This window comes from Pseudomonas sp. Pse79 (assembly GCF_024519615.1).
Lineage (GTDB): Bacteria > Pseudomonadota > Gammaproteobacteria > Pseudomonadales > Pseudomonadaceae > Aquipseudomonas > Aquipseudomonas veronii.
In genome coordinates this window covers 1-57,671 of the sequence record NZ_JALJRR010000027.1, presented here as the reverse complement: position 1 = coordinate 57,671, position 57,671 = coordinate 1, and the positions used below count along the sequence as shown (strand labels likewise).

51 protein-coding genes, 1 tRNA gene and 1 pseudogene (1 of these 53 running past the window's edge) are annotated in these 57,671 nt (G+C 55.5%); 49 read left to right on the top strand and 4 right to left on the bottom strand.

What is annotated here, in order from left to right:
- Positions 1 to 395 carry the 3' end of an NAD(P)/FAD-dependent oxidoreductase gene (locus NR164_RS25620; protein WP_017845476.1) on the top strand. 904 nt of this gene lie to the left of the window's left edge, so the window shows 395 of its 1,299 coding nt (coding positions 905-1,299); its start codon lies off the left edge, out of view; the stop codon is at positions 393 to 395.
- Positions 396 to 510: 115 nt separating this feature from the next.
- Here the strand turns inward: NR164_RS25620 and NR164_RS25615 are convergent.
- Positions 511 to 587 (bottom strand) — tRNA-Pro (locus NR164_RS25615).
- A gap of 242 nt (positions 588 to 829) precedes the next feature.
- Between NR164_RS25615 and NR164_RS25610 the strand changes: the two genes are divergently transcribed.
- The 43 genes from NR164_RS25610 to NR164_RS25400 all read left to right on the top strand — a co-directional run bounded on the left by NR164_RS25610 (position 830) and on the right by NR164_RS25400 (position 42,951).
- Positions 830 to 1,690, top strand: a complete 861-nt coding sequence (locus tag NR164_RS25610; protein WP_256823450.1) for a ParA family protein — start codon at positions 830 to 832, stop codon at positions 1,688 to 1,690.
- Between the two features lies 1 nt (position 1,691).
- Positions 1,692 to 2,447, top strand: a complete 756-nt coding sequence (locus tag NR164_RS25605; protein ID WP_256823449.1) for a hypothetical protein — start codon at positions 1,692 to 1,694, stop codon at positions 2,445 to 2,447.
- Entirely contained in the window at positions 2,444 to 2,956 is a 513-nt protein-coding gene (locus NR164_RS25600) for a hypothetical protein (RefSeq protein WP_256823448.1), read from the top strand. The genes NR164_RS25605 and NR164_RS25600 overlap by 4 nt, the downstream gene beginning before the upstream one ends.
- Entirely contained in the window at positions 2,953 to 3,654 is a 702-nt protein-coding gene (locus NR164_RS25595; RefSeq protein ID WP_256823447.1) for a DUF2786 domain-containing protein, read from the top strand. The genes NR164_RS25600 and NR164_RS25595 overlap by 4 nt, the downstream gene beginning before the upstream one ends.
- Positions 3,651 to 4,370 carry an HNH endonuclease signature motif containing protein gene (locus NR164_RS25590; protein WP_256823446.1) on the top strand — a complete coding sequence of 240 codons (720 nt, stop codon included), beginning with the start codon at positions 3,651 to 3,653 and terminating at the stop codon, positions 4,368 to 4,370. Before NR164_RS25595 ends, NR164_RS25590 begins: the two co-directional genes overlap by 4 nt.
- Positions 4,354 to 4,572 (top strand): hypothetical protein, encoded by a 219-nt coding sequence (locus NR164_RS25585; RefSeq protein WP_256823445.1) that lies wholly within the window; start codon positions 4,354 to 4,356, stop codon positions 4,570 to 4,572. Before NR164_RS25590 ends, NR164_RS25585 begins: the two co-directional genes overlap by 17 nt.
- Positions 4,569 to 5,918: a replicative DNA helicase gene (gene dnaB / locus NR164_RS25580; RefSeq protein WP_256823444.1), complete on the top strand. Its 1,350-nt coding sequence runs from the start codon at positions 4,569 to 4,571 to the stop codon at positions 5,916 to 5,918. Before NR164_RS25585 ends, dnaB begins: the two co-directional genes overlap by 4 nt.
- A complete protein-coding gene (locus NR164_RS25575) occupies positions 5,915 to 6,103 on the top strand; it encodes a hypothetical protein (protein ID WP_256823443.1) in 189 nt (62 codons plus the stop codon). The genes dnaB and NR164_RS25575 overlap by 4 nt, the downstream gene beginning before the upstream one ends.
- On the top strand, positions 6,093 to 6,614 hold the full coding sequence (locus tag NR164_RS25570; protein WP_256823442.1) for a hypothetical protein: 522 nt from the start codon (positions 6,093 to 6,095) through the stop codon (positions 6,612 to 6,614). Before NR164_RS25575 ends, NR164_RS25570 begins: the two co-directional genes overlap by 11 nt.
- The gene (locus tag NR164_RS25565; protein ID WP_256823441.1) at positions 6,611 to 6,850 is read left to right on the top strand and encodes a type II toxin-antitoxin system HicA family toxin; all 240 of its coding nucleotides are present in this window, start codon (positions 6,611 to 6,613) and stop codon (positions 6,848 to 6,850) included. The genes NR164_RS25570 and NR164_RS25565 overlap by 4 nt, the downstream gene beginning before the upstream one ends.
- Positions 6,850 to 7,851 (top strand): nucleoid-associated protein YejK, encoded by a 1,002-nt coding sequence (yejK, locus tag NR164_RS25560; protein WP_256823440.1) that lies wholly within the window; start codon positions 6,850 to 6,852, stop codon positions 7,849 to 7,851. The genes NR164_RS25565 and yejK overlap by 1 nt, the downstream gene beginning before the upstream one ends.
- A 35-nt stretch (positions 7,852 to 7,886) precedes the next feature.
- Entirely contained in the window at positions 7,887 to 8,123 is a 237-nt protein-coding gene (locus tag NR164_RS25555; protein WP_306218279.1) for an Arc family DNA-binding protein, read from the top strand.
- Positions 8,120 to 9,877, top strand: coding sequence for a ParB family protein (locus tag NR164_RS25550; RefSeq protein WP_201021879.1), 1,758 nt, complete (start codon positions 8,120 to 8,122; stop codon positions 9,875 to 9,877). The genes NR164_RS25555 and NR164_RS25550 overlap by 4 nt, the downstream gene beginning before the upstream one ends.
- A 27-nt stretch (positions 9,878 to 9,904) precedes the next feature.
- The gene (locus NR164_RS25545) at positions 9,905 to 10,600 is read left to right on the top strand and encodes a DUF2857 domain-containing protein (RefSeq protein ID WP_201021878.1); all 696 of its coding nucleotides are present in this window, start codon (positions 9,905 to 9,907) and stop codon (positions 10,598 to 10,600) included.
- On the top strand, positions 10,597 to 11,898 hold the full coding sequence (locus NR164_RS25540) for an STY4528 family pathogenicity island replication protein (RefSeq protein WP_201021877.1): 1,302 nt from the start codon (positions 10,597 to 10,599) through the stop codon (positions 11,896 to 11,898). Before NR164_RS25545 ends, NR164_RS25540 begins: the two co-directional genes overlap by 4 nt.
- Positions 11,899 to 12,763: 865 nt before the next feature.
- Positions 12,764 to 13,489: a PFL_4669 family integrating conjugative element protein gene (locus NR164_RS25535; RefSeq protein WP_256823439.1), complete on the top strand. Its 726-nt coding sequence runs from the start codon at positions 12,764 to 12,766 to the stop codon at positions 13,487 to 13,489.
- Between the two features lie 5 nt (positions 13,490 to 13,494).
- A complete protein-coding gene (locus NR164_RS25530; protein WP_256823438.1) occupies positions 13,495 to 14,034 on the top strand; it encodes a DUF3158 family protein in 540 nt (179 codons plus the stop codon).
- Between the two features lie 15 nt (positions 14,035 to 14,049).
- Positions 14,050 to 14,505, top strand: coding sequence for a single-stranded DNA-binding protein (locus tag NR164_RS25525; RefSeq protein WP_256823437.1), 456 nt, complete (start codon positions 14,050 to 14,052; stop codon positions 14,503 to 14,505).
- Positions 14,506 to 14,607: 102 nt separating this feature from the next.
- Entirely contained in the window at positions 14,608 to 15,051 is a 444-nt protein-coding gene (locus NR164_RS25520; RefSeq protein WP_256823436.1) for a hypothetical protein, read from the top strand.
- A gap of 60 nt (positions 15,052 to 15,111) precedes the next feature.
- Positions 15,112 to 15,309, top strand: coding sequence for a CrpP family ICE-associated protein (locus NR164_RS25515; protein WP_256823435.1), 198 nt, complete (start codon positions 15,112 to 15,114; stop codon positions 15,307 to 15,309).
- A 97-nt stretch (positions 15,310 to 15,406) separates the two neighbouring features.
- Complete coding sequence (topA, locus tag NR164_RS25510) at positions 15,407 to 17,311, top strand: type I DNA topoisomerase (protein WP_256823434.1); 1,905 nt, start codon at positions 15,407 to 15,409, stop codon at positions 17,309 to 17,311.
- 109 nt (positions 17,312 to 17,420) lie between these two features.
- A complete protein-coding gene (locus NR164_RS25505; RefSeq protein WP_256823433.1) occupies positions 17,421 to 19,301 on the top strand; it encodes a hypothetical protein in 1,881 nt (626 codons plus the stop codon).
- A complete protein-coding gene (locus NR164_RS25500) occupies positions 19,298 to 21,253 on the top strand; it encodes a DEAD/DEAH box helicase (RefSeq protein WP_256823432.1) in 1,956 nt (651 codons plus the stop codon). The genes NR164_RS25505 and NR164_RS25500 overlap by 4 nt, the downstream gene beginning before the upstream one ends.
- A 151-nt stretch (positions 21,254 to 21,404) precedes the next feature.
- Positions 21,405 to 22,562 carry a TcpQ domain-containing protein gene (locus tag NR164_RS25495; protein WP_256823431.1) on the top strand — a complete coding sequence of 386 codons (1,158 nt, stop codon included), beginning with the start codon at positions 21,405 to 21,407 and terminating at the stop codon, positions 22,560 to 22,562.
- Positions 22,562 to 24,373, top strand: coding sequence for a PilN family type IVB pilus formation outer membrane protein (locus NR164_RS25490; RefSeq protein WP_256823430.1), 1,812 nt, complete (start codon positions 22,562 to 22,564; stop codon positions 24,371 to 24,373). The genes NR164_RS25495 and NR164_RS25490 overlap by 1 nt, the downstream gene beginning before the upstream one ends.
- 3 nt (positions 24,374 to 24,376) lie before the next feature.
- The gene (pilO2, locus tag NR164_RS25485) at positions 24,377 to 25,708 is read left to right on the top strand and encodes a type 4b pilus protein PilO2 (protein ID WP_256823429.1); all 1,332 of its coding nucleotides are present in this window, start codon (positions 24,377 to 24,379) and stop codon (positions 25,706 to 25,708) included.
- Complete coding sequence (pilP, locus tag NR164_RS25480; protein WP_256823428.1) at positions 25,698 to 26,276, top strand: type IV pilus biogenesis protein PilP; 579 nt, start codon at positions 25,698 to 25,700, stop codon at positions 26,274 to 26,276. Before pilO2 ends, pilP begins: the two co-directional genes overlap by 11 nt.
- A 12-nt stretch (positions 26,277 to 26,288) precedes the next feature.
- Positions 26,289 to 27,848 carry a GspE/PulE family protein gene (locus NR164_RS25475; protein ID WP_256823427.1) on the top strand — a complete coding sequence of 520 codons (1,560 nt, stop codon included), beginning with the start codon at positions 26,289 to 26,291 and terminating at the stop codon, positions 27,846 to 27,848.
- The gene (locus NR164_RS25470) at positions 27,838 to 28,977 is read left to right on the top strand and encodes a type II secretion system F family protein (protein ID WP_201021864.1); all 1,140 of its coding nucleotides are present in this window, start codon (positions 27,838 to 27,840) and stop codon (positions 28,975 to 28,977) included. The genes NR164_RS25475 and NR164_RS25470 overlap by 11 nt, the downstream gene beginning before the upstream one ends.
- Before the next feature lie 25 nt (positions 28,978 to 29,002).
- Positions 29,003 to 29,518 (top strand): type 4 pilus major pilin, encoded by a 516-nt coding sequence (locus tag NR164_RS25465; RefSeq protein ID WP_256823426.1) that lies wholly within the window; start codon positions 29,003 to 29,005, stop codon positions 29,516 to 29,518.
- A 10-nt stretch (positions 29,519 to 29,528) separates the two neighbouring features.
- Positions 29,529 to 30,470 (top strand): ATPase, T2SS/T4P/T4SS family, encoded by a 942-nt coding sequence (locus NR164_RS25460; RefSeq protein ID WP_256823425.1) that lies wholly within the window; start codon positions 29,529 to 29,531, stop codon positions 30,468 to 30,470.
- Complete coding sequence (gene pilV, locus NR164_RS25455; protein ID WP_201021862.1) at positions 30,460 to 31,755, top strand: shufflon system plasmid conjugative transfer pilus tip adhesin PilV; 1,296 nt, start codon at positions 30,460 to 30,462, stop codon at positions 31,753 to 31,755. Before NR164_RS25460 ends, pilV begins: the two co-directional genes overlap by 11 nt.
- Positions 31,756 to 32,265: 510 nt before the next feature.
- Positions 32,266 to 32,706, top strand: coding sequence for a type IV pilus biogenesis protein PilM (pilM, locus tag NR164_RS25450; protein ID WP_201021861.1), 441 nt, complete (start codon positions 32,266 to 32,268; stop codon positions 32,704 to 32,706).
- 1,531 nt (positions 32,707 to 34,237) lie between these two features.
- Positions 34,238 to 34,489 carry a hypothetical protein gene (locus NR164_RS25445; protein WP_133074730.1) on the top strand — a complete coding sequence of 84 codons (252 nt, stop codon included), beginning with the start codon at positions 34,238 to 34,240 and terminating at the stop codon, positions 34,487 to 34,489.
- 96 nt (positions 34,490 to 34,585) lie between these two features.
- On the top strand, positions 34,586 to 35,122 hold the full coding sequence (locus NR164_RS25440; protein ID WP_256823424.1) for an STY4534 family ICE replication protein: 537 nt from the start codon (positions 34,586 to 34,588) through the stop codon (positions 35,120 to 35,122).
- A 106-nt stretch (positions 35,123 to 35,228) separates the two neighbouring features.
- A complete protein-coding gene (locus tag NR164_RS25435; RefSeq protein WP_256823423.1) occupies positions 35,229 to 35,546 on the top strand; it encodes a hypothetical protein in 318 nt (105 codons plus the stop codon).
- 98 nt (positions 35,547 to 35,644) lie between these two features.
- Positions 35,645 to 35,980, top strand: a complete 336-nt coding sequence (locus NR164_RS25430; RefSeq protein WP_256823422.1) for a hypothetical protein — start codon at positions 35,645 to 35,647, stop codon at positions 35,978 to 35,980.
- A gap of 74 nt (positions 35,981 to 36,054) precedes the next feature.
- Positions 36,055 to 36,669: a DUF3275 family protein gene (locus NR164_RS25425; protein ID WP_256823421.1), complete on the top strand. Its 615-nt coding sequence runs from the start codon at positions 36,055 to 36,057 to the stop codon at positions 36,667 to 36,669.
- Between the two features lie 65 nt (positions 36,670 to 36,734).
- Entirely contained in the window at positions 36,735 to 37,016 is a 282-nt protein-coding gene (locus tag NR164_RS25420; RefSeq protein ID WP_256823420.1) for a hypothetical protein, read from the top strand.
- A 72-nt stretch (positions 37,017 to 37,088) separates the two neighbouring features.
- Complete coding sequence (locus NR164_RS25415; protein ID WP_256823419.1) at positions 37,089 to 37,688, top strand: hypothetical protein; 600 nt, start codon at positions 37,089 to 37,091, stop codon at positions 37,686 to 37,688.
- A 22-nt stretch (positions 37,689 to 37,710) separates the two neighbouring features.
- Entirely contained in the window at positions 37,711 to 39,168 is a 1,458-nt protein-coding gene (locus NR164_RS25410; RefSeq protein WP_256823418.1) for a DUF6094 domain-containing protein, read from the top strand.
- An 87-nt stretch (positions 39,169 to 39,255) separates the two neighbouring features.
- Positions 39,256 to 41,496: a DEAD/DEAH box helicase gene (locus NR164_RS25405; protein ID WP_256823417.1), complete on the top strand. Its 2,241-nt coding sequence runs from the start codon at positions 39,256 to 39,258 to the stop codon at positions 41,494 to 41,496.
- 534 nt (positions 41,497 to 42,030) lie between these two features.
- Complete coding sequence (locus tag NR164_RS25400) at positions 42,031 to 42,951, top strand: CAAX protease (protein WP_256823416.1); 921 nt, start codon at positions 42,031 to 42,033, stop codon at positions 42,949 to 42,951.
- Positions 42,952 to 43,402: 451 nt separating this feature from the next.
- On the opposite strand, the gene NR164_RS25395 is transcribed toward NR164_RS25400, so the two are convergent.
- The 3 genes from NR164_RS25395 to NR164_RS25385 form a co-directional block, all read right to left on the bottom strand.
- Positions 43,403 to 49,450, bottom strand: coding sequence for an ATP-binding protein (locus tag NR164_RS25395; protein WP_256823415.1), 6,048 nt, complete (start codon positions 49,448 to 49,450; stop codon positions 43,403 to 43,405).
- Between the two features lie 306 nt (positions 49,451 to 49,756).
- Positions 49,757 to 51,553 carry a UvrD-helicase domain-containing protein gene (locus NR164_RS25390; RefSeq protein ID WP_256823414.1) on the bottom strand — a complete coding sequence of 599 codons (1,797 nt, stop codon included), beginning with the start codon at positions 51,551 to 51,553 and terminating at the stop codon, positions 49,757 to 49,759.
- Between the two features lies 1 nt (position 51,554).
- Positions 51,555 to 53,690 (bottom strand): AAA family ATPase, encoded by a 2,136-nt coding sequence (locus NR164_RS25385; RefSeq protein WP_256823413.1) that lies wholly within the window; start codon positions 53,688 to 53,690, stop codon positions 51,555 to 51,557.
- A 538-nt stretch (positions 53,691 to 54,228) separates the two neighbouring features.
- Between NR164_RS25385 and NR164_RS25380 the strand changes: the two genes are divergently transcribed.
- From NR164_RS25380 to NR164_RS25360, 5 genes and pseudogenes are all read left to right on the top strand, one after another.
- Entirely contained in the window at positions 54,229 to 54,939 is a 711-nt protein-coding gene (locus NR164_RS25380) for a methyl-accepting chemotaxis protein (protein WP_256823412.1), read from the top strand.
- Positions 54,940 to 54,949: 10 nt separating this feature from the next.
- On the top strand, positions 54,950 to 55,738 hold the full coding sequence (locus NR164_RS25375) for a TIGR03759 family integrating conjugative element protein (RefSeq protein WP_256823411.1): 789 nt from the start codon (positions 54,950 to 54,952) through the stop codon (positions 55,736 to 55,738).
- Positions 55,723 to 56,280, top strand: a complete 558-nt coding sequence (locus tag NR164_RS25370; protein WP_256823410.1) for a lytic transglycosylase domain-containing protein — start codon at positions 55,723 to 55,725, stop codon at positions 56,278 to 56,280. Before NR164_RS25375 ends, NR164_RS25370 begins: the two co-directional genes overlap by 16 nt.
- The gene (locus tag NR164_RS25365) at positions 56,277 to 56,780 is read left to right on the top strand and encodes an integrating conjugative element protein (protein ID WP_256823409.1); all 504 of its coding nucleotides are present in this window, start codon (positions 56,277 to 56,279) and stop codon (positions 56,778 to 56,780) included. Before NR164_RS25370 ends, NR164_RS25365 begins: the two co-directional genes overlap by 4 nt.
- A 264-nt stretch (positions 56,781 to 57,044) precedes the next feature.
- Positions 57,045 to 57,617, top strand: a pseudogene (locus tag NR164_RS25360) (conjugative coupling factor TraD, PFGI-1 class); the annotation flags it as partial.
- Positions 57,618 to 57,671: the final 54 nt, after the last annotated feature.

Genomic DNA, 57,671 nt, shown 5'->3' with positions numbered 1-57,671 from the left:
CCACCCGCGATGAAAACATCTTCGCCTTCGGTGACTGCGCCGCCTGCCCGCAACCCGGCACCGACCGCAACGTACCGCCACGCGCCCAGGCCGCGCACCAGCAGGCTTCATTGTTGGCCAAATCGTTGAAGCTGCGGATCGAAGGCAAGGACCTGCCATCGTACAAGTACACCGACTACGGCTCGCTGATCTCGCTGTCGCGCTTCTCGGCGGTGGGTAACCTGATGGGCAACCTCACAGGCAGCGTGATGCTGGAAGGCTGGTTGGCGCGGATGTTCTATGTGTCGCTGTACCGCATGCACCAGATGGCGCTGTATGGCGTCTTCCGCACGGCGATGCTGATGCTGGGCAGCCGGATTGGGCGCGGAACTGAGCCACGTCTCAAACTTCACTAAACACGCGATCAATGTGGGAGGGGGCTTGCTCCCTCCCACATTGGTGTCGTGTTGGATTTGGGATAATTTCAGGCAAAAAAAATCCCCGTATCTTTCGATACGAGGATTTTTAATATGGTCGGGGTAAGGGGATTCGAACTCCTGACATCCTGCTCCCAAAGCAGGCGCGCTACCGGACTGCGCTATACCCCGGTAAAACAAAGGCGACCTCTCAGCCGCCTTCTTCGATCAGGGCTTTTGGCCGCTGATCTTAAGATCTGATTCCAGCGTTAACTGGTTTCAAAAATGGTGGGTCGTGTGGGATTCGAACCTACGACCAATTGGTTAAAAGACAATTGGTTTGCGGTAGCTAGGAAGCTCGGTAGACCACGCTACAACCAGCGCCCTGTCCGGCTTAGCAGCCTCTAATGAACCCACATTAGAGGCTCCAAACCATGAAAATCTCTGCGGTCGTTTCGACCAAAGGCGGCGTAGGCAAAACCACTATTGAGGCGAACCTCGGCGCATTCTGCGCGGACGCAGGCCTTCGCACCCTCCTTATCGACCTGGATCCCGCCCAGCCCTCTCTCTCCTCGTACTACCAATTGGTCGAAGAGGCACAAGGCGGCATCTACGACCTACTCGCGTTCAATATCACCGACTCGGTCAGGATCATATCCAGCACCACGATCCCAAACCTGTCGCTGGTCATCTCCAACGATATCAACAACCAACTGAACAGCCTTCTCCTGCAAGCACCCGACGGGCGGTTACGACTAGCCAACCTGATGCCGGCATTCGAAGAACAATTCGACCTGGTGCTGATTGATACCCAGGGTGCCAGATCGGCCATGCTGGAGATGGTAGTCCTAGCTTCTGACCTGGTCATATCCCCTCTTCTTCCCAACATGCTCGCCGCACGCGAATTCAGCCGTGGAACCATGCAGATGTTGGATGGCCTGCGCGCCTACGGGCGCCTGGGTATGAAAATCCCTCCCGTCCGGATCGCAATAAACAACCTCGATCAAACCACCGACGCGCAAATGATCGAGCAGTCAGTCCGCGAAATATTTCAGGACAATGACGAAATCAGCGTTCTGGACAGCATCATTCCCACAGCAGTGGTGTTTCGTAGCGCCGCATCCCTGGGTGTTCCGGCACACCGCCTGGAATACCGGCAGCCTTCCAACCGCAAATCCCCTGCTGCCCTTGTCGTTATCCGTCAATTGGCCATTGAGCTCTTCCCTGAATGGAGCGATCGCTTCGAGGCCATGACGGAGGAAAAGGTCGCCAAGTTGGTGAAGGAGGATCGTTGAAATGACGAAGCCCTCGATCACAGTTGCCCACGGCATTACGCCTGAGGTAATGCAAAAACTGAATCAGTCCTACAGCTCAACAGAGCTACGCGGAGTACAAACCAAGCTCACAAGCACAGCGCGCGAGGTCCGCAAGCTTGGTAACGGACAATGGAAGATGGGGACTGGAATACTGGGGCGTCTCAGCGAATACCTGACGCCAGAGCAACGCCAGCTCCTACAGGATGCAGCCCATCTCATTGACTCAGTGAATACTCATGTCGAGCACGCGAAAGAAAAGCGCGTTCGTTCGGAAAAAGAGTCGAAACGTCGCCAAGAAGCACGTCTTGTTCGGGCGAAACAGCTTGTAGCCAGTGCTTACCCCCTTCCCGCTGAATCCAATGAACAGCTCCTGGACGTTATCAAAACTGCGCTCATCCTCAATCGCGCAAGGCAACACCACACAGTGCGTAACGCAGCCGAATTCAATTTCTACATAAGAAATGAACTCAAGGAACCGGCTCGTCTACATGGCTGGACGCTCACGCAATACCGCATAAACAACCTGACCTCGCTTCGGTATGACGTAATCAGCGGAATAACAGACCACCTTACCTATGACGACGGATCAACCGTGGAGGATCGACTCCACGTCGTTCAGGAAAAAGTAGCTGATGCTCTCGCCCAGGTTGCATTGACCCCGGATGAACGCGAGACCCTTCGTCTGTGGAAGGACGCTTTATCTCCTGCGTGTGAAAAGCAGGAGGATCAGGCATGAGCACCCAAACCGTAAGCCAAGAGCAGCTCAACCTTCTTTGGCACACGCTCGGTTTGTCGCCCGACAACCGATATCGACGCACTGTGACCCGCAACCACTTTCTCACCAGCCCTGGTTGCGACGATGGCCGACATCTCGACGGACTGGTCGCTAAAGGCCTCATGTTGTGCGGAAAGCCCCCAGCCTTTTGTCCTCAGGATGAAGTCGTGTACCGCGCGACCCGGGACGGCGAACACTTCGCCTTGGCTCATTTGCCAGCGCTACCGAAGCCAACGCGCTATGAGCAGTTCCAGAGCGAAGACACCGGGCTGGACTTCCATGAGTGGCTAGGCATCGAGAAACCGAAAGTCGAATACCGGGAGAGATGTCGCATTTTGGGGCACGAAGCAGGATGCCGCATGCACACTGACCGCGCCACTGGCGAGTGGTGCAAAACAAAGAAAGAGGCGAAGGCCAGCTACAAAGCGGTGTTGGCAGCAACGAAGGCCAAACGCTTGGAGGCTGCATGATGGACAAGCAGAAAATCCTCAGCAAAATCACCAAGCTGATGGCCCTGGCCAAATCGCAAGGTGCTACGCCAAACGAGGTGGAAACCGCGCTGCGCCAGGCTCGTCATTTGATGAAGCAGTACAACCTGGAGCACATCGAGGTAGCGGCTCAAGCCATTGAAGAAAAAAGTGTTGGCACCAAAACCCGACGTGCGCCACAGGATTGGCTACACACATTGGCATGGATCTGCTCACAAGCATTCGATTGCAGCCACCTTGCTTACTTCAACCCATTAGTAGGCTGGTCCTTCAAGTTTCTTGGGAAAGGAATCGCCCCAGAACTGGCCGCTCACACCTATTCAACCCTACATCACCAATTGGTTGCTGCGCGACGCACTCATGTTGCCCAGCAAAAACGCTGCCAGCTAAAAACCAAACGCCATCGCGGCCAGTTATTTGCCGAAGGTTGGCTAAGTGCGGTTTCTCACAAAGTAACCCAATTTGCAGGCGGGGTAGACGCAACTACCGAGCAAGAAATCCAATCCTATCTTGAATGGCACCACCCAAAACTCAAGCTAGCCACCATTAAGCCCCTCGAAGCCAAAGGTCACGACACCCGCTCCTTGCACGCCGGATGGGAGCAAGGACAACACGCCAAACTGCACAGAGGTGTTGCTCAACAGCCACAAGAGGCCTTGAGCCATGGGGGTAGCCAGTGATAACTCATTCGCTTTCACCTTTGGCCAAGGCTGCATTGGATCATGCACGGGCTCAATTGGGGCTTGTCCCGACTCACAAACACCATATTTGGAGTGAGGCTGAAGAGCGCATGCTCATTGCCCGCTATCCCGACGAACCGACCCAGGGATTAGCCGATGAACTGGGGCTTCAGCTTCATCAACTATATGCCAAAGCGCGTCGATTGGGGTTAAGCAAAAGCGAGGCTTTCTATCAGAGCGAACCGTCCGGTCGCTTGAACGGTACACAGGGGGCTGCCCGCCGTTTTACCAAAGGTTTAGTCCCGTGGAATAAGGGTCTCAAGGGACTTCCCTCCCCCGGCCGCATGGCACAAACACAGTTCAAGACGGGCAATAGACCAGAAAACTGGCTACCCATTGGTAGCCTGCGCACAACCCCTGATGGCTATCAGCAGAAAAAGATCACCGATACCGGTTATCCACCCGTTGACTGGAAAGCCGTGCACGTCCTGCTTTGGGAGGAGCATCACGGTCCGGTCGCTATCAATCTGTGTGTCTGCTTCAAGGACGGTAACAAGTCCCACATCGTTCTCGAAAACCTTGAGCTGATTACACGGGCAGAACGTATGCGCCGTAACACCATTCATCGGTATCCGGAAGAGCTGAAATCTGTCATCCGCGCCGTCAGCAAACTTCAACGCACGATCCGGGAGGCCGAACATGAAAAACAAGATTGAAGATCTACGCAATCACCTGTTTGTCACCATCGAAAGCCTGCTCGATACGGATAAGCCGATGGAAATTGGCCGTGCAAAAGCCATCGCTGAAGTTGCACAGGTGATGATCAACTCGGCCAAGGTCGAAGTGGAAATGGTTAAGGCCTTGGGCGCGGGTAATGGCACCGGTTTTCTGCAAATTGAGCAGGAGCCGCCGAAATGAACCACCTAGACCTCTCGCCGCCCCACTCCGTCGAAGCGGAACAAGGTGTTCTGGGCGGGCTCCTGCTCGACAACAACACCTGGGACCTGGTTGCTGACGGACTGGACGCCGAAGACTTTTACCGGCGAGACCACCGGCTGCTTTTCAAAACCATAGAAACCTTAGCCAGCCAGTCCAAACCTTTCGATATCGTCACTGTGCATGATGCATTGGAAGTGCCAGATGAAGCTGGTGGATTGGCTTATCTGGCTGAGTTGGCCAAAAACACACCGTCGGTAGCCAACATAGAGCATTACGCATTCATCGTGCGTAATCGATCTCAGCTCAGACAGCTCATGTCACTGGGCTACCAATGCTCTCGCGAAGCCACGGATCCACTGGCCAATGCAACTGATGTTCAGGAGTCAATTGAACAACAGCTGTTCGCTTTAGGCGAGGGCAAGAAGGCATCCGAATTCGTCAACATCAACCAATGCCTGACAACTGTCGTAGAACAAATCGATCAGCATTTCAACGGCAATGTCACCGTGACCGGCGTGCCTTCAGGTCTTGATGATCTGGACGAGATGACATCAGGCTTCCAAGAGGCAGACCTGATCATCCTCGGCGCACGTCCATCGATGGGGAAAACCTCCCTGGCCTTGAACTTTGTTGATACTGCTCTCCAGACAATGCTGGAGCGCACGGTTCAGGTCTTCAGCATGGAGATGCCGGCCAAAGCACTGCTCTATCGGTTGATGGCCATCCTTGGCCATATCGATCTTGGGAAGCTACTGAAGGGCAAGCTCGATGACGAAGACTGGCCGAAACTGACCGCCGCTGTTTCGCGTATCAACAGCTACGGTGAGCGGTTGGTCATCGACGACTCATCAGCCCTTACACCAACTGCGATCAGGGCCAAATCCCGTCGTGCAGCCCGCCGCTTCGGCCGACCATCTCTGATCCTGATTGATTACCTGCAGCTCATGCGCTGCCCGGGTCAGGAAAACAGGGCCAATGAAATCAGCACTATTTCCCAGTCCCTTAAAGCCCTGGCCAAGGAAATGAGTTGCCCAGTGGTGGCACTTTCCCAGCTCAATCGAGAGCTGGAGCGCCGTCCAAATAAACGCCCAATAAACGCGGACCTACGTGATAGCGGTGCTATTGAACAGGATGCAGACGTGATCCTGTTCGTCTACCGGGATGAGGTCTATCACCAGCAGACCGAGCATAAGGGGATTGCTGAAATCATTATCGGCAAGGCCCGCAACGGCCCTACCGGCACCGTTCGCACGGCGTTCATCCCGCACCAAACCCGCTTTGCAAACCTCAGTGCCAATAGTGGCTGGCAAGGAGCACACCTATGAGCACCCTCGCTCCGGTTTCCATCACCCATTGGTGCCGCAACTGCAATGCACACCATGCACTGCAGCAAGTCCGGCGCTGCGTACCTGTCCCAACTTCTCTCAATGGTGAAGTGGACGTTCTGATTTGCCCCAGTTGCAACAGCTACGACATCGAGGAGCTGCAGGAGGTGTCAGATGCACAGTAATGCCGAGTTCTTTCCAAGTATTCAGGCCAGTGCAGGATTCGAAACATCTGCCGTGGTTCATGCCCATAAAACTGGGGTCAACCCAGTTGAACTTGACGCGCTCGCTCAAGCCATTGGCCGTCTTGCTCGTGACCACAGCACCGTGGTTTCTGAAAGCATGCGTGGAGACCTACGAGAGTTTGAGAATCTTGGCTACGTCGAGCTGGTCAACACCACCAGTGCAACGGTCACCGTTGAGCTGCTCTGCGCAGGTGCATTGCTCTCCAGCTATTTCTGGTCGGTTTGGGTACCTCGTCACCTGCTGAACTGTTCGCTGAAAGTGGCCGTTATGTCACACCTGCAACACCCCGCGCAGGTTCAGCACTGCAGCGTGGTGTTCCGCGTACCTGGCTCACGCGAGGCAACACGCCAGTTTCTGCATGAGCTCGGCACCAAGTTTCCTGGCGACCAGGCTGAAATCATCGCGATTCAGGCAGGTAACGTTCTGGCAGACAAGGACGCAGCGCTATGACGCCCAACCTCCTACGCGGAAAGCACGAGAACCTTCGCCACCTTATGGAATTTGCCAGGGCCAATGGTTGGACAGTGTCGCGGACTCAAGGTGGCCACATCCAGTTCACCAAGCCAGGCCTTGGAACAATCTACACCTCGTCGACCGCAAGCGATTATCGCTCTGCACTCAACGCCAAAGCTCGCATTCGTCGTGCCGATCGAGCCCTAACCCAACACACGCAGGAGGCAATCTAATGCCTATCCGTCATTGCATCGTCCACCTGATCGACAAAAAACCCGACGGCACACCGGCAGTTCTCCACCCCCGTGATTCGGAGTTGTCCGAATCGGCCGCCATCGAGAACATGCTTGCCGACCTCAATGAGAGCTACAACGCCAAACAAGGCAAGACGTGGGGTTTCTTCCATGCCGAGTCCGGCGCGCACCCGTTCAGCGGCTGGTTGAAAGAGTATTTCGACGGTAGCCAGGATTTCACCACCTTCAGCCACACGGCGGTGGAGCACCTACAAAAGCTGATGGAAGAGTCCAACCTTTCCACTGGTGGCCACGTGCTGTTTGCCCACTACCAACAAGGCATGACCGACTACATGGTCATTGCCCTGCTGCACCACAGCGAAGGCGTGGCGATAACCGACGAGCTGGACGTGACCCCGTCGCGCTATCTGGACCTGAGCCAATTGCACCTGGCGGCGCGTATCAATGTTTCCGAGTGGCAAAACAACAAACAGTCCAAGCAGTACATCTCGCTCATCAAAGGCAAGAACGGCAAGAAGGTCTCGGAGTACTTCCACGAATTCATCGGCTGCCAGGAAGGCGTCGACGGCCCGGGCGAGACCCGCACGCTGCTCAAAGCCTTCAGTGACTTCGTTGAAAGCGAAGACCTGCCGGATGAATCCGCCCGCGAAAAAACCAAGACTCTGGTGGATTACGCCAGCAGCCAGGCCAAGCTGGGCGAACCCATGGGCCTGGAGGAACTGTCGGGCTTGATCGATGAAGATCGGCCTAAGGCCTTCTACGACCATATCCGCAACAAGGACTACGGCCTGTCGCCGGAAATCCCCCTGGATAAACGCACTCTCAACCAATTCCGACGTTTCACCGGCCGGGCCGAAGGCTTATCCATCAGCTTCGAGGCTCACCTTCTGGGCGACAAGATCGAGTACGACGAGGCGTCCGGGACATTAACCATCAAGGGCCTGCCGACTCAGCTACGCGATCAGCTTAAACGTCGCTGAATACAAATATTCAACCCTAGGCATCGGAGCACGCTATGAGCAACCAATCAAAACGTCAGCTTGAAGAAAAATTCGTCGTCCGCCTTCCCGATGGGATGCGCGAGCGAATCGCGCTGCGAGCACGTGAAAACACCCGTTCAATGAACTCAGAAATCGTCCATCGCCTAGAAACTACAGTCGAGCTTGAGGCTGCCCTGGATCGAGCGCACAAAATCATTGATCAACTTTTGGCAGCAGCACCGGCTTCTGCGCAGCCAGGAGTAACAGCATGAAGCAGTCTTTGGCCCAGACGATGAAAGAAAAGCTGCAGTTGCCAGCCTTTGAATCAAAGTCGCCGACTGCAGCGCGCATGAGTGATCCGATCGTCGATACCCCCATGCTGCTTACGCTCGATGAAACGCTGCCGTATGACGAAAACCCACGGACGACTCGTAACCCTAAATACGATGAAATTAAAGAGTCGATACGAAATCGGGGGCTCGATACGCCTCCTCCCGTCACCCGCAAGCCTGGTGAGGAGAAGTACCGGATCCGAAACGGCGGCAACACGCGCCTGGCCATTCTAAACGAGCTGTACCGTGAGACCGGGGACGATAGGTTCTTCAAGTTCCATTGCCTATTCCGCCCCTGGGACACTGTTCGGGGGGAGATCATCTCTCTCACCGGGCACTTGGCCGAAAACGATCTGCAGGGTCAACTCCTTTTCATTGAGCGGGCTATTGGCGTCGACAAAGCAAGAGTCCTGTATGAAACAGAAGCCGGAGAGTCTATCTCGTTGCGTGAGCTTTCCCGGCGCCTCTCAGCGGATGGATACCCGGTCTCTGCATCTCACTTGAGTCGTATGAATGACACCATCCGTTATCTCCTCCCTGCAATTCCTGCAGTGCTTTACTCAGGACTCGGCGTAGATCGGATTTCGAAACTACTTGCACTGCGCAAGACAGCCCTTCAGTGCTGGGATCGCAATTACGTAGAGCAAGAGCAGCTCCTAGACTTCGACATGATATATCAAGATGTCCTTTCCCAATTTGAGGGAGACGCCGAGGAGTTTCTGTTCCAGCGCTTTCAAGACGAGCTGATTGATCAGCTCAAAAAACCGTTAAATCTCGGTTACGAGAAAATACTGCTGGAAATCACTCAGAACCAGGACCAGTTGCGCCGCTCAACGCCGGTACTTGAAATGGCTCAGTACCCTGACTCGCAACTTGAGGGGTTGCCTCAGTCGAGTCCCAAAAACAATGGAATTGAGACGAATCAGCCCTCTAAACAACCTCTCCCCACTCCTACGTATAAAACATCTACGCCCACCACAGAGCCCCCTTCACAACCAGCAGGCCAGCAGCAGCTCGTCCCTCCTCCGAAAGAGCAGATGAGCCAGGAAGAACGCCAAGCACGCATTGATGGGCACATTGCGAGCCCAGTAAAAACATCTCCCAGAGTCGACAAGATGAAGCGGGAGCTCGCAGCGCTTGACGGCGAAATCTTGCCTGACTTTGCTGCCAACGCGTTGGTGGCCATCCCAGTTCAAGCCGGCGGCCTGAATCCTATTTCAGACCTCTGGTACATCGAACGCGAAATCGATACTGCCTCGACCCTGCGTCAGCACATTGCTCAATTGGCACGCGAAGTGGCAAGTGCAGTGAAAGCTCCTGGAGAGTTCCTCGATGTCGATGGCGGTGTTGGTTTCAGTTACCGACACCCAGAAGTGGACGTTGAGGTCACTGCCACAGCCCAACACACCTTGACGCTGCTGCAGTCCTTGAGCGGCTCAATGGCCATCGTGATGAAAATGATTAAGCAGCAACCAGATCTTCAAGCCGATGCGTTGGCCGACTTCGAGTTTGCAGCTGGGCTGGGCCAGATTCTACTGGGCCAACCTCACACAAAAGATCAGCTCCCAGAAAATGAGGGCCGTCTCAGCGACGGCGCTCTAGTGAAGCTATTTCGAATTATTCGTCTCGCTAGACGCTTGATTGACCTGGAGATCCAGTCAGTCGCCAACAACGGTCCGAACTCAGCCAGCTAACACCGGACTCTACAAGGGGGAGTCGTCATGTCCAAGACACCTATAAATGAAGCGATCCTGTCACAGGTACTTCATCACATGCGCAACGGCCAACTCCGGCGCTGCATCGAGATGGGCCTAGAGCCCGAAATATTGGCCCAGCTACAACAGCCCTCAGTACTAAGTTTGTTACTCAACACTCCTGTCTCTTGGTGCAACGTCACCATTGATGGGGAAATGGTGAAAAAACTACTGTCAGGGGCGCAGCGTTCTGACGAAGAAGTACGCATGATCGAGCGCGCCTTACGACTTGGCGCGACGACTCAAATGTTGCAACAGTTCTTCGGGCTATCCCCCCAGGACGTAGCCCTTCAACGCCTAATGATCGGTGTAACGGCACGTCGCGGCCGGTGGCGAGAATTCAGTGAGGAGATGGATGCTCACCTTTGGTACAGATGGACGCACCTGATGCATGAACATCAGGTTGAGCTTGAGGACAGCCTCGCATTGTTGGATATCGCCATGCTGGTCGCCGAGGAGCTCAATACTCCCCAGGACACCCATGCAGATGAAAGCTCCGAGAACCTCAGTCTAGCAATCATCTGGCATCGCATTCAGTCCTGGATAAAGGAGGGGCTTTATCCCCCTGCAAGCACGGGTATCCAGAGAAAGCTACAGCTGGTGTCTTCTCATCGACCGGCTCAGCCTGCAGCGACATCGGCGGAAGGTGACCCCGTGCTATGAGGTTGTCTCGGCTCCCATTGTCGACGCTTTTAGACTCGGCCTCGGGCCACCTTGAAGCTCACTTGCTTCAGAAAAAAGAGTCGGCGCCTCCGGGGATCGAAGGCTCTGCCCCCTACTCCGGAATAATATTCAGCGGGAACCCACACGAGACGGTGCCTCGCCGATTGCTTCTGGATGACCGACTGACCCCGCTTGAAAGAAACACCTGGCAGGTATTCCGGCTACTGATCAATGACGACGGCCTTACGGCGTTCCCCACCTATGACCAACTACGGCCATATCTGGGCATGCAACCTGGCAGACCAGCATCACGAGAAACCGTATCAAAAGCATTAGTCACTCTACGCCTTACTCGATGGCTTAGCCTGGGCCGACGTGTGCGCAATGATCTGAGTGGACAAGTTCAAGGCAACGTCTACTTGCTTCATGACGAACCGGTCACACCGGCCGAAGCCATAGAGTTCGATAAGGATTATTTACAGCTACTTGCGCAGTCCATGGAGCACCAGACCAAGGTGATCCGCGAAGTCGCGGAGATCGCCTGGAACGAATTCGCTTCCGACCCTGACGTTGGTCAGCGCCTGCCCAGCCGATTGAACATTATCGAAAACCGGTTGAACAGCCAGGCCTGGACAAAAGCGCAGGCTCAAGTTGCCGTCAAAGCGCCTGAGTTCGGAATCCGAACTCTGCAAAATTTAGCCCCGTCGGCACTGAGTTCGGATACCGAACTCAGTAAAAACGACGGAGAGCGAACCGCTTTTGAGCCGAGTTCGGATGCCGAACTCAGTCGTAAATCACAGGGTTCGGACTTAGTTCGGCATCCGAACTCATATAGTACGTATACAGATACACACAAAGCTGTTTGTAAAAGCCCTGTACATGTTCCGCTCACCTCGACCGACACAGCGGCGGATCTACTTGATGCACTGCATAGGCTACCGGTTGATCAAAAACAGAGCGCGGTCGTGGCGCTACAAAAAGTCCCGACAGAATTGAAACCAGCGCTCATCAAGCAATGGGTGCACCGTTGTGACACCGGGGGGATACGAAACCCGCTGGGATACCTGATGACGCTTGTCGGCATGGCAGTTCGTGGCGACTTCAACAGCCACTGGAACCCTGATGACAAGGCAAGATCGAGCCCAGGGCACCAAGAAGCTGCAGGTCCGCTAGTCATCGCAGATCAACCAACGAAAACAGTGGCTGTCACGCGCAGCCCTGAGTCGATACAAAACGCGAAACAAACACTCAGCGGGATGCTGCATCTGCTGAAGCCCAATCGGGGTACTCATCCATGACGTCAAACTCTGTGGATGACGCGGATAGCCTTGCGAGTAATTCGGGCCGAATCAATCTGTCAGGATTCTGCATCGGTGACCATTACAAGCCAAGTGATGTGGCCCGCAACACTTTGCCAGGCTCCGGCACCGACACTGGCCGCAAACCGAGTGTTGCGGCCCGCAACACTTTGCCAGGCGCCGGCACCGACACTGGCCGCAAACCGAGTGTTGCGGCCCGCAACACTTTGCCAGGCGCCGGCACCGACACTGGCCGCATACCGAGTGTTGCGGCCCGCAACACTTTGCCAGGCGCCGGCACCGACACTGGCCGCATACCGAGTGTTGCGGCCCACAACACCCTGGCAGACTCAGCCACCGACACTGGCAGCGAACCGAGTGTTGCGGCCTGCAACACTTTGCCAGGCTCCGGCAACGACACTGGCCGCATACCGAGTGTTGCGGCCCGCAACACTTTGCCAGGCTCCGGCAACGACACTGGCCGCATACCGAGTGTTGCGGCCCGCAACACTTTGCCAGGCTCCGGCAACGACACTGGCCGCATACCGAGTGTTGCGGCCCGCAACACTTTGCCAGGCTCCGGCAACGACACTGGCCGCATACCGAGTGTTGCGGCCCGCAACACTTTGCCAGGCTCCGGCAACGACACTGGCCGCAAACTGAGTGTTGCGGTCCGCAGCACCCAGCCACAGCCCTGAGATGTGTGGCCCAGAAAACGATCAACCAAATGGTAAATCTCGGCTCCTTCTATATATAGGTGCATCAACAAATCCCCTTCCGCTGGACTATGGATTTATTGCTGCACCTACAACCGCCAAATTGCAGCATGGGCACGTCAATCCTCTCCCCAAGGAATCACTGCACCATGGCTGATAACTTCCGGCTCAACATCGGTTCACTGCGCAGCGATGTGAAGCTAACCCTTCACACGCACCATGCAGCCCGTATCTGGATGGGACGCCCAAAAAATGATCTCAAAGTCGGCATCATCGGTTTGTCAGGGTTCTGCACTGTCGTCAATCGCATGTCTCGTGGAGCCCAACAGGATGATCCCTACTCCGATTGGTGGATGATCCAACTAGAAGAAAAAATCAGCGAGTCAAAGGAAGCGCTGAAAGCTATCGAAGAGCGCCTAGACACAGCGATGGCCTCCCTCCCCCCGGCCATCACCATCAGCGAAAACCTGTCAATCCAGCCTGTCAGCCTACCGCTGTACATTGCCAACCCACTCGGTTTCCAGGCCGTTTACCTGCTCACTAACTACGACGAAATTGTCAGGCGCATTCTGCTGGCCCAGCACGTTGGCCTTGTCGGGCGGCACGATATGGAAACCTGGATTGATGAAGGCGCAGCGGTACTGAGGAGACTTTTTGGGCTGGCCCAGAACTACAAATACTCCGGTGCTGCACGCGATGACTTCGCCGCCAACAATGCCAAAGCTGATGCAGCCCGAAAAATGTACGAGCGCTTTGGAGAACTGCCACAGGACATCCTGGAAGGCACCCGCCGTTCGAACTTCGCCCCACCCATCATTCGCGGCAAGCAACAAACCGAGGTGGAAGATCACCTCGATGAGGCCGAAGAGGGTTGATGCACATGGGCCAGCCAAAGTCCGAGGATGGAACGCTGCAACAGACAGCCTTCCGACCACTGCAACAGGAAGCCTTTCAGCGACTGCAACAGGCTGCCTCACTAAAAGGCCTTTTAAAGCCTTTTAAAGGTAAGGGGGAGCTGACCCAATTTGCTGCTCTATGCCGAGAACAGGAGTCGGGTTTGAAAGCCCTTGCCCAGGGAGTACTGGAACAAGCACGACGGTATCCCTTCACCTTAGTGCCGGTTCGGCTCACCGAGCAAAACACTCAAGCCGGTACCCAATTTTTGAGATGGCAGCAGGTGACAGATCGGCGCATGGGCGTAGGTGTTTGGGCAGAAATGATGAGCTCACCCAGAACACCAGAATCCTTGCTGCAGGATCTTTACGTGATGGAGCTGCAGCGCATCACCATGAACATGCAAATGAGTTTGTTGCACTCGATCACCAAACAGGCCGCCGAGTGCGCAGAAAAAATGGGCCAGGCAGAGGCCGTGTATACCGCTCGCCTGCAGCAGCTCAACACCCCAACGCAACACCAATAACCTCGGAGAATACCCATGGGCACGCCCGTACAAGGCTGGGAAGGCAATATCGGTTCTGCACCGGAATTCAAAGAATTCCCCAACGGCAATAAAGACCCACGTCGACTCATGCGAGCCAACGTTTACTTCGACAATTCGATTCCGGATGGTAAAGGCGGCTACGAAGATCGTGGCGGTTTTTGGGCGAATGTGGAGTGGTGGCACAAGGATGCCGAGCATTATTCGCAACTGTTCCAGAAAGGTATGCGAGTGCTGGTTTCCGGTCGTGCAGTAATGGACCGCTGGGAGAAGGATGGTGAGGAAAACGCAGCGCTGAAAATTCAAGCCGCTCGGGTCGCCATCTTGCCGCACAGGATTGCGAGCGTGTCCCTGACACCGTCGCAGCCCCAAGGCAGCACCTCACGTGATCAATCCAGTCCACAACCAGCGCCTGATTTCGACGACTACCCGGACCCTGACCGTCCGTTCTGATTGCAGGGGCTTAATTTCGGGCCACCAATCGTGAAACTTGTGGTGGAGGGAAACCCTCAACGTCTTTCCCTCCCCAATCGTGAAGCCTTAAGGTGTATGACAATGCGGGACGATGATGAGGTGAGGTGTCCAGATGGCTGGCTTCTGGTAGCTGCGGATCACCCCACGTTGGGGCGGCTGTACTGGCGGTACTGTGATGAAAGCGACGTAAACGCAGCAGACTTCTACGGTATCACCGATAACATTCAACTCGCCTCCTGGATAAAAGCTGGTTGGCGTGATAAAGACGTCTGGGCGAATGACTACAGTGACATGAGCTCATTTGTCGCACGAAGATTCATACAAGAGCTTTTAAATCCTGATCGCTACGACACCAACTACTTCGAACTTTTCAGCTGGGATGAGGAGTCTGAGGATCTTGAGCTTCATGGCGATTTACACGATTTACAACGTCGAAGTGGTCAATCTGTCGAGTTCTTCGTACATTGGCTAAGGGCCGCCGATTGGTTCGACACCCCGGCATCTGACTACAACAATTTCCCGTAAAAAATCGCGCCATGCGCGGATCTGTTGGTAGATGAATTTGAGCATCGAGGAGCAACCGGCATGGGTGATAACGCCTTCTTGCCTAAAACCTCTGACAAGCGACATTCCAACAACCCTCACCTGACGGTTATTGCCACTGGTGCGGCCGCTGCGCGGAAAGGGCTACGGGTGTATGACTGCCCTTACCAACACCCCGCTATGCGTGCATCGTGGCTAAAGGGCTTTGCCCAGGCACAGCAGCTATCGCTGGACCTATAGCCGCATAATGCCCTCCCCTGCGTATTGACCATTTCCTATTGAAGCCCTACCCGCCTGACGCAACATTCCCGCTCTAATTATTTGAGAGGGACACACCGTGAAGCTATTGATCATCGAGGCACCTGGTAAGCTGAAAAAGCTCCAGCCAATGATGAAGAAGCTGCGCCCAGGCGAAGACTGGCAGGTGGTTGCCAGTGGTGGGCACATACGCGACCTGCCGGCCAGAGGGCAGGACGACAGCATGATCACAACCGGGGTACGCAAAAACTACACTCCGGTATACGAGATCCTGGATAAGAGCGCCAAGGCCGTGCGAACCATCAAGGCCGCAGCCAAACAGGCCAGTGAAATCTACCTAGCAACCGACCCGGATCGCGAAGGTGAAAGCATCAGCTGGCACATCCAGCAGGTACTGGCGGTCAAATCCTACAAACGCATCACCTTCAATGAAATCACTCTCAAGCGTGTCGAAGAGGCTCTAGCCAATCCTCGCCAAATCGATTTGAACAGGGTCGCTTCACAAGAATGCCGGCGTGTACTTGATCGCTTGGTGGGTTACCTGGTGACTCAAGAGCTACGCCGATTGATGGGCAAGCCCACCTCTGCAGGCCGAGTGCAATCGCCTGCCGTCTACTTGGTTGTTTTGCGCGAGCGCGAGATCCGCAACTTTCAGGTAGTCAAACATTTCGGTGTGCGTTTGAACTTTGCGGATATCAATCAGGGCACCACCTGGTATGCAGAATGGCAACCGGTTCCGGACTTTGCGAGCAAAGACTTTCCTTACATTCAGGATGCCAACCTGGCCCAGTTCGTCGCCGCCACACGTAATGTCGTCGTTGAGTCTTGTGAAGACCGCAAGGCCGAGCGCCACCCACCCGCGCCTTTCATCTCTTCCACCCTTCAGCAAGCGGCTAGCAACGCCTTGAAATGGGACCCGGACAAGACCATGCAAGTCGCCCAGCGTCTGTACGAACAAGGCGTCATCACATACCACAGGACGGATAATCCCAACGTAACAGACGAGGCCATGCAGGATATTAGAACCGTAGCTAGATCTATCGGGGTGAAGGCCGTCGACGAGCGACGTACATTCAAGGCCGCCGAAGGGGCGCAGGAAGGCCACCCCGCTATTACCCCGACGCATTGGGCTGATGCAAAAGCTGGTGAGAACGACGAGGAGCTCGCCCTGTACAAGTTGATTTGGGTCCGGGCGCTGGCCAGCCAGATCGAAGCGGCGGTATTCGACGTGCGTGCTGTAAAACTGCTCGCGGTTGGCCCAAATGGTAAGGCTCTGCGATTCAATGCAACTGGTGAAACCCTTTTTCATCCTGGGTGGCGGAAACTGCTCAAGGGCGATGACACAGACGATGAGGAAGATGCAGCAGCGAGCAACCCAGTTCCTGCACTCTCACCAAAACAGATCCTCTCTGTGCATAACGGAGAACTGCTGAAGAAGAAAACCCAGCCGCCATCCCGCTACACCAAGGCCAGTCTAATCAAGGAAATGGAGCGCCGCGGTATTGGTCGTCCCAGTACGTTCGCCTCGATCTTGAAGAACATCACCAGCAAAGGAATGATCGAGGAAAAAAGCCGCAAGCTGGTACCGGCGCCGCTGGGGGAGGAAACAATCGCGAAGTTGGAAGGGTTCTTCAGTTTCGTGGAGCTCGATTTTACGAGTGAGCTGGAGCGCGATTTGGACAAAATCGCCCAGGGCCAAGACACCTATGGAGCTGTCGTTGCACGTCTGCATAGGCGCTTGGAAGAGGAACTGTCTCAGCAACGTGGAATGCCGAGTGTGCCGATGGCGTTAGCTCCACGCCCAGCCACAGCAGGTGGCGCTTTCAACTGTCCCAAGTGCAATCAGCCCCTCGCAAGGCGACAGAAAAAAGGAGACGGTGGCTATGACTTCTGGGGTTGTACCGGCTTCAAAGCGAATGGATGCAAGGTGAGTTTTCCAAACTTGAATGGCAAACCAGATCTCAATAAACCCAGAGGGGTGTGACCTCAGCCATTGCCGATATAAATCACCGTCAACGCCGTTACGCATTAATCCTGGAAGCCCGCCCCCCTATACCTGACATTCCTCTGCGATATTGCAGAGGAGGTCATGGGTGAGCGTACAGAAGAGGCAATCGGTGTTGGGACTGCGCATCTTAGCGCCGAAGCTGGAGAAGTTCTCTGACCGGCAAATTGAAGTCGCCCAGACCTGGGCTTTGCATTTTAGCGTACCGCCCTCCCGACTGACCTCCTTCATCGAAAACTATCTGAGTTCAACCGTCCACACTCGGTGCTGGTGCGTCACCCTGCCTTCAACAAGTGATCAAAAACGGCCAGTTTTGGCCAGAATCGGCGATCACCTCCAGTACTTCGATGGTCATCAGGTTAAGGCCTGCAAAATCACCAGCAAGGACCGCGTCCACAAGAAAAAACCCACCGCACTGGTGGCCCAGCAGCTAATGCTCAGGTTTGAAAAACGCTGGTATGCAGAAGTCCTACTGACCTCTTTCTGCAAGTCGGCTGGAGAGAGGGCGCAAGCCCTATCGATTGAAGATATCGGATGCTTTAATCGCAGAGGCTACGATTCAATGGTGAGCAACAATCGGTACTTCAATCCTCGAAACCGGTTTTACCTGAAGCAGATTGGCAGCACGCTGAAGCAGTTTTGCCAGTGCCTCGATCAGGAACTACTGTTCGCCATCCGTTCAGCGCAATGCCCCTCCCCCAAGCTCTATAACTGGCTGGCTCAAGGCGACCGTAAACGCCGCCTCCAGGCATTGAAAGCCCAACCGGTACTGATTCCACTTCTGTTACTTGTAGGTCAATCGACGTGGCCGTGGGATGGTCAGCAGCACGTATACATGAACTGCCCGTGGGATGAGCTTCAGGCGTATCGCCCAATTTGGAGCGAATACGACTATTTGTTTTCAGCTCAAGAGTGCCTGATAGGTCGCATTGCTGACGCGGGTCTGCCCCTTATCGACACTCTGGCGTGGCTGCTACAGGCGCCGCGCGCTGCAGTGCGCTACTTAGGGCAACAACGGGTATTCGACACCGGCAGTGCATTGACCTGTATCAATCGTGAGGGGCCAGAAGGGACCTGGCATCGACTGCTGCTAGGAGCCTCACTGGGCAATCGCCGTCCCTTTAAAAAAGCTCACTGGATCACTTTCTTCGCCCTGCTGGATAAAATCCCGTATCAACTGCGGGAGCAGACGCAGGACTGGAACAGGCTGCTGTCCGGATGTCCTACTGATTGGTCGGATCCCAGTTGGTCCAAAATCGCCGACGACTTGCGAGACCTAAACGAGCTCTTCAACAACATAGATGAGAGCTACGGACCCGATGCCCGTGAAGCACTGCAAAAACTCAAAAACTTCATTGGTACTGCTACCTATCACCAGATCGCCAGCTTGGTGGATAGCTTTCACCTAGCAATGATAGAGATACGTGAAGCTCTGGATGCCGCAGATCCCCAAACAAAAACAGACTCATTTACGCCCTGGAGGCCGCTGCTTAATTCAAACGACACATCCCTCGTAAGCCCGAATGGACTGCAAATTGTCGAACTGAAGTGCCCAGCCGATCTGGATGCGGAACATCGAGCGCTGGGCCATTGCATTGATGGTTACGACTACAGCGCTTATCGGGGTAACTGCCGTCTTATTTCGGTTCGCGAAAACGGGCAATCGTTGGCCTCTGCCGAAATCCAGATGAATGAGAGTGCCTGGGGCGAAACGCTAGAAAAATTGACTCCCAAACACCTGGTGACGACACAATTGAGAGGGCTCCACAATCGCACACCTAAATCGGGGTCCAGGGTTGCCCGGGCCTATCAATGGTTTTGGGCAAAGATCAAATCGGGTGAACTCGCCATCAACCTGAAATGGCCAGACCAAACCCTATCCATGTCTCGCTATACAAATCGAAACCGGAAAAAACTGCATGCTCAAGCGTGCGCGGAATGGATCAACCTGCACCTGAGCAGAACATGAGCCGTCCGCGCCTCATGAACCGCCGGCAGGACCTGGTAGAAAAGGTCATTTTTGACGGCTATGACTTCGGCATTTTGTTGCAGTACGTCGACGGAGCCAATCGGCTGTTTCTCGAACGTGATGGTTTCTACATCCGACGTGCCGAGCATCCTCAGCATCGCTATTGGCGTTTGCCCAAAGGCAAGTTGCTGGATGACCTGGATGTGTTCTTCCACCGGTTGATGGAGTTGTCCGAGGACCGTTTCAATGAAAATTGGGAGACGTTTTCACATAAAATCACGGTCGCACAACACGCTCCAGATCGGCAGGCATTTACTTGGGGTCTGACCTTTCGGGTCGCTCCACTCGTTCAGGGGGGGATCCTTCTGTCGGGTGACTACCACCCTGGCGCAGTCGCCGTTGCTCGGCGTATGCACGGCGTGTTTCTTGGGCATTCCAAATCTTGGCGCATAGACGCCAGCGCGGAGGTGGTGCGAAGCAACCTGATTCTGGAGCTTGCAGTGTCAGAGGATCAGTTCGAGATCCTGGACACCGTGCAGGAGCTGCTGACCGACGGATCCATTGTTCCTACTGATGAAATCACCCGCATCAGTCTTGGAGGACCACCACAAGAGCGTGCAGCACAAGCGACTGACGACAGCACGTCAACCGATGTGTATCTCGCCGCCGTGCCCTCAATCGAGCGCACCGAGTTCACCACCGAGCAAATTAATCAGGCCTTGGCAGGTTATTCTTTACTGGACCATCAACCTGCGGGTATCCGGCACTTGCTACAGCGGACCAGTGCATTACTTGCAGATGATATGGGTCTTGGGAAAACACGTCAGGCAATCATTGCCGCCGCTGTCAGAGCCTCTGAAAGACCTATTTTGGTCATCACCTTGTCGACGCTGATCATCAACTGGCAACGAGAAATCCAGATGGTGTATCCCAACGCCGCAATCGGCCAGCAGGTCTTTGATCCCTCTTCGCAGTGGATGATCACCAACTACGAACGCCTTGGCGATTACGTGCTGCATGCAGCCCACTTTGAAGTGATGATCATCGATGAGGCTCACCGCCTGAAAGAGCCTACTGCCGCGTGGACACGTCATGGGTTCGACATTGCCGCCAAGGTGCCTAATCGATACCTGCTGACTGGCACACCGGTGCTCAATCGAGAATCAGAACTGCACACGCTGCTACGACTGTCCGGCCATCCTGTCGGGAAACTGCCCCTCAAAGAGTTCTGCGAGCAGTTCGCCGGCAGTCAGGATTTTCGCAAGAATCTGCGCGATGCGATTGGCGATTGGATGCTTCGGCGACGCAAGGATGTGTTACCCGGACTCAAAGGCAAACAGCGCCAAACGCTACCCGTCGAACTCACCACTGAAGAGCGCAAGCAATACGATCAGATTCGACTTGAAGACAGGCCTAGCCTGGCCAGGCTGGGATCACTGCGTCAGTTGCTTGAACAAGTGAAGGTTCGGGTCGTTATGGATCTGCTGTGCGAACTGGACGCGGAGGACAAAGTTATCTTGTTCTGCGAGTTCAAAGACACGGTAGGAACATTGCGAACTCGGTGCGAGCAAGCTGAGTATGGGTGCGTCACAGTAGTCGGCAGCGACTCGGTGGGCAAACGTCAGAAGGCAATCGACCAATTTCAAAGCGACTCGCACACCCGCGTTTTCGCGGCCACGACATCTGCGGCTGGAACAGGCAACAATCTCACAGCGGCCAACTATGTCATGTTCCTGGGACTGCCCTGGGCGCCTGGACTGCAGGACCAGGCGGAGGACAGAGCCTACCGAAATGGGCAGTTGCGAATGGTCGTAGTGAAAATCCCGCTGGTGGAAAACACCATCGACCAGATGCTCTGGCAAATGCTGCTGGATAAGCGCCAGTTGGCAAGTGACCTCATTGAACCAGATGCAGCCGCCAACGCTAGGGCCGAGTTATCGGCCAGCCTGTGAACGGCATCTGATAGCCCCCCCTCACATTCTTTAATTTCGGCTGAACTGGATGCCATGATAAATACCTGGAGACGCGGTTTTCTATTTCCTACTGCGCAGTAAATAGCAGCCTGTCACCGTTCCCCCATCACCAAAGGGGGCCTCTCGGCACATGATCAGGCACGTCACCACGCTTTCGCTGCTCGCGTTTATCGCCAGTTGCACGACCCAAACGGCGCAGACAATCAAGCCCGCGTACGACAGCAGTAGAAACCCGGACATGTTGACGCCGGACCTCTACCCCGGCGGCGCCGTTGCTGAAAAAGAGCCCGTCGTGCGCTACGGCCGTTACACCCTGGTCAGCACCTTGCCGGACTCTGGTCAACGTGACCTGATGGCTCAAATCATTGACGTCAGCATCCCTCCCAACATGCACCCAAACGTGCGCGATGCCATGCAGTACGTGGTTGATCGATCAGGTTATACGCTTTGCTCGGCAGACACTGGCCACGTCAATATCCTTTACACCCGTCCTCTGCCGGCAGCCCAATACAAGCTCGGCCCAATGACACTGCGCAACACTCTGCAAGTACTTGCGGGTCCGGCCTGGCAGGTGAAGGTCGACGAAGTAAATCGCCAGGTTTGCTACGTGCTGCGCCCTGGCTATCAGCTACCTGATACTGCACGGCCTGGATCGACGCAGGTTGCTCAACTCAATGCACCCACCACTGCTAAGCCGGCTCCCGCAGCCCCAACCAAAGACGATTCGGGCAGTCGAGTAGTAGTCGCCGCGGTGCCGCAAACGGCACCCTTCACAGCAACTGCAGCAGCCGCTACGACTGTAACGAATCCTACACCAGCCAAAACCGTGGCCCCTCCTGCAGCAATTGCGAAGGATGGCTCTGCCAAACATACGTCTACCTTGCCGACTTCAACTCCTGCCTCGAGCAAGACCAATAGTCCCACTGCCAAGGCAGCTGCAACTGCGACTCCATTGACTCAAGCCATTGCTACAACCAGTCCGGTCACTCCGGTTACTCCAGCCATTGCCACGCCGAAGCCGCTGGCCCAGATATGGACGGCTTCAACTGGCTCAACTCTTCGTCAAACCGTCGAAGGCTGGGCTGAAAAAGCGGGCTGGAAACTGATGTGGCAGGTCGATGATTTGGATTACTCAATTGACGCTCCACTTCGATTTGAGGGCAGTTTCCAAGAAGCCATTGGGTCGATTTTCCCTCTGTACGACTCGGCTCCACGGTCCTTTCTGGTCGATGTGGTCGACAGTAACTCATCACAGCGGCTGATTTTGATTACAGAGAGGAACAAATGATGACTGCTCGTCTCTGGATCAAAGGCACAGCCTTGACACTTATGGTCGCGCTGGTGAGTTCCTGTTCGCTGCAGCGTGTGAATGAATCGGCCAGCCGAGCTGAAAATGACGCTGCGACAGCCTCTCAATACAGCCGGTTTCTGAGAAATCAGCAGCAAGAGCCCGCGCGCGCTACGGTGGTGTTCCGCGACAAACCCTGGGTTTCAAAACAACCGATGGTCGCCAAGCGCGGTTTACCCCTGACCATGGATTGCGACATCACCTATCGCCCTTCGTATTCCGTTGGCATCACAGAGATCGCGCGTTACATCACCAGCGAATGCGGCGTTCCGGTCATCGTAGCGCCTGATGCCATCGATCCAAGCGTCCTGTCCAGTACGACGCAAGGTAGCTCGGGCCCCAGCGCCTCCCCAGGTTTGAATCAACCCGACAACCTGTCCAACTTCATGCCTGCAGGCGTCATTGGCAACGTGCCCACCAATGCCCGCTCCATGAATATGATCGGACAGATTGCTCTCCGCACATTTCCCATCAAATACAGCGGCAAACTGTCAGGGTTGCTGAATCAAGCGACCGCCCAGTTGGGCTTAGCGTGGAGCTATTCCTCCGACGACCGTAGCGTGCATATCACTTACTTCGACACCAAGACGTTCGATGTTTGGGCATTTGGCGATGACCAGGTCATTGAAAGCACAGTGAAGTCAGGCTTGCTGACCACCACAGGCAGTGGAAGCAGCTCCGGTGGAGGTGGAGGATCCTCGTCAACAGGTGCCTCGGGTGAGTCCGGCAGCAACCAGAGCACCACCGTCACCATCAAGACATCACTGATCGGGGACATTGAAAAAAACGTCGAGGCGATGCTGAGCCTGCAACCGCAAGGTCGTATGTTCCTTTCTCGATCCACTGGTTCCCTGACGGTGAGTGATCGACCAGAAGTCCTTTCAAACGTCGCCAAATACTTGAACTCAATCAACCGCAGCATCACACGTCAGGTGCTGTTCAATGTCAAAGTCTTCGAAGTGACCCTAACCGACAAAGATCAGACTGGGCTGGACTGGAAGGCGGTCTTTACCAACCTGAGCAACAAGTGGGGCTTTTCCCTCAAAAATGCCACAACAGGAATTAGCACCGGCGCGGTCTCGGGCTCGTTCAGTATTTTAGATACTTCAAAGTCCCCCTGGGCCGGCTCCAATCTGATTATTAAAGCGCTTTCTGAACAGTACCGCGTCTCAAACGTCCGTTCTCCCTCAGTCACAACTTTGAATTTACAGCCTGCCCCTATCCAGGTCGGCAACGTAAAAAGCTATATCGCATCGAGTTCCACAACCACAACGGCCTCCGTCGGATCGTCCACATCACTGAATCCCGCGACGATCACCAGCGGTTTCAACATGATGTTGCTTCCTCGGATTATCGACCAAGACAACCTGCTGCTGATGATCACTTTGAGCATGAGCAGCAAACCCACTTTCACCCCCTTCAACAGCAACGGCTCCAGCGTTCAGACAACCGATTACGACACCAGGAACCTCTCTCCCAAAGTTCGACTTCGCAGCGGTCAAACACTGGTATTGACCGGCTTCGAGGAGAACAGCGAAAACGCGACCAAGTCCGGTGTAGGTGACCCAGGGTTCTTCGGTTTGGGTGGCAGTCGAATTCACAGTACAGACCACAACGTATTGGTCGTACTGATTACACCCGTTGTCGATAGCGACAGCGTAAGCCCTAGTACCCTGAATACACCTGCTGCCAACGATCCATGGGGTTCTTGTCCTAGCCCAGTGCTGAATTGCGCAGGTTTTAAGGGGTAAACCATGGTCGCGGAAATAACGAAAAGCACACGCTCTGCGCGCGTCCAGGTCTTGCAGCACAGAGGGAAATCGTTTGTGACTGGACTGCGCTGGCATCCGCTTGGCAGCGTCACCGGTCACATGAAAGAAGCGCGCCAGTATGGCCGTGAACACCAACTGGACATCGTTGCAATCCGCAGGACACCGGCGATCATTCAGGCAGGTTTTGTGGCGCACAGCGACAGCGTCACCAAAGGCATGTATTCGCTTGCAGCGACTCTGGCTGGACAGTTGGGCGACTCGTGGATTGCTGCGTGGCGGACGGCCCCGGATCTTGACCAATACGCCTTGGTTGCGGTGTATCAAGGTGGTGTGATTTCAGGCTGTGACATGATCGGTACAGGCGCCGAGGTGCAGCGCAGGGTCGTGCAACAACGCAGTCGCGGCATTCAATTCAGCCATGAGTACCTGCCTCCTGAGTTTGAGATGGGCGGGCATCCTCTGGACGTCGAGGATCTGCTTCAACCCGAGAAACTGAAACGTGAATATCGACTTCGACCGCTCGTATTTGGACTCTCCAAGACCGAACTGGTGCAGCTCTCGATTCTTGCAGCGCTGATCGCAGTCGGCGTCATTGGCTGGGCGCAATGGCAGAGCCATCAGGCGCAAATAGCCAAGGAGGCAGCGTTCCAGGCTGAACAACAACGTCTAGCTGAGTTGGCCAGGCTGCAAAAAGAATCGGGTGTGGAACAACCTCCCCAAGCGCTTGAACATCCCTGGGCCAAACGTCCCTCTGTTGAAGATTTTTTAGGGGGTTGTAGCAGCAGTATTTATCAATCGCCCCTGTCTATTAAGGGATGGCTGTTCACGAGTGCCGTGTGCGATGGCGCACAGGTCCTGTCCTCTTACACACGTTCGGGCAATAGCACCGCCGACGAACTGATACAGGCCACTCAAGGCCACTATTCTGATCGGCCGGCGTTCTTTGACGAGGGTAATTCGGCCACGTTGAAGCTCGACATTTCGTTGCCGGCATCTGGTGATGAGCCACTCAAAGAAGCAATCGTGATGCTGGCGAATTTGTCTTCCTGGTTGCATAGCTTCAACCAAAAACCAGTCCTTAAAGAAGTACCGGTCGTTGTGCCCGTTCAACCGGCCATTCCTGGTCAGCCTGCTCCACCGCCGCCGCCACCTCCTCAATGGAAGCTGTTTGAGCTGCGCTACAGCACCGGGATTACCCCATTGGACTCTTTATCCGGCGCACCAACTCAGGGGCTTCGGCTGCGTGAAATCGAAACCAAATATGAGGCTGGCCACCTTGTCTGGTCAGTAATAGGTGACCTTTATGCGAAATAAGACGCTGCGCTTGTGGTGTTCAATTCTTGCCTTCGGCGCCCCCATCTGTTGGGCGAGCGAAAACACGCCTTCCGGGGTAAACGTCGGCGAGCTGGCCATCATTCAAAGCCAGACGATTTTGTTGAACGCCAAGGCCGAAAAGGCCAAAGCCGAAAGATCCATTAACGGTGAAGACCACAGCGCAACGTCGCAGTCTTCGCCTTCGCCTTTGCTTTTTTCACAAGGCAACTTTACGCAATCGACGTCAGCCTCGACCCGCAGCGCTGATGCACAGCCTGAGTTACCTGTTGTCAAAGCCGTCTTCGGCTCAGCAAAGCGTCTGCGCGCCACCCTGCTCTACAGCGGCGGGGTTGAGATCGACGCTGATGCCTCCTCACGGGAACTGCCTGGGGGCTACCGTGTGGCAATCCTCACCTTCGACAACGTGACGCTTGAGCGAAACGGCAAGCGCTATCCCCTCGGTTTTTCCAATACCCCTCCAGTCGTTCCAGGCAACGCCAGTTACCCCACGCCTAGCAACACCGGGGCTGTCCCCGTGCTGCCCGGATTGTTCCCAGGCCAACATTAAGAAGACAGTGCTATGACGATCCCGGCTGGAAATCCCAAAGTAATTGAGCTTGGCGCCGAAGAACCCATTACGGAAATTCTGATATCTCACGAAACATTGCTGACCGCTGCTGGAGGGCCGTTTGAGCTGAAACCGGAATTGCGTCAACTGTGTGCGCTGACTAGCGACGGGATTTTGTACGTGTCAGCCCAACACCAAACGGATGCCTATGTCATGGCATTCGAGGATCAGCTAGAGCACGAAAATCATCCTTTTGAAGTCAAGATCTGCTCCATGAGCACAATCAAGGCGCTCTACCAGGCTAATGACGATGCTAATGGTAAAGCCCTGTCGGCCACCGAAACAAAACGCCAGGCCCAGGTGGTGCAACTGCTTGGAGAAGCCCATCGGAATAATGCAAGCGACGTTCATTTTGTGGTGGGCCACGACATCACTCGGATCTTCTTTCGCATCGACGGGCTCTTGTGGGAGGCAGAGCAGCATCAGAGCAAAGTTGGCATGGAGCTCTGCTCTTCGCTCTACAACAGCATGTGTGATGTAGCGAAAGAGCACTACCAACCGCAAGTGAGCCAGGACGCCAGGGTTAAACGAGCCTATGTCGAACAACTCGGCCTGTTCGGCGCCCGGGTCGCCACACGGCCGCTCGTTGATGGCCCTCTCATGGTTCTCCGCCTGCTGTACGACGACAAAAACAAAATGACACTGGAGGACCTCGGTTTTCTTCCCCAGCAAATCGAGGCATTCAGCCGCATTCGTAGCATGCCTTATGGAGTAAACCTGATAACCGGCCCCACAGGCTCCGGGAAGTCCAAGTCCCAACAGGTCAATCTGAACCTGCTTTATCAGGAATGTGGTGGCACAAAACACATTTTGACGATGGAGGACCCTCCTGAATATCCAATCCTGGCCAACCAGTCACCACTGGGTGCGGGCGAAACTTGGAACGAAGGTATCACCAATACCATGCGACTGGACCCCGACATCCTGATGTACGGGGAGATCCGGGATCTTGCGTCAGCTCAAGCGGCGTTCCGTGGGGGAATGACCGGGCACTTGGTACTTTCGACACTGCACACTAACAACGCCGTAGCAGCCCTACAGCGGCTGATAGACATGGGCGTAGACCGCTACCTAGTCACCGACCCGGCCTTGATGACGAGCGTCGTGAATCAGTCACTGCTGCCTGTGCTATGTCCTCACTGTCGAGTACCTGCAGTTGCTCATCTGGACCAGCTCAATGCTGCGCTGACACAGCGCTTGCGCGACCTGCAGGCGATCGATCTGACCTATCTCAAAGGCCCTGGGTGCCCACACTGCAAACGCCGTGGCGTCATTGGGCGCACTGTGGTTGCGGAAACTCTGCTCACCGACCTCAAGTTCATGCGCGTTTTCAATGAACAGGGTGCAAGTGCAGCACGTCGCCATTGGGTTAAGGAAATGGGCGGCATCACCAAAACTGCTCACACGATCATCAAGCTCAAACAAGGACTGGTAGATCCACGTCATGCGGAAATGATGGTAGGACCGCTGGACTTTGATCGACAAACCCTGGAGCTCGCTCATGCTCAGTGACGTCAGAGGAATGCTAAATGGCTGGGCGGAGACCTTCTACGCCAAGCAGTTCGGCAAAAACGAAAGAATCCAGTTCTACGAGAGCCTGATGGGCATCCTTGAGGATGGTGTCTCGCTTGAGGACGCACTGCACACGGTCGCCAGAGCGTTCAGCGATAACGGCCAGAAATTGCATCCAGTCTCTCTTGCCTGCAGGGATATCGCACAATCGGTGAAGGGCGGGAAATCCCTTAGCATTTCCTGCGAAGGCTGGGTTCCCTATGACGAGAATTCACTGATCGCTTCCGGGGAAGACACGGGCAACCTGGTGCAGGCTTTTCGGGACTGCGTGAGGATTATTGAAGTACGCCAACGGATCAGCAAACTCGTAGCCTCGGCCACCGTGTTCCCCTCCGTGGTGTGGAGCGTCATGGCGGCGCTGCTGTATGTGATTGCGGTTTGGATGGTGCCCGCCATGACACGTCGGTCTAACCCCGAGGCTTGGACGGGTGTACCGGCTTTTCTCTACGCCCTATCGAACTTCGTGACGCACTACGGACTGGTGACCCTGATCGCGGTGGTCATATTCATCCTCTTATCGATCATCACCCTACCGGTGTTTTGCGGACTTCAGATCACGGCTGCCAGCCCGTCGTGGAAGCTGAAGTTGAACAAGCTGCTCCAAATCCTGAGAGTCCGCGCCGAGCGTCTACCCCCTTGGTCGGTCTACAAGGCGCTTCACGGGTCCATCTTTTTGCTCAACATGGCAGTGATGTTGCGCTCAGGCATCAACCAGCTCGATGCGCTTACCTCTCTTCAGCGCAATGCCTCCCCATGGTTGAAGGAGCGACTGACTGCCATTCATTACGGCGTCAGTGCCGGCAAAAACTTCGGCACTGCACTGAAGCTCGCGGGTCACCAATTTCCCGACCCGATGGCCATGCACTTTCTCGAAGTACTCGCCATACGCAAAGGCTTCGCCGAGTCGATGGAACGGTTCTCCAACCGCTGGCTGGAACAAACACTTCAGCGGGTCGAGGCCATCGCCAAATCTCTCATCGGTGTGTCCTCCATGGCCATGGGGATCATGATGATTCTGGTGGTGATCGGGATCTTCCAATTGGCCGGAAAAGTCACTGAAACGCTTTAACTCAAACTCAAATGAGGTACCGGAAATGCCATTTAAGACCCCCAAAAACCAAGGTGGATTCCTTTCTCTGGACGGGATGTTCTGGCTCATGCTGATCGCGGTGGCGCTCGGTTTCATCGTGTTTATGGGATACAGAACATTCGGTAGCTCAGACGTCACTATTGAACAGAGCAATCTCGGCACGTTGCTGAGCAATACCAAAAGGCTGAAAAGCACCACGGGTTACGCCACTGCCGGCACCAACTTAGCGCCATCCTTGATCAACCTCGAAGCTACCGGCGGCATGAGCATCAACGGCACTACCTTGTCCAACCGCTGGAACGGCGCTGTGACCGTGGTGAGCAACGGCATGACCTTCACCATCACGGAATCCAACCTCCCGAAGAATGCCTGCATCACCCTCGCTTCTAACATGGCCAAGGACAAACAGACGACGACGGCGATCAACGGTGGTACTGCTATTGCCGGCGAAATCACTGCAGTGGCCGCTGCGACCAGCTGCTCTTCAGACGCCAATACAATCGCCTGGACCTCGTACTAAGGAGTCCAGTGTGAGCGTGATCTCTGAAGCTGAATTCGTCGACCTGTACCTGGGCGACGGATTTGCCGACGCCAAAGGTCTCCCAGGGCAAGCGCGAAGGGTTGAAGCTCCGGCTGAATGGCGAGCAGACCTTGAGCGCTTGCGGCTGCAGTGTGAGGAAAAACACGCGGCTACCCAGGACCCGGAATTCGCTTTGATTGAAGATGGCGTAGTCCTGCGCGTTACCCAATTACTGGACTTGAATGGAAAGCCCGTATTCGTTCTAAGTAAGTCATCGGTTCAGATTCGCCCCTTGGATATGTTGGGTCTACCCGATTATCTCCAGGACGCATTGATGAGTGACACAGTACGCGGACTTATCTTCATTTGCGGCGAAATGGGCACAGGTAAAACCTCGAGCGCTGCCTCTTTGGTTAAGGCTCGCCTTGAAGCTTGGGGCGGCATTTGTGTGGCGGTAGAGGATCCTCCAGAACCGTATCTGAACGGAAGACACGGTGAAGGGCGCTGCATTCAAGTTCCTGTTTCTCGCCGCCTGGGAGGCTACGAGGAAGCGTTGATCCTGGCACTACGCACAAGAGCTGATTTGCTGTTTGTCGGAGAAATTCGCGACAGCGCGACGGCGGCACAAGTCATCCAGGCCTCAATCAACGGCCACCTGATTATCTGCACGGGCCATGCCGGCAGCGTCATTCAAGCCATTGAGCGGATACCAGCCATGGCTCAACCACTGCTGAAAAATGCTCGCGAGCTGCTTTCCAGGGGCCTAGTAGCTGTCATTCATCAGTCTTTGTCGAAAGCTGCTGATGGGAGCAGTCGACTGACACTGCAGAGCCTGTTGTTCACCGGTGATGACGGTCCAGGCATTCGTGAAAAAGTCCATGCAGGAAAGATCACCTTGCTTGATCAAGATATTTCCGCCCAATCATCTAGGAGCCTCTGGAATGACCAGTAAAAGAAAGCAACGTGGCTTTCTGAGCCTGGACATGGCGTTCGGATTGATCGTGTTTTCCGTCGTCGTAACCATGGCGATTATTTGGCAAATTAGGCAAATGGACGCTCAGGATTACCGCATTGCTGCTGACCAGCAGAGAACCATCTCTGAAGCACAAGCAAAATACCTGAAGGACAATTTCAACGCCGTATTGAACAACGCTACAGCGACCGTGCCGGTGCAAATTACCGTTCCGATGTTAATCAACACCCACTATCTTCCTGCAGGTTTTAGCTCCACCAATTCATTCGGGCAGACCATTCTCGGCCTCGCCCGAAAGCCCAATCCCAACCAGCTGGAGGTGATCGTCGTCACCACAGGTGGGCAGACGATTCCTGAAATGGGTATTCGCGCCATCGCTGAAAACCTCGGCGGCCCTGGTGGCTTCATTTCAACAACTAATCCGAACATTGTTCAGGGTGTACGTGGAGGATGGCAAGTAGCACTTAGTAACTACGCCATCGCCCCCGGTCCAGGGCACACAGCAAGCGCCCTCTTCCTCATGGACGGTGCTTTGGCAAATGACTACCTATATCGAAACGCCGTGCCCAATCATCCTGAATACAACGCAATGAATACTGACCTCGGGATGGGTAATCACAACATTAACAACGTGGGAAGCCTTACTGCCTCAGGGAACGTCGCCACTGGGGGGGACGTTACAGCCCGTAATGTCACCGCTACCGCCAACGTCAACGCAGTAACCGCCAACATTACCGGTGATACCTATACCGGTGGCTGGTTTAGAACACGTGGTGACACAGGGTGGTACAGCGAGAAGTGGGGAGGAGGCATATACCAGAACAGCCCAGACTGGGTCCAAGTATATGGAAACAAAAACTTCTCAACCGGTGGTGAGATACGCGCCGGAAAACTCTCATCGAGCGGACGTACTCAAGTTGGAGAGTATCTACAGCTCGATGGCGCCGCAGTGGAAGGAAACGATTGCTCTCCCAACGGCATGTGGGCCAGGGATGCAAATGGACCTTTATTCTGTGGAGAGGGTAAGTGGAAAAAACCGGGGGGATGGGAGTTTCAACTCATCCAGGGAACATGCCAGGCCCCCTACAGAGGAAGTGTGACCTGTTCCCTCGGAGATACCACCTGGAAATCATGTTCTCTAACTGGCGCCTTTGGCGTTGGTGATAGCGAGGCAGGTTACATTTTTAGAAATACGAGCGGCTGGTATCTCTCTACCTCACGGCTAACTTGGCCGGGTCTTTTTTACTGGAGCTGCTTTAAGTAGCTGTACACGAGCCATCTCACCGTAAAGGTAATTTCATGTACATCGAGGTTCGGAATTTTTGTTCAAGGAACTTGAATGAAAATCACAAAAGCGGCAAAATGCCACCACTTGAATTTTTTGACTTGGATAGGACGATGTCGGAAAGACTGGAGAATGGAATCGAGTATAGTCGTGAAGAATTACATGCATGGCTCGAAACCCGAAGTAGGATTTGTTCAACTCCTCTATGGCGTCGAGCTCTGGAGGGAAAAGAGGTATTCGAAGTGGGCGATTACACTTATAAAATAAATCCGGCCTCACCTGAACGCTATTTGGTTAAATGCATCAAGACATCAGATCTCATTAATCCCCCTACTAACTTAGCCACTCTTAAACGTATCTCCAAATATTGTTTTCTGGCGTTTTGTCTGTTTGGAGTTTTCATCGCCCTGTACGCCGCCAAGCATGGCTTATCTCTGTCATAGGTCTTGAGCTAGCTATGGCAGTCCAAAATCTGATAGAGACCAGACTATGACAATGCAATGGCTAGTACTCACGATACTTATCATTGGTACAGGCATTTTTCTAGATAACCAACATGAGGCCCAGCGCGTCTCCGACTACGCATCACTCGACTCATTGAGCCGCAACTTTCTGATTTATCGATCCGCAACAGCTGCATTTGCTCAGTCCAACCCAGGCTTCAGTGGGGTTCCTGGCGACTCGTTGCTCAACCTGCCTGCGTGGTTTAACAAACCTCTAGGTGTTGGGTCTTACATATTGACTGGTAGATCCTATACGTATTTTAACGGGGTCGCCCCATCGGGCATGCCCTCGTCGCTGGTCGACCTGACCCAGTCGACAACCGTCGGAGTGAACCGCGCAGGGATTCTTGTTTCCCCCAAAGCCGGAGCGACCGGGATTTCCATTCCATCTGCTGTGCCCGAGGGTGCAATCGTCGCGGTCAACTGACCAAATCACCGTTCAGCAGTCGCTATGTTGCATATCCCCAGGCCTATCAACATAATGCACGCAACAATGTTTCCACCCCGTTGGCTACTGGCGGTCATCAGTAGCGCCCGGTGATGCAGCTTGCTTCATCACCAACCCCAAAGCACGCATAGCTCCGGGAAGGGCGTGCGGACCTGGTTCAAAGCTCTCCCTGTGTCTCCCTGTTCAAGCCAGACACGCAGCCGTCTAACTCGTGAATTGCGAGTTCATAGGCACATAGGGCTTTGTTGAGGTTCGAAGCACCGTAGTCTAAGGGCCACACTGGTGTTGTGGCCCATACTTTTTAAAGCTCACACAATGGGTAGCCTGATCATCTTGCAAAGGATGATCAGGCTACCCATTGGTAGCCACTTTTCCCTGCCGGTGGCCCGCCGGCGAAACGCAGGGCTCCCTTTGTGCGCGGATGCGTGCCTTATGTTTGCTGGCCTCAGCCACGATAATCGGCCAGGTGTAGGAAATGAGACGTTCAGATCACAGCCCAGGGATCGATGACGCCTCAATCTCTCACAGGTGGTATTTTTTTCTGAAAGACGTGTCTTATCTACAACCGAGGGTAACTGTTGACCCAGCTGCTCTCGGTAGCTTCTCCTGTTAAGTTAAATCTGCTTTTGCCCTCCCCGAATTACCCCTCCCGTTTGACACATCACTTTCCCCCTTCGATGATATGAGCGTGTTTTGCTGACGTCGTCAGCATCATGCCCAGGCAGTCAGGATCTTTAAGACTGCGACACGATGTTGGTGTCTGATCCGCCCAAGACCGCTGAGCTTCTGGTAGCGCGGTCGGTCGGCATCTGTCGATAGAAGCACCTTATGCAACTCACCTCGCGGGGAATCACTTCCCCAACAGGGCCAGTGTGTTCTCCGCATTTAACCTGCAGGAGAATCACCATGTCCAAACTCGCTTATAGCTTCGGTTTCGCGCTCGGCACTGTCACACGTAGTTTCCTACGTGCCGTGAGAAGACCTAGCGCTGCGCCTACCGCTATCCACGCCAAAGTAGCTCCATTGCTTCCACCACCCTGCGTACCCGATCGCCTGGTGAGCGAGATGGATCATGTGCCGGCATTAGCTCGTAAAGGTGTTGATCTGAACCATTGGTACACGGCAAATACACGAGTGGTCGAAAAAACCGCTCGCAGGTCGCGTAAGAAACCAATTGCGCACTCACTGACATCTGCAACTTGCTAAGCCGCTTATCCTCTCCCCGTAAGGAGCCTTCCCTCGGGAAGGTTTCTTTAGCGTTTTTACGGAAGGGGCTTGACAAGCGACAATCGTATTTCCATGATCTGAACATGTATCGCTGACGTCGTCAGCAACATGCCCATGTAGTCAGGATCCGCAAGACTACGATGCGGTTTACCGCATTGATCCATTCCCAAGATCGCCATAGCTTCCGGTAGCGCGATCAGTCGACTCAGTCGATGGAAGCACCTTCCCCACCCATGACGGGCCTACCCCGTCAGGGCAGGCCTCTCAATTTTTTGGAGGTCTGATGAAAACCGAACTGGCTCTCTACCAAGCGCTGATCTCGATCAACGTCCCGGAACAGAAAGCTAACGCTGTCATTGAAGCTCTGGAGACCGACATGCTTTCACGTTTGGCTACCAAAGCTGATTTGACCGCCCTTACTGCTGAGCTGAAAACTGAAATATCTCAGCTCGAAGTAAAACTCACTATTCGCATGGGTGTCATGTTGTCAGCTACCACTGGTGTGCTGATTGCTGCCATGAAATTCCTGCACTAAACAAACCCTTTAGCTTCATCACCCTCGCGGGGAATACTTTCCCCCAAGGGCGAAGTGTTTCTCCGCTTTCTGTTATTTCGAAACTGGAGAATCATCATGAGCACTACTCAAACCAACGAAGCAAAATTCTTCGATCTTCACACCACTGGTATCGGTTACCTCAACCGTATCCGTGAAGTGAAACCTCGCGGCAAAGGTAAGCCATTCATGGCTGTCACCGTTGCGGCACTGCGCGGTTCTACAGATGAAGCCGAGTACTCCTACATCGACTGCAACATTGTCGGCGCCGAAGCTGAAAAGCTGATTCGTCGCAGCCAAGCGGCCGTTGAAGCAGGAAAGAAGGTCCTTGTGAGCTTCCGTATCGGCGATATCTGGACCGATGCTTTTACCTATGAGAAAGGCGATAAAAAGGGTCAACCTGGAGCAAGCCTCAAAGGACGACTTCTGTTTATCGGTTGGATCAAGGTCGACGGCCAAACCGTTTATGAAGCCAAGCCTCGTGAAGTAGAAACAGTTGCTGAACAGGGCGAAGCGCAATCGGAAGCACCACTCGAAAGCGAAGAAAAAACCGAGCCAGTTGCGGAGGAAAAACTCCAACCAACGCGTGCTAAACAGCAGCGTAAGGCATCTTGATTCACTTTGTTGAAAGGCACCCTTCGGGTGCCTTTCATTACTATCAAAGTCCGAAGGGAACACCTCCCTTCCGGGCACGGTGATTCTCATATATTGGAGACTCGCCATGATACATAACGCAAAACGACTGCCTATGGTGATTGAGATCGGCTTAATAGCGGCTCAAGCTCGTATTCACAGCGCGCTAGACATACAGTGTCCAATTAATGTGGCTACTGACCCTCATGATGACCCGCGTTACTTCCTATCATCAGACCTCTGGTTCGATGCTGTGGATGGGGTAATCAAGTTGGCCGAAATGGACCACAAAAATAATTTCACTCCCGAGACCAGCCCGATTTTATCGGAGTTTGGACTTCTCCAAGAATATTGGAATGCCCGCGATCGTTTAGATCCGCAACCTCAAAGTAACGACGATTACTGACCGGTTCAAAAGGCTAAATCACTGCCTACACAACACATACACCCAACGGGAAACCACCTCCCGGACGGGCCAGGTGGTTTTCGCACCTGGAGTTGACCATGAATAATACTACTCATCTTGTATCGTCTGATCTGCTCAAGCTTCCGGTCGTTCTGACTCCGAGGGCCTGGCAAGAAGCGGTGCATATTGAAAACCCACAGGATGCAGCTGTTATCAGTAAGCGACTGGGCGATGTTGTCCTAGAGGCCTACCGAGAGCTGCATTTGCAACCTGACAGCGATCTGATCCATTTCGGCCTCTATCGCCTGCTGCCTGACGGCAACAGCTCAGATCGAGTCTGGTTGGACCTGAAGCTTGACCGCATAGAATCGCCGCCTGGTGTTTTCTACCTCTACATCTCACTTAAAGAAGAAATGCACACTTCTTGCCCATAACCGCTTCAGCATTCACAGCACTCCCCCAAGCCCGACATTTGTCGGGCTTTTTTCTCAGCAGTGTGGAGCTGCACATGATCAACATTCCTGGCCAACTGGCCATCCGCACCATCAGCGGCCGTAATGGCGACTTCAACGTCGGACGACTTTCAACTTCAATCGGTGAGTTCGTCATCAAAGACGCGCTCCTCGATCAGTACAGCGAGGGTAAATACCGAGGCGATTTCCTGATCACAGAAATTCGCCCTTCGTACTACTCAACATCGGGTCGGCTGGTCGTCGAGATTCGTGCAAAGCTCGACAGCATGAGCCTCGATGGCGTGGACCACTTGACGGCGGAAGACGCTGCCACGCTCTCTGCGAGTGAGCCGGACCCTATTGATGAAGAGTCATCTTCAGCGCTGCCAAAGCCTCTCCAGCAGCGTAACAAGCTGACGTCGTCTAAGGGGGCAAGCACTGGAGAACCGTCTGCAGCAGAGGATGCACCCTTTGGGATGCCGCCGCCCAGCTTGGCCAGTAGCGCAGAACAAGACGCCGACCTGTTCGGCACGATCTGGCCTCTGTGCGACACGGTCAAGCTTGACACCACTGTTGATCGCCAGTGCTTACGTCAGCAATGCACTCGCCTAGGCGAGCTCGGCTACGTGCTGGATTTCAAATTACAAGTCTGGACGCTCTCAAACTTCTAACTGTTCCAACACCCACCCTTGAGGGGCTCCCTCATGGGCGCTCCTTCGTATTTAAGGAGCATTACATGAACCCAATTTTCAGCAACCTGACCGCTGCAGTTCTGAACAATATCGACGATCAACTTGCCAACAACGAAGTATCGACGGATGAAGAACTATGGGATTTCTTTATAGAAGAGCTCGACATGACGGCTGAACAAGCTGATGCCGCCGTGTCACTCCGCTCCCAGTACCTGGGAAAAATCTTTCTGACGGGGCACAGCCCTCTGTTTCATAACGAGACGGTTTCGTTCGACCCAAACGATAAAACGTTCAAATCGGACGTCGTGCTGTTTCCCAAGCAATAACACTCACTACTAACACCCCCGAGGGGCTCACCGCCCCTCCGGGCGGGTTCCCTCTTCACAATGGAGGTTCCCATGCCCAGCCCTACCCCGCTCTTCCCAATCGAGGAGTGCAATGACCTATTCGTTGACGCTTGCGCCTGTGACGAACAACGCAACCTAGTATTTCTCTCTGCATGGGGCCGGGACACGGCACTGCAGGAGTTCCTGGCCAGGCTGACCCTCGGCGCTGCCGAGGATGGTCTGAATCAGTTTCACCTTGTTGTAGACGGTCGAAGTCTCCCCGTCTTTCCCAACATCGATCTGTTGGAAAAACGCACCACGCGGCAAATGCGCGGGACGTTGTTCGGCAGCTTGATTCACCTCTGGTTGTTCGACCGACGCTGCGTGCAGCCGGATCGAGCCAACCACTTCGCCTATGCCCTTCTTGAGAAGGGGCAGTCACCTCATCAAAGGCTTTGGCCGTTGATCCAGGACACCTGCCCTTTACCGCTACTGCCGCATTGGCAGAAGCCGGTGATGGACTGGCTCACTCAACACGACATGTTGCAGCTCTTGCCCGGAACATCCGGCGCCGTTGCGGCATGGCGCTTGTCGCTGCAACTCGACGTCCTCGAACCTGCTTTGGGCGATCTCATTCGCCAAGGGCAACTCTCAACCCACGCTCAGTTTTGAGCCTTGATCCAGGAGCCTCATCATGGCCTTGATGTTCCCACGCTTGGCGCGCAACTTCGCTCGCAATGGCTACTACCCCACTGACGAAACGACGCTGGAACGGACCCTGCAGGCGTTGGCCCCCTCTCCAACCGGCAAGATACGGATCTTTGATCCCTGTGCTGGTGAGGGTGTTGCACTGGCTGAAACAGCTCATGCGCTCGGGCGTGACCGCGTAGAAACCTACGCAGTCGAGTATGACCAGGAACGTGCCAATCACTGCAAGACATTGCTGGATCGTGTGCTGCATAGCGATCTGATGGACACCATGATCAGCCGACAGGCCTTTGGCTTGCTCTGGCTCAACCCGCCCTACGGTGACCTAGTCGCTGACCATGCAGGTGCCTCACAGTACCAAGGTAACGGCCGTCGGCGTCTGGAGAAGATGTTCTATCAACGGGCGCTTCCACTGCTGCAGTACGGCGGGATCATGGTACTGATTGTTCCGCACTACGTGCTGGACGAGGAGCTGTGCGGCTGGCTGTGCAATCACTTCACTGAACTGCGGATCTACAATGCCACTGATCCAACCTTCAAGCAGGTGGTGATCTTCGGTATACGAATCCGCCGCCAGGACCTGGCTCGACCGCAAGAGGTCAAATACGTACGCGCACGCCTTCAGGCGATCGGCGCCGGCACATTGAGTGCCGAAGCGTTACCAACCAGTTGGCCATGGGAGCCCTACAGGGTTCTCCCGGCATCCACCGACCTGGAACACTTCTACCGTATCAGTCTTGAACCTGAGCAGCTCTGCGATGAGGTCAAACGCCTTCGTGGCATGTGGCCTGACTTCACACTGCATTTTGGTCAAACCGGCGCACAGCCACGCCCTCCCGTAAGGGAACTCTCGCGTTGGCACTTAGCGTTGGCCTTGGCTGCCGGCGCGATATCCGGCGTGGTGACATCCAAGACCGGTCGTGTATTGGTTCTCAAGGGCGATACCTACAAAGATAAGGTCCGCAAGACCGAGTTCACCGAGGACCAAGATGGCAACGTGTCCGAGGTACGGATTCTGACAGATCGTTTCGTGCCCATCATTCGGGCATGGGACATGACGCCAGGCTCTACCAACTTCGGCAAGGTCATCACCATCAGTTCGTCGGCGGATTCACAGACTGGGCTTGTAGAACCAGAAGCATTACCTGCTCCTAACCAAGCACCCCGGATGATATTTGAACCCGGACGCTTAGTTATGACCCAGTCGGTGCACTACCTGGTAGAGCACGGACATCTCGACCCAAGCCCTTACTTACGACGACATTTCTCCGGTGATTGGGGAGAACTGCCCGAAGAAAACTGCAACAGCAATAAACGCGCCTTGACCACGGGGGAGCGATTGTTCTCCAGCTACAACGTCGACGCCGGCGATGAAACACGGTTGTGGATCATCACGGAGGCGGACCGGAGCTGCACGACAGTGTTGCTGCCTTCGGACTACTGACTTCCTCATCAATCAACCCGCAGGGTATTCACAATACCCGTCGGGGTGTCGTGCATGCCCTGTTTCACTCCTAACGGAGAAACAAACATGAACGACCTATCACACACCGCATGCCCACCGTTGACCATCGGCCTTACCGAATTCATCGACGAGTTCGGTGATGAGTTGCTGGATTCGCTCAACCGCTCTAACCCACCGGTTTACGCTGGCAACATCAACGAAACCCGTCAACGGGTCATGAACACACTCAAACGCCAACCGTTCCCGGCGCAAGCCGAGGTTGTCCAGGCCGTAACCGCATTGCTGCTGGACCGCAACGAGCAGGCCGCCGTCATCAATGCCGAAATGGGCACAGGTAAAACCATGATGGCCATTGCTGTTGCGGCCGTCATGCACGGCGCTGGCTACCGTCGCACCATGGTGGTTTCACCTCCTCACCTGGTCTACAAATGGCGGCGAGAGATCCTTGAAACCATTCCAGATGCTCGCGTTTGGGTGCTCAACGGCCCCGATACCCTGGTCAAGCTGCTCAAACTGCGTGATCAACTGGGAGATCCCTACGATGGTCGGCAAGAGTTCTTCATCCTCGGGCGCGTGCGTATGCGGATGGGGTTTCACTGGCGTCCGGCGTGTTGGCAACGTCGCTCTGCCGGCGGACACCGCTTTGCAGGCTGCCCAGACTGCGGCCACCTTCTGGAGGATCTAGAAGGCAACCGGATCACTGTCGAAGAGTTTCACCGAGAGGAACGCCGTCAAAGCTGCCCTCAATGTCATGGCCAACTCTGGACGCTGATGCGTCCAGGCAAGGCCGAAAACGGAACGCGCCGGGCAACCATACTGAAGTCGATGTGCCGAATTCCGACCATCGGCCCAATACGTGCAGACAGATTGCTGAATGACTTCGGGGAGGATTTTCTCGCCTCGATGCTGATCGATAACGTCAGCGAATTCATCAACCTAATGGACGCCAAGGGCAACTTCATCTTCAGCGACCGGCAGGCCAAACGTATGGAACGTGCCATGGCCAACATTGAGTTTGGCTTCGGTGAAGGCGGCTATCAACCCACGGAATTCATCAAGCGCTACTTGCCTGATGGATATTTTGACCTACTGGTGGTCGACGAAGGGCACGAGTACAAGAACAGCGGCTCTGCCCAGGGTCAAGCCATGGGGGTACTGGCAGCAAAGGCACGTAAAACCGTGCTGCTGACGGGCACACTCATGGGGGGCTATGCCGACGATCTATTCTACCTCCTGTTCCGTATCCTCACTCGCCGCATGATCGAGGACGGTTACCGACCAAACTCGCGCGGCAGCATGGCACCTGCCGCCATGTCGTTCATGCGCGACCATGGTGTGCTCAAGGATATCTACAACGAGCGGGACAACCAGTCGCACAAAACCGCCAAGGGGAAAAAACTCTCAGTGCGTACGGTGAAAGCTCCGGGTTTCGGCCCGAAAGGGATTCACCGTTTCGTATTGCCATTCACAGTCTTTCTGAAACTCAAAGACATCGGTGGAAACATCCTGCCTGGCTATCAGGAGGAACTGGTCGACGTGCCCATGGCATTGGACCAGGCCTCTGCCTACCAGAAGCTAGCCGGAATATTGGCTGCTGAACTTCGCCAAGCACTTGCTCGCCGGGATACCACACTGTTGGGGGTGGTACTCAACGTTCTGCTGGCATGGCCTGACTGCTGTTTCCGACCGGAGGTGGTCAAACACCCTCGCTCCAAGGAAACACTGGCATTTGTTCCTTCGATTTTCGCAGACGAGGAACTGATGCCGAAGGAGAAGGCGCTGTTGGACCTGTGCCTATCGGAGAAAGCAAAAAATCGGAAGGTTTTGGCTTACTCCGTTTACACCGGAACGAGAGACACCACCAGCAGACTCAAGCGGCTATTGGAACAGGCGGGCTTAAAAGTGGCAGTCCTTCGAGCCTCTGTCGAGACGGCCAGGCGCGAGGACTGGATCCTCGATCAGGTTGATCGCGGCGTCGACGTGCTGATCACCAACCCGGAGCTGGTAAAAACCGGACTTGATCTGCTCGACTTCCCGACCATCGCGTTCATGCAAACCGGATACAACGTCTACACCCTGCAGCAGGCGGCACGACGATCATGGAGGATCGGGCAGAAACTTCCGGTGCGGGTGGTGTTTTTTGGCTACGCACAAAGCTCGCAGATTACCTGCTTGCAGTTGATGGCTAAAAAGATCGCGGTGGCTCAGAGCACGTCGGGAGACGTACCGGAGTCAGGTCTCGATTCGTTGAACCAGGATGGGGATTCGGTAGAGATGGCACTTGCTAGACAATTGATCGCTGTATGACCTCAAGGCCACCTCCGGGTGGCCTTTTTTACGCCCGTTCAGCCACCGGGCCTCAACCGGCAGGCGGCCCTGCTTTCTACGCTTACTCCACGAATTATCTGATCGATATCAAAGCCTTAGAGCGCCAGATTCGACGTGGCGAGCGCATTGTCTACACGATTGAGAGAAGGCAGCTGAGTAAGTGATCGGCACCGCATTCTGAGGTTGGACGCGAGAAAAGCAGCATCTCGTCGCCCACGAGAGAGGCTTAAAATTGATTCGGTTTGATTTGAACGCAAACGACTGTGAGAGGTTGTTCAGACCTAGTGTGGTCACTGACGCAGTCAAGAACATGGGGAAGGTATACGCCAGAAACGAAAACCCCGGCTCTAGGCCGGGGCGGATGTTTCGTGGTCTTTGCAAAGAGTCGTAAGCTTTCGCTCATTGGAGCTCAGTGCCAACCGTAAATCGTAAATCTGGGATCAATGTTACAGACGGGTTGACACTCGCGTCAACCCCCCTTTATACAGGCGCCTCGCCAGAAGGAAGCCGAGCATGCCTCACACCGTCCAGTATAGACCGATTCTGATCGATCAGTTGATCAGCACCAATCGAATTGCAAGCTACAGCAGGGTATTTTCCACACAGAATGATGCCGAATTGGTGGGTGCTTATCTTTGGAATTCGCACGTTTGCTCAGCGTTATACCCCCTATTGAGCGCGGTAGAGGTCACCCTCAGAAACTCGATAGATGCTGCTCTGACGGCGGATCTCGGTAAATTTTGGTGGAAAAAAGGGAAGCTGCAGTACAAGAGCTTCGCCCTTGGTGCTGCTAAAGCTCCTCATCCCGTGGACTTTCTGGCTAATAATTTTTCTTCGGCCTTCAACACCGCAAAAAAAGAGCGATCGAAACGCACAGGGCAATCCTTCTACGCCTGCGTCCCAGATCATCACGAGGTTGTCTCAAAAACCGAGCTCTCGACTTGGGAATTCATCCTTGAGGATGAATACATGGGCAATAACCTGATCTGGCCGAAAAATTTGGGTCAAGCATTCAGGGGGACATGGCCTACAAGTGCAAACATGCTGTTGACCTGCAAGGATCGTGTCTCACTCGTCCGGAATTTCCGCAATCGAGTCTTCCATCACGAGCCGGCCTGGAAACGCTATGGCGTCACCAATGAGCAGCAGGCAGTGAGTCATCTGCATGAAAAAATCGGCAAAATTACCGAACTGATTTCTTGGATTTCGCCGGAAAAAATCGACCTGCTCGAAAAAAGCGGCGTGGTCAAAACTGCCTACCGAGCATGCTCGGTCGCGGAGATTGAACGCTTCAAGTATCAATCAAAGCCAAGCACGATCAACAGTATGGCCAAGCTCATTAAGGTCACTGATGCCGCTAGCTTCGGCAACGAGGCGTTCAAAATCGCGGTTTATGGCAAGCGCAAGTCGGTCTACACCCTCCAGCCGGCATGACAACGATGACGATAGCCGGGAATGAACACCCTTCTTCCCAGGTGCCGTGCATCCCTTAACCGTTGCGCGCCCCAAGCCCGGAAGTGGGTGGTTCGCTTGTTTGAGGACAGGTTGGTAATTGCGAAGACTTGCCCACCCATTCGCATTTGACCTGACCAGTCGTTTTGCAGCGAATGTGATTAGCACGCTTCATGGTCATGACCGGCAAAAGTCAACGCGAAGCTGACTGAGGCGACGGGCAGAAATCGGCCAAAGCTGCCTGTCGTAATCGGCTCAAATCGACCCAAAGCAGAAGTTCGATTTGGAAAGTCCGATGGCTGCTACGCAGCGGGAGCGATCAATCGTTAGGGTACTATGAACGCTAGCCACCGACCGGAAGCAGCCCTCCGGGACAGCCAGCTCAAGCCAGCACGGCCACTCTCGCTTGACATCGCCACTGAATCTGCATGGCTTAGATTGAGTAACCGTTCTTCGCCGTCTTAAAGAGAGACTCCCCGTAGCTGCTCGGTTGCTTGATCTGCCTGCTTGCGAACACGCTGATGTCAAGGTCCGGCTTCCCACGGGCAGTGGTGACCTGTTCGATGCCTAATGACGTCAGGACGAGGTAGCAACCCTCTCCCCACAGGGACTCCGCATCGATATCAACCGGGCCAGCATCACGCCACCAGCAGAGCCTTGCGACCACAGCGCCGCTCGGGTCGAGGAAGACGCTGGGCTCCTCGTCATGCGCGCTCCAGCGAAGCCGCTTCACCCAGTTCGGGCACAAAGCGAACGAATAGGCCGCTGCGTCAAAGCCCATGTCCACCGAGCAAACAACTTTCCTTACCAGCGTTGGCGCCAGATCATTGTCAAATGCGAAGTACTGGCCAAGCCAAACAGCGATGGGCAGCCTGGCATAGCAGTCGTCGAAGTCTTCACTGTCAATCTCTGCCGAGGGTGCTCTAAAGCGGTAGAGACGGTGCTCCGACAGCCGTGGCTTGAGAATCTTGAAGCGGGATACTTCGGCCACGACTTGGCCGTGGCTGTCTGCTGGGAAGGGGGCAACATCACCGTCGACTTCGTCAATCCATTTCCGTTCTCGCTCGGACCAACCCGCACTTCGGTTCAACAGCGGCATTCGGATCCACTCGGGGCGCCCTCGTGGGAGCTTCAGCGGTCGAGGCGGAAGCGGGCAGCCCAAACGTTCCAAAAGCGTGAGCATGTCGCTGCCTTTCAATTTGCCGGCCAGCCGCAGTTCTCCTGCGACGTGGCGAAGTGCGGCAAGGGCAATGTAGGCGTGGGGCTTCAGGTAAGTGATCTGCATGTCGAGCACGCGAAGCTGAGTCTCAAGCCTTTTGGTGCCAGAGGGCCCGAATGCCTCAAGTCCACCCCAATCCTGGATGAACATCGCCGCGCGTCGGCGGACTGTCATCTCCTCAATGCCTGCCGCCTTCGCGATGTGACGTGCCGTCGAGCGCAACATCTCGGTCCAGCCAAGCGGCGACTCGACGCGCATGGCACCAGTTCTTTCGTCCGTGAATGCCTGGTCACCCTCTGGCGGGTGCTCGAGTTCAAGGCGATAGAAAAGCGGCAGTGGTATCGCGTCCAAGGAGACAGCCTGCCTCCACCGATGCGACAAGAGCGCGGCTGACTCTGCCACCGCAATGTCACGGTGACTGACCAACGCAGCCACGGCGCTGCCCAACTCGGGGGCAAGGTCCGCGCTGTCAGCAGCCAGCAGAGTTCCGAGCGCATGCAAGGGGGCATCTAATTCGCCGGCTATAAGTCGCCGCATAAGGGACTTGAACAAAGCTTGGCCGAGTCCGGCTTGCCTTGCCAGGCTCAACGTGCAATTGCGTGCGTGTCGCTGAACTTCTGCAACGGGCAGCCGATAGGCAAAGTGCAGCAGATCCTCCAAAAGTTCCGTGTCGCTGAGCGGTAGCTCGCTCGGCTGGAAGGGTCGCCCCAGCTGGAACTCGCGAGTGCAGGCCATCTGCTCCTCAAGTAGCGACCAGATGGCCGGCCAATCCGGCGTCGCGCTGATTACCGGCAGTATCGAATCCAGCTCTGCCAGCAGTGACTGGGTGTTCTCCTGGCCCGCCGTTACTGAATCGACAATGTTCTCGAAGGCGGCTGGGCATGTGGATGGTCCCTGCAAGAGCTTCTTCGCCTCAAAGTAGAAGAACTTACCGCCACCCATCCACTGGCTCCAGGAACTCCAGGGGTCCTTGCTTGACTCGTAGCCTTGCATCAGCTTCTTGGCGTACTCGACCTCCCCCGCCGCAGCCAACCTTTTAACCATCAGGAAGCGGCAGCGCGCGTCGTCCTGCAAGACCTGCCAGCGCTCAAATATCCTCCGCGCCATATGAAGCGGGGCCGTCTCGGCCAGTTCTCTGAAACGGTACGGGGCGTTGTAGTTCAGTTCGTCGCCATCCGATTCAAACGCGCGCTCAAGCTGCTCGAGAGTGGTCTCCGAGTCGTACTTGCTTGGCGTATACGAGTGTCGAGGTTCCGGCGCTTCTGACGTCCACCGGGCTACGGCGGCGTCGAGCTCGGCAGATGAAAACCCATGTCTTCCGGCAGCGGTGCGAAGGCGCTGGAGCAGTCCGACCCTCTCGTGTGCCCTGCTGGCTACCTCGATCACCGCCAAAAACATCCGCGCGAGCGGTTCAATCTGTATAGGCCCCGCGGCGTCGGCGGCGATGTCGATGAAGTCACCGACGTGGTGCGGGTCCCGGTAGTACGGTTCCATGTAGAACGGCAGACACAGACCGCACCAGACCGTCGCGCAAGCCAAGACGAGTTCAGGGCTTCGCCGCACCATCCCCGTCATGAGCAGGTCAACACGGTTCGGCCAGCCAATCAGATTCCAATCCGCCAGTGTCTTTGACACCTCGAAGCCGAAGCGAGGTCCGACCTGCGTCGCTTCCTCGATTAGCGACATCGTCAAACGATGCGCGGCCGACGACCCTTCCGTTTCGGTCATGCCGCCGACCTGGCGCATTAAGGTCGATACTCGCTTGACACGGTTCTCCGGGTCAGCGGCGTTCGCAAGGACCAGGATGTCTCGCCAGATTGCGTACTGCGGGTCTTTCTTGGGGGCCAACGCGTAGCCAAGGCATTGCTCGGGAACCGTCGCCAGCAACTGTTTGGCCCGCTCTAAGTCCCCGACCGCAGCCAACGCGATGGCCAGATCGGCCAACCCGTCGATCTGCTCGCTCGGCGTGCTCTCCTGAAGCTCCGCCACGAGTGCGTTGAGTCGATCGACGGCCGCCACCCGGTCACCGTCAACCCTATACGCATCGACGGCCAATCTGCGTCGCAGGTACGCAGTGCCCCCCAGCGTCGATGAGGCGATGGCTGCGTCAATTTCCCGAAGTACCGCACGGTACTCAGTCTCGCCGCGCTTGGCGCCGAGCCTCAGCAGCGCTGGCACGAGCATGGGGATCGCTTTGAAGGCCTGCTGGATGCGATATGACTCGCTGCCGCCTTCTGATGTCAGACGTAGGACGTACCCAAGGGCAATGCGGGCTTCGTCCTGGATGCTGCCGGCCGGCACGGACGCGTTGTCGACGGCGGCGCGACCTAGAAGCACGCCTATCGTCGAGGCGTGCTGCTGAAACGGATGAAGGAAGGTGTGCTTCGACGGTATCGCGCTTGGCAGCGGCTTATTGAGCAGCGTGCAAAGCCTCGCGTGATGTATCACCGCACCGACCAGATTACCCAGCCCAGCCAGGTCCGTCTCGTCGTCGCACATAGAGATCATCGGTGCGACCAGCTTGTCGAACAGGGCCTCGGCTAGGTAACGACGGTCAGCTTCGAATGCAATTAGTGCCATCCGGCGTCGGTAGCCGTTGGGTACCTCTACGAAGCCAGGAAGGGCGGCGGCGGCATCAAACAGGGCAAGCGCTTGCGCAACGTCGCCACGCCGACTGGCCACAAGACCTGCGTGAACCATCACCGAAGGTTTGTCTTCGTTGGCTACCCCGAGCTTGCTGCAGAGGTCTTGTGGATCGGCGCCAACCTTCTGAAGGAGCATCGCCTCTGCGGCTTCCCTCCTCAGATGCAGTTGCAGCGCGGCGACAGTTTGCGGATCCACCTTTTCGGGCTGGCGTAGCCCCTCTGCGGCGAGGTGGTCAATCGCTATCTGGATCTGCTCGGTGTCTCGGAAGTGGACGGCGCGCCTTGCCCACCTCTCGAATTCCGTTATGTTGTGGTCGTGCCCGTGGTTCTGGAACTTGGACGTATGGAGCTGCGACAGTGGCTCGAGGCTTTCAAACAGTTCCTTCGCCCGCTCGAAGTCCCCTCGCGCTAACAGGGCGTCGACGATCTCGTAGCCCTGGCTGGGGAAGTACTGCACGAAGGCCAGGGCTGCATCAATGTCCCCAACCGCTAGCATCGCCAGCGGAAGCTGGTTGGCGTACTCAAGGGCAGTTTCCCGCCGCCCCACTTCGTCACGACACAGCAGCAGCCGTGAGAAGGCGGTCGCATCGTGCGTTCCACGCACTGCCAGCAGAGCCAGGCGGATATCGGCGTGGATCTCGGCGATAGAACGCCCGTCAGCCAGTTGCTGCCTGAAGCGAGCGGGCATCGCCAGCGCAAGTACATCGGCACCGTCGCCGGCACGGGCGCGGTAGCGCAACTCAAGCCAGTACTGCGCCGATTCGGGCGGCGCGTTCTTCGCCAACTGGGCTAGGTCGCGGTACACGCGCTGCGAGTATTCGGCATCGACGCTTCCGAGGCGGGTTCGAGGTTGAGCGATGACGAACAGCCGAAAGCTGTTGTGGAAGACGCTCCACCCCTGGGATGAACTACGGAGCAGGTGCCGTGCAACGATCAGAGCGCGTTCAATCGCGGACTCCTTGACCATTGTGGCCAGCAGCCGCAGGTCCACAGGTGCCTCAGCACGAGCGATGTAGCCCAGCACGTCCATGGCATCGACATCGCTTGCGATCTCGCGCCAAGCAGCGGTGTACACGGTCTCAATATCGCCGTCGAACGGCATCCCACCGCTGAGAAGGTGCTTACGGCCGGCTTCGTCCGCGTGCAGCAGCGCATGAATTAAGTAGCGCGTTGCCAGCGGGTGGCCATGCGATAGATTGCTTAGATCCAATCTTGGAATCTCGGCAGGCAGGCCAAGCGCCTCTGCCATCCGGGCGACCTCCTCGCGGCCGAGAGGTCCCATGAGAACCTGTCGCTCGCTTTTCTCCGCTTGCTCTCTTACTGCGGGCTTCAGATTCGCGAGATCCAGCCGCTGCGTGCCGAGGATGAACACAACCCCGTTGGGGATGGCAGCGGGAAGAGGCAGCTCGCCCAGAAGCGAATTGGTCGGCCGCTCTTCGCGAGGCACATGGTCGAGCCCGTCGACGACGATGATTGTTCGGATCCCGTCGCGGTCGAAGCGTTCACCAGCCTGCTGTACCAGGACGCCGAACTGCTCTCGGCGCTCATGCAGCGAGTCGTCGCGAAGACGAAGTCCAACCAAACCGCTGTTGCGTAACTGCGTGCCGACGTCAGTCAGGAAGTTGTCGGCCTCCCCGCGACCCACGCCTTGAGCAGCACCTGGCACGTACGCCAAGTAGCGAACGAGCCGGATATTAGCCTCAGTGACCAGCGCAACCTGCAGGAGAGTGGACTTCCCGGAGCCAGGCGGTCCTATGAGTGAGACGTAGCCCTGGTCGGCGGCATGCAGCGCGGCTAGCAGCTTGGCCTCAGTATCACGGTTGCGCTGAACATAGGCGCCGACTGGGAACCGGTGGATGAGCAGCGTCTTGGAGGGATCGCGCCAGCCAAGCTCACGAAGCAGCTCGTCACGCGTCCACCTGTCTTTGTCGCGGGCATCGGCGACTAGCTTGGGCAGTACGCTTGCAATCTCGGATGCCTGCCGCGCCTGCTCGGCGTTCAATTTGTGCGACTGGATGAAGTCCGCCGCAGCTCCGCACACTACACGGAGGCTGTGCAAAAAAAATTCGAAGTCGTCATCGTCCAGGCCGGCTTCACGGCGCAGGTGGTTGATCAGTCGACTCCATTCCTGCGTGTACCAATCCGCTAGCGGCCGATTTGGATGCTGTTGGAGTTGCTCAAGAAATGCCGCGCTGTGGGGCGGCGTGCCATCGCCTGGCTTGTCAGTAATCGACGGAAAGTCATTAACAACCAGGCGAATCTCGACCCGGCTTCCCGGGTTGTCCTTGCGCAGGCACTGCCAAGCATGAACCAGGGGCCTCAACAGGCCGTTTGCACCAGTAAACAGCGTCTCAACAGTGAAAGTGCCTGGGAACTTGGACGTCTTGAACTGGTGACCGACCACCACCCCATCGAAACCGAGCACCAAGTCGTCGGCAATACCCGCGTTGCGGTCTGCGACGCCGATCCAGAGCAGCTCGTCGCGCTCGAGCGCAGCATAAATGGCAGCGCCCGCCCGCTCGTACTGGCCAATGTATCCACGGAGTGCTCGACGTTCACCTTCCGCCGGCGCAGTTGCAGGAGCTACAGAGGTTGATGGATTCGGTTTCTTGGACATTTTTGGAGCCATGTGAATGGATTAGGTAGTTGACGCCAACTGATACCAAGAAAACTGCTTCAGCATAACCCGAGGCGTCCAGCAACAGACGGTAGATGCGGCTAAGTCATTGAGCGTAGCTCTGAAACGAAGCCTGGCCAGCTCCAATCGAAGCGGTCATTCACGAGATGGGGCGTGAATGACTAACATCAGCCTATTCCTGCCGTTCAGTCAGGAAATTCGAGCGACAGGTCGTGGCCGGGGGCGGCCAGTCGCCATAGGCTGGAGTCGGCCAGGAGCGGTCATTTGCGACCAGATTCTTACCCGTCAAGAAAGCTGGTCGTACCCGAATGCACATCCAGCAAGTACGTCGGTTGGTTGATAATCTCCGCTCCAGCCTCGGCTGCGACCGCGCTCAGAGATCAGATGTAGGTTCTTTCTAGCCCGCGACGAAACCACGTACATGAGCTTCTTCGCTGTCTCGGCCTGGTTCGGATCGCTGAAATGGGGAACCATCCCTTCTAGCAGGCCATAGGCGATCACTGCATCATACTCAGCGCCCTTTACCCCGTGGATCGTCGATACGGTGATACCAGTCCGGCCCGCAAAGACCTTCCTGAACATCTCCAATTCAGCGATCGCCTCAGCGCCTTCTTTGATGAGCTTGTCGATGCGCTTCTGCGAGCATTCAAAGAAAGCGTCGTGATGCTCTTGGAGCGCCGCGTAAGTGTGGCGATCGACTCCCAAAGTGGAACATAGCTGGTCGAAGAACACCCGGAGGAAGACCAGGCCATCGGTTTCGGTGACGGTGATGGAGTTGCAGACGCGCAGCAGTGTCTTGCGGTCCAAACCTTGAACCTCGACGCCCGCCACGCTGAGGTCAGCGATTACTTCCCCCGCCCATCGCATCCGGCGTACATAGAGCTGTGGGGACGCCTCCGTCAGAATGATCCGGGCGAGCTTGTACCAGAAATTGTCGACGTCGCGCGCGAAGGGCACCATGCCTGGGCCATCGAACGAATAGGCCGGAAGCGCCGCGACCAGACGACGTGTCATGCTTGCGAGATGGACCCACCAAGGCGCAACGATGCAGACCTCATGCTGAGCGATCCCGAGCGTTTCGACGTTGAATTTGATGAGCCTTACAAGCTCTTCTTCCAGCGCGTCGCGGTGCGTCTGGTGATCGAATGACACTACGCTCGCGTAGTCCTTGCCCCTTCCCACCGCCTCGATCTTCGAAGGCAAGACGTTGTAATTGCCGAAATAGCTCACAATGCGCGATGACGACCGATAATTGTCTGATAGCTCCATTTCCTTGAAGGCGATGCCGCACTGCGTCCCAAAGTCCGCCGCCGTGATCGCATAGCCGCCAAGCGAGCCATAAATTGCCTGATTAGGATCGCCTACGACGAAGGCGGACGCACCACCTTTAGACGCTTTCAGGATCGATGCGAGGATCGCATATTGGATTTCCCGCGTATCCTGAAACTCATCGAGGAGCACGCATTCAAAGATCGAGCCCAGCAGCACGCTGATCGAGGGATTCTTCTCGATGAGTTGATAGGCGTAGAAAAGGATCAGTTCAAAATCAACCTGCCGCTCGGCACGGAGTGCCTTCCAATATGCCTGCAAAACTCCACGAATTGCTTCATGCTTGTCAGTCTTGTTGCATGTCAGGACACAGCCGTTCGGCTTCAAATAATATGCGCAGTCGAAGCTGCTGAGCTTAGTGCCCTGCACCGCGCTGCAGAGTTCCTCGTGCATTCGTTCGGTGTCATGGGCATTGATCACCCGGAAACCGTGCTTGAGCGCCGAGTGATAGATTCCGTAGGGCTTTAAGATCCATTCGAGACAGAAGGAGTGGATCGTGCCAATCCAGAGCTGGCTCGTATCGACGCCAAGCTGCTCAATCCGTTCGTGAATCTCATCCGCAGCCCGGTGGGTGTAGGTGATCGCGACGACGCGTTTTTTGTCCGACTTAAGCTCCGACAACAGCCGGGCGATCTTGTAGGTCAGGGTCCTCGTTTTACCGCTCCCCGGGCAGGCAACGAGGAAGACGCTGCCTGGATGCTCGATGGCTGCGACTTGGGCGTCGTTCAGATCCTTCCTGTCCCAGACAAACATTCTAGAAGCTCGCCAGGATAGTGTTGATGCTGTCTGCCGGAAAGGCCTGTAGCATTTCGGCGCGGACACCTGCAAAGTCGATCTCGCCGCGGTGGTAGCGTCTGATTTGCGCGCGCATCGCGTCGATGTCTCCTGGCGCGTGTAGTTGCGACGCCGCAAGGATCGAGACCCGATAGTCCAGCACACGCGCCCATGTCTGGATGGATACCGGGATATGCGCTTGGAAGATGGCGTCGAGGATGTAATCCGGAATGGAAGTTTCTGGCGTGATCATTCGCCCTAGGATGATGGCGAACCACCCTTTTCCGGCGTAACGTGCCATCGTCAGCACGCGCGTCCCGAAACGTGCGATGTCGCCCGATTCCAGCTCCATCTTAGACGTCGCGATGGTGCCGCCATCCTTATAGACGTCGCCCAGCACCGAAACGACAGTGCCGACATTGCCGGCGGAGACGAAATCGACCTCGAAAGTGTGGTCGGCGAAGTGCGCCGTCAGCCAGGGATTCCCGGCACACAACTCCTTGAGCGCTGCCTCGCGCTGGAGTCCAGCGATCTGTGACCCCAGTGCTTTCTTCTTCGCGGCCGCCTTATCGTCACTGTCTAGTATGTCCGTGGTCGTATCGATAAACGCGCGGTCAAGGTCGGTGATGATCGCGCAGCGCTTGCGGATGCGCTCGTTGTGGAAAAGCACCGCAACGTTCTCGAAGCCGGTGCTGCGGATGTTGATCAAGCTGATCCCCAGCTCGTCCAGGCTAAGCCCGAACACTTTTTTAACGAGGATTGGGATGAGGATCTCCTCGGCGTCGCCCTCGACTAGAACCACGCTCTTGGCGAAGAGCAGATTGCTGCGGACAGCATCGAGGTAGCGCTGGATATTGCCAATCTGGCCGGCGTCAAGTCCCGTAGATGGCTGAAACACCTCGCATCGTCCGTCCTGCCGGCCGAGGATGTTGATGTTCACGACGTTGTTCACTTCGGATATGTGGGTCGAATGGGTCGAATAGATTATCTGGGTGTCATCAAAGTTCAGCCGGTCGAACAGCGTTTTCTGGATATGGGTGTGGATGTGCGCCTCCGGCTCCTCAATCACGAGGAAATTGGCGAAGGACTCTTTCTGCTTCTGGTATTTGAACTCGAGCAGCTTCAACGTCAGGTAGATGAGGTTTGCACCGCCTAGGCTCAACTCGTGAATCGCGCCCTCATATTCTTCCTCACTCTCGCCCACAAATAGCTTGAGCGACTGGAACAGACGGTCGGCCTCGTCGGACAGATCCGAGCGGATCGAAAGTGATCGCGGAGAGTAGGTCTCGCCTGCCGCATCGGTGATGGTGTCGCGGATATCGGTGCGGATGGTTTCTACATCTGGTAGGCCCTCAATTGCATCGTTGAGCCCTTTGACGAGCGCGGTGATCGGCTCGAAGCTCTGCGGATCGATCTCACCGCTTCGACATTTGAGCAGAGTTAGGAGGGGGTTGGTGCGGTTGTTCTGGAAGTCGGCGACCACATCGCGCAGTGCTTGCACGAAGGTGAAGCAAACTTCGCGCGAGATCGAGAGCATGCCCGGGATGACGCCCCCGATAGCGGGGATCGTCAGTTCTTGGGGAAATATTACCGCATCGAAGTCGCCAACCAGTTGCCTGTAGGTTTCGGGATCGAGGAAGTTTGCGGTGCTCTTGCCGGTGAAGATCGTTTCATAATCCGAAATGGTGATCTTCGAACGTGCCTCGGCGAGTCCTACGGCATCACCGACGGCAAGGTCGGCCAGGGTCCGCCGAACTGCCGCCTTGGGGCGAAAAATAAGGTTGTAGGTCGCCTTGCCGATCGCGCCGTCGGCGATATTACCGGTCCCATGGAGAAAGAGGGATTGAATCGCTTCGTCCTGGGATACCTCATCGAACTCGAGGCTAATGACTACCCAGTGACCGCGCCAGTTGCCAAGGCCCCGGTGGAAGTCCTTCTCGTCGAGCCTATATGCCGCGCGCAGCAGCGTGTCGTCGAGCAAGAGACGCAACGCCCGGAACAGGTTGGTCTTGCCTGATCCGTTCTCGCCGATGATCGTGTTTACGCCCTTGTTGAATACGACATTCGCGCATTCGAAATTCCGGTAGTTGACGAGTTGTAACCTTGAAATATGCACGAATAACGTACCCCGTTTAGCCGTAGCTCGTTATTTTAGCCTGCCCAATCGAGCTGGAGCATTGTGCGCTCCCGTGGCTTGGTGGTGAAGATACGGCTCAATCGCTTAGCAAAGCGCCGATCGAATCCTGCATTGTAGGCGAACACAAGCGCCGCCGGCCCTGCAAAGGCTGCAGCCCCTGCGATCTTGATCGGAAGTAATCGGGGCATACCACGATATTGATACAGACGGAGAAGTCCAAAACTGACTCTACCGCCAGTAAGTGACTGCTCTTGGCCGAGTGCTGCCCACCGCGACCAGCGGCAAACGACAAATTTCGGTCGCTAACTAACGCTTGGTTAGGGACGAGTTTTAGCCCGCCCCGGATATCGCAGCAAAGGAGTTGAACTCTTGCTAGGCGTCATTTCTAGATTTTTGCAAATACTTGGTGAATCTCCTCAATGGACTTCCAAAAACCCTAAGAGCTGTAAAACCTATTTCCTGCTGCACCTGATGGACCGGTTTGAGAAGGTGTCCTCGCTTTTGCGCGAGGACGCCCATGAACCTACCACGCCCTACTCGAACCACTGTAATACTCAGCTTCTGTCTAGTAGTTCTGGCTGGAATGCTGGGCTATCAGCACTATCAGCTCTCTCTGCTCAGGAACAGCCTGGCCACCACCGCCGATAAGGAGTCGCTCGATGCACTGCTGACACGGCTGGGCAAAGTCGACGAGCGGCTGGACACGGTAGACGGCAAGCACCTGGTGACCAACGATGACTTCCGCTCCGGACAGCAGGCATTGTCGAACCGCATCGACGCAGCTCAGGCCTACGCTAAGCAAGCGACCGAAACAGCCAAGGAAATCTCACAAAATGCCGCGTCTACAGGGGAGCTAGTAGCGCTCAAGGCCAGCGTCGAAACGCTCGATAGCCGTGTTCACGAAATAAGCCAATCCCAGATCAAGCAGACTGCTGCCGCGCCCTCAAAACCGAAAGCCACTGCCCGCAAACCATCTCCCGCTCAGAAGCCCAATACCAGCGTCGTTACACCGAAAACGCCCCCCTTCACCGTTATCGGCATCGAGTACCGGGGCGGGGAACGCTTTTTGTCCGTAGCACCGCCAGGCAGCACACAGTTAAACCAGATCTACCTAATTCGTCCTGGTGACGCCGTGGCGGGTACTGAGTGGCGCCTCAACACACTGGACGGCAGATCAGCACGCTTTGACGTGGCTGGAAAACCGCAAACCGTAACCGTCGCGCAATAGGACCTCTTTTATGAATTTCCCAACGTCCATATCAGAAAAGCAGAGATCCACGAGCGCCTCGCGGCTCACTACAGGCTTGGCTATCCTTGCCTTTGCCTATGGCTGCCATGCTGCTCCGGAACACGCTACGTCAACTACAAACACTCAAATCAGCGAACTCGGCTTCCAGAATCCTCCTCAAGTTGCCAGCCAGACAGAACTCGCCCGCGAGTGGGGGTTAACCCCCCAAGAGTGGACCCGTTATCAAACGGTTATGGCGGGACCACGCGGAATCTATTCGCCAGGACTGGATCCGTTGACCGCACTTGGCATCGAAGCCAAATCGGCTGAAGAGCGTAGACGGTACGCAGAACTACAGGTGCAGGCCGAGCGACAACGTATCGATAAGGAGCTTGCCTACCAAAGAGCTTATGACCAAGCCTTTGCTCGCCTCTATCCCAATGAAAAAGTCATCCAAATATCATCAGGCCCGACATTTCCCGCAGGCTCTGGCACCAACACTGCTCTAAAAGGCACAGGGCGATTAGCCGTTTTTGTTCAAGACAGCTGCACCGCCTGCATCGCTCGAGTGAAAGACCTTCAGACTCAGAAACAACCCTTTGATCTGTACTTCGTGGGTAGCCAAGGTGATGACGAGACCATTCGTCGTTGGGCAATTCTGGCGGGCATCGAGCCAACCAGCGTGCGCAACCGACAGATCACACTGAATCACGACGCCGGCCGCTGGCTCGGCCTTGGACTCGGCGGCGATCTACCAGCTGTAGTGCGCGAGGTGAATGGGCAATGGCAACGTCAGTAGTTCGCGAAACGCTGGCTGGCTTTCTTCTAATTGGCGCAGCAATGGCTAACAGTGCCGAGGTCCCGCCACCGGCCTATCAATTGATTGCGTTGCCTGCCGGCGTTCCATCCGAGGTGCTCTATTCGGTCGCACTGCAGGAGAGCGGTACGCGACTGCGTGGCCAGATCGTGCCCTGGCCCTGGACATTGAATGTCGCCGGCGCCGGTTACCGCTTTGCGACCCGTAGCGATGCATGCAGGGCACTGATGCTTGCGATTCAGACCGCTGGCCCCAATCGGGTCGACGTCGGCCTAGGGCAAACCAATATCGGTGCCAATGGCCACCGTTACAGCTCCCCCTGCGAAGGGCTGGATCCGTACAAAAACCTTTCGGTTACGGCTCAGATCCTGGCCGAGCAAAAAGCTAAAGGCGGAGATTGGATCACGGCCGCTGGCCGTTACCACCGCCCGGCCGGGGGCGAACCCGCTGCCCGCTACCGCCGCGCATTTGCCAAACATCTTAGCCGGGTCACCGGCATCAACCTGATGGCGAACAACCCATGAATGGACTGTTGAGTTTCGTGCTTTTGCTGTGCTTGGTCACCCCAATTGTGGTGAACGCAAGCTCGTTGATTGTGGTTGAAGACCGGGGCGGTGTATCCGCCCTTCCCTACTACCAAGACTTAGCACCTGAACCTACCGCGCAATCCACACCAATCGAAACTATGGGGGTACGTGGCCATGGGTCTTTTCCCGTGCGCTCAGACCAGCTTGTCCCCGGCCAAGAGCAGGGCCGGGTAATAAACGCGCCAGGCTTACAACCTCTTTTCCTGGTGGGTGACGATGAAATGTCCAGAACCTGGCTGACTCGACGCCGTGAGCAACTGCAGCAGTTGCAGGCGGTAGGTCTGGTAGTGAACGTGGCCAGTGCCGAACGATTTGCCGAGGTGCAACGATGGGCAGGCGACCTGCAGATGGTCCCAGCACCGTCAAATGACCTGGCGCAGCGCCTTGGAATCAAACGCTACCCACTGCTCATTACTGCAACGGCCATTCAGCAGTAGGAGACAGGAATGCCACCGCCTCAGTCACTCACCTTGGTGATCAGACAACCGGAAGATCCGCGAACTTGCCAGCTGATTTTGGAGCAAGTGACCTACGTGGTTTGGCTTTATGGCGGCCGTGTGACGTCCACAGAACAGGGTGACGCCATCGCTATGCGCGAGAAGCTAGCCGACCGAATACCGGCACATGAGCTAGCACTGGTGAAACAGGAGCTGGACGAGCAGTTCCCCTTAATACTCAATAAGCTTTAAAGGCACGCAACCATGGCCAGCCCCTTCACTATCGAGTCATTGCTTCGTCCTGCCGTCGAGCTTTACACGGTCTGGGTTTGTGCTGCAGCAGCGCTGCTTTGTATATTCGCACCCTGGGCGTTTGCACTGACGCCTTTATTTGGAGTGGTTGCCGCTGCTGGCTTTTTAGGTCTTGGGGTTGTTCGCCTGAAACAGGCACTGATGGTATTGCGCTACCGACGCAATGTCCGGCGTCTCCCCCACTACACCATGACCAGCAAAGAAATTCCGGTGAGCAAGGAGCGGCTGTTTATAGGCAAAGGCTTTCGCTGGACTCAGAAACATACCCAGCGCTTGATGGACACTTACCTCCCCAAATATGCCGAGTACGTCGAGCCTACCTCGATCTACAACTGGGCACGGCGGGTTGAGGAACGATTGGAATTCGCTCCCTTCCCACTCAAGCTGCTGGCCAAAGCCACCTCTTGGGATGTCGCGCTTAATCCAGCACGTCCGCTGCCACCCGTAGGTGGCCTACCGCGCTTACATGGTATTGAGCCAAACGAAGCTGACGTCAGCTTGCCATTGGGTGAGCGGGTTGGGCACTGAACGAGCCCCATGAAAGACAGGACACCGTTTCCCCCTTACGATAAGGGATAG

Bases quoted from the DNA above. Each gene is read 5' to 3' on its own strand.
- NR164_RS25610 (WP_256823450.1), top strand. From the start codon at position 830: ATGAAAATCTCTGCGGTCGTTTCGACCAAAGGCGGCGTAGGCAAAACC.
- NR164_RS25605 (WP_256823449.1), top strand. From the start codon at position 1,692: ATGACGAAGCCCTCGATCACAGTTGCCCACGGCATTACGCCTGAGGTA.
- NR164_RS25600 (WP_256823448.1), top strand. From the start codon at position 2,444: ATGAGCACCCAAACCGTAAGCCAAGAGCAGCTCAACCTTCTTTGGCAC.
- NR164_RS25595 (WP_256823447.1), top strand. From the start codon at position 2,953: ATGATGGACAAGCAGAAAATCCTCAGCAAAATCACCAAGCTGATGGCC.
- NR164_RS25585 (WP_256823445.1), top strand. From the start codon at position 4,354: ATGAAAAACAAGATTGAAGATCTACGCAATCACCTGTTTGTCACCATC.
- dnaB (WP_256823444.1), top strand. From the start codon at position 4,569: ATGAACCACCTAGACCTCTCGCCGCCCCACTCCGTCGAAGCGGAACAA.
- NR164_RS25575 (WP_256823443.1), top strand. From the start codon at position 5,915: ATGAGCACCCTCGCTCCGGTTTCCATCACCCATTGGTGCCGCAACTGC.
- NR164_RS25570 (WP_256823442.1), top strand. From the start codon at position 6,093: ATGCACAGTAATGCCGAGTTCTTTCCAAGTATTCAGGCCAGTGCAGGA.
- NR164_RS25565 (WP_256823441.1), top strand. From the start codon at position 6,611: ATGACGCCCAACCTCCTACGCGGAAAGCACGAGAACCTTCGCCACCTT.
- yejK (WP_256823440.1), top strand. From the start codon at position 6,850: ATGCCTATCCGTCATTGCATCGTCCACCTGATCGACAAAAAACCCGAC.
- NR164_RS25555 (WP_306218279.1), top strand. From the start codon at position 7,887: ATGAGCAACCAATCAAAACGTCAGCTTGAAGAAAAATTCGTCGTCCGC.
- NR164_RS25550 (WP_201021879.1), top strand. From the start codon at position 8,120: ATGAAGCAGTCTTTGGCCCAGACGATGAAAGAAAAGCTGCAGTTGCCA.
- NR164_RS25545 (WP_201021878.1), top strand. From the start codon at position 9,905: ATGTCCAAGACACCTATAAATGAAGCGATCCTGTCACAGGTACTTCAT.
- NR164_RS25540 (WP_201021877.1), top strand. From the start codon at position 10,597: ATGAGGTTGTCTCGGCTCCCATTGTCGACGCTTTTAGACTCGGCCTCG.
- NR164_RS25535 (WP_256823439.1), top strand. From the start codon at position 12,764: ATGGCTGATAACTTCCGGCTCAACATCGGTTCACTGCGCAGCGATGTG.
- NR164_RS25530 (WP_256823438.1), top strand. From the start codon at position 13,495: ATGGGCCAGCCAAAGTCCGAGGATGGAACGCTGCAACAGACAGCCTTC.
- NR164_RS25525 (WP_256823437.1), top strand. From the start codon at position 14,050: ATGGGCACGCCCGTACAAGGCTGGGAAGGCAATATCGGTTCTGCACCG.
- NR164_RS25520 (WP_256823436.1), top strand. From the start codon at position 14,608: ATGCGGGACGATGATGAGGTGAGGTGTCCAGATGGCTGGCTTCTGGTA.
- NR164_RS25515 (WP_256823435.1), top strand. From the start codon at position 15,112: ATGGGTGATAACGCCTTCTTGCCTAAAACCTCTGACAAGCGACATTCC.
- NR164_RS25500 (WP_256823432.1), top strand. From the start codon at position 19,298: ATGAGCCGTCCGCGCCTCATGAACCGCCGGCAGGACCTGGTAGAAAAG.
- NR164_RS25495 (WP_256823431.1), top strand. From the start codon at position 21,405: ATGATCAGGCACGTCACCACGCTTTCGCTGCTCGCGTTTATCGCCAGT.
- NR164_RS25490 (WP_256823430.1), top strand. From the start codon at position 22,562: ATGACTGCTCGTCTCTGGATCAAAGGCACAGCCTTGACACTTATGGTC.
- pilO2 (WP_256823429.1), top strand. From the start codon at position 24,377: ATGGTCGCGGAAATAACGAAAAGCACACGCTCTGCGCGCGTCCAGGTC.
- pilP (WP_256823428.1), top strand. From the start codon at position 25,698: ATGCGAAATAAGACGCTGCGCTTGTGGTGTTCAATTCTTGCCTTCGGC.
- NR164_RS25475 (WP_256823427.1), top strand. From the start codon at position 26,289: ATGACGATCCCGGCTGGAAATCCCAAAGTAATTGAGCTTGGCGCCGAA.
- NR164_RS25470 (WP_201021864.1), top strand. From the start codon at position 27,838: ATGCTCAGTGACGTCAGAGGAATGCTAAATGGCTGGGCGGAGACCTTC.
- NR164_RS25465 (WP_256823426.1), top strand. From the start codon at position 29,003: ATGCCATTTAAGACCCCCAAAAACCAAGGTGGATTCCTTTCTCTGGAC.
- pilV (WP_201021862.1), top strand. From the start codon at position 30,460: ATGACCAGTAAAAGAAAGCAACGTGGCTTTCTGAGCCTGGACATGGCG.
- pilM (WP_201021861.1), top strand. From the start codon at position 32,266: ATGACAATGCAATGGCTAGTACTCACGATACTTATCATTGGTACAGGC.
- NR164_RS25445 (WP_133074730.1), top strand. From the start codon at position 34,238: ATGAAAACCGAACTGGCTCTCTACCAAGCGCTGATCTCGATCAACGTC.
- NR164_RS25440 (WP_256823424.1), top strand. From the start codon at position 34,586: ATGAGCACTACTCAAACCAACGAAGCAAAATTCTTCGATCTTCACACC.
- NR164_RS25435 (WP_256823423.1), top strand. From the start codon at position 35,229: ATGATACATAACGCAAAACGACTGCCTATGGTGATTGAGATCGGCTTA.
- NR164_RS25430 (WP_256823422.1), top strand. From the start codon at position 35,645: ATGAATAATACTACTCATCTTGTATCGTCTGATCTGCTCAAGCTTCCG.
- NR164_RS25425 (WP_256823421.1), top strand. From the start codon at position 36,055: ATGATCAACATTCCTGGCCAACTGGCCATCCGCACCATCAGCGGCCGT.
- NR164_RS25420 (WP_256823420.1), top strand. From the start codon at position 36,735: ATGAACCCAATTTTCAGCAACCTGACCGCTGCAGTTCTGAACAATATC.
- NR164_RS25415 (WP_256823419.1), top strand. From the start codon at position 37,089: ATGCCCAGCCCTACCCCGCTCTTCCCAATCGAGGAGTGCAATGACCTA.
- NR164_RS25410 (WP_256823418.1), top strand. From the start codon at position 37,711: ATGGCCTTGATGTTCCCACGCTTGGCGCGCAACTTCGCTCGCAATGGC.
- NR164_RS25405 (WP_256823417.1), top strand. From the start codon at position 39,256: ATGAACGACCTATCACACACCGCATGCCCACCGTTGACCATCGGCCTT.
- NR164_RS25400 (WP_256823416.1), top strand. From the start codon at position 42,031: ATGCCTCACACCGTCCAGTATAGACCGATTCTGATCGATCAGTTGATC.
- NR164_RS25395 (WP_256823415.1), bottom strand. From the start codon at position 49,450: ATGTCCAAGAAACCGAATCCATCAACCTCTGTAGCTCCTGCAACTGCG.
- NR164_RS25390 (WP_256823414.1), bottom strand. From the start codon at position 51,553: ATGTTTGTCTGGGACAGGAAGGATCTGAACGACGCCCAAGTCGCAGCC.
- NR164_RS25380 (WP_256823412.1), top strand. From the start codon at position 54,229: ATGAACCTACCACGCCCTACTCGAACCACTGTAATACTCAGCTTCTGT.
- NR164_RS25375 (WP_256823411.1), top strand. From the start codon at position 54,950: ATGAATTTCCCAACGTCCATATCAGAAAAGCAGAGATCCACGAGCGCC.
- NR164_RS25370 (WP_256823410.1), top strand. From the start codon at position 55,723: ATGGCAACGTCAGTAGTTCGCGAAACGCTGGCTGGCTTTCTTCTAATT.
- NR164_RS25365 (WP_256823409.1), top strand. From the start codon at position 56,277: ATGAATGGACTGTTGAGTTTCGTGCTTTTGCTGTGCTTGGTCACCCCA.